Annotated in this window: 50 protein-coding genes and 1 rRNA gene (1 of these 51 running past the window's edge); 19 read left to right on the top strand and 32 right to left on the bottom strand. The window is 40.3% G+C overall.

Annotated elements, in window-relative coordinates; translation table 11 throughout:
* The first annotated feature begins 156 nt into the window (after positions 1 to 156).
* Together rrf and LMH66_RS12880 are read left to right on the top strand one after the other, a co-directional pair.
* A 5S ribosomal RNA gene (gene rrf, locus LMH66_RS12875) occupies positions 157 to 272 on the top strand.
* 659 nt (positions 273 to 931) lie between these two features.
* Positions 932 to 3,433 carry a putative bifunctional diguanylate cyclase/phosphodiesterase gene (locus LMH66_RS12880; RefSeq protein WP_229370506.1) on the top strand — a complete coding sequence of 834 codons (2,502 nt, stop codon included), beginning with the start codon at positions 932 to 934 and terminating at the stop codon, positions 3,431 to 3,433.
* Positions 3,434 to 3,461: 28 nt separating this feature from the next.
* On the opposite strand, the gene LMH66_RS12885 is transcribed toward LMH66_RS12880, so the two are convergent.
* Both LMH66_RS12885 and LMH66_RS12890 read right to left on the bottom strand, forming a co-directional pair.
* Positions 3,462 to 4,445, bottom strand: a complete 984-nt coding sequence (locus tag LMH66_RS12885) for an alpha/beta fold hydrolase (protein ID WP_267869167.1) — start codon at positions 4,443 to 4,445, stop codon at positions 3,462 to 3,464.
* Positions 4,446 to 4,570: 125 nt separating this feature from the next.
* On the bottom strand, positions 4,571 to 6,406 hold the full coding sequence (locus LMH66_RS12890) for a DUF885 domain-containing protein (protein ID WP_229370509.1): 1,836 nt from the start codon (positions 6,404 to 6,406) through the stop codon (positions 4,571 to 4,573).
* Positions 6,407 to 6,643: 237 nt separating this feature from the next.
* On the opposite strand from LMH66_RS12890, the gene add reads away from it, so the two are divergent.
* Complete coding sequence (gene add / locus LMH66_RS12895) at positions 6,644 to 7,639, top strand: adenosine deaminase (protein ID WP_229370511.1); 996 nt, start codon at positions 6,644 to 6,646, stop codon at positions 7,637 to 7,639.
* A gap of 96 nt (positions 7,640 to 7,735) precedes the next feature.
* On the opposite strand, the gene hemN is transcribed toward add, so the two are convergent.
* The 5 genes from hemN to LMH66_RS12920 all read right to left on the bottom strand — a co-directional run bounded on the left by hemN (position 7,736) and on the right by LMH66_RS12920 (position 12,603).
* Complete coding sequence (gene hemN / locus LMH66_RS12900; protein WP_267869162.1) at positions 7,736 to 9,112, bottom strand: oxygen-independent coproporphyrinogen III oxidase; 1,377 nt, start codon at positions 9,110 to 9,112, stop codon at positions 7,736 to 7,738.
* A 246-nt stretch (positions 9,113 to 9,358) separates the two neighbouring features.
* Positions 9,359 to 9,820: a DUF2489 domain-containing protein gene (locus LMH66_RS12905; protein ID WP_102527040.1), complete on the bottom strand. Its 462-nt coding sequence runs from the start codon at positions 9,818 to 9,820 to the stop codon at positions 9,359 to 9,361.
* 77 nt (positions 9,821 to 9,897) lie between these two features.
* Entirely contained in the window at positions 9,898 to 10,452 is a 555-nt protein-coding gene (gene yihI / locus LMH66_RS12910) for a Der GTPase-activating protein YihI (protein ID WP_229370515.1), read from the bottom strand.
* Between the two features lie 56 nt (positions 10,453 to 10,508).
* Positions 10,509 to 11,171: a methyltransferase domain-containing protein gene (locus LMH66_RS12915; protein ID WP_229370518.1), complete on the bottom strand. Its 663-nt coding sequence runs from the start codon at positions 11,169 to 11,171 to the stop codon at positions 10,509 to 10,511.
* Positions 11,172 to 11,982: 811 nt separating this feature from the next.
* Complete coding sequence (locus tag LMH66_RS12920) at positions 11,983 to 12,603, bottom strand: c-type cytochrome (protein WP_229370520.1); 621 nt, start codon at positions 12,601 to 12,603, stop codon at positions 11,983 to 11,985.
* A 167-nt stretch (positions 12,604 to 12,770) separates the two neighbouring features.
* Between LMH66_RS12920 and yihA the strand changes: the two genes are divergently transcribed.
* The gene (gene yihA, locus LMH66_RS12925; protein ID WP_102527036.1) at positions 12,771 to 13,433 is read left to right on the top strand and encodes a ribosome biogenesis GTP-binding protein YihA/YsxC; all 663 of its coding nucleotides are present in this window, start codon (positions 12,771 to 12,773) and stop codon (positions 13,431 to 13,433) included.
* Between the two features lie 625 nt (positions 13,434 to 14,058).
* On the opposite strand, the gene polA is transcribed toward yihA, so the two are convergent.
* Entirely contained in the window at positions 14,059 to 16,821 is a 2,763-nt protein-coding gene (polA, locus tag LMH66_RS12930) for a DNA polymerase I (protein ID WP_229370522.1), read from the bottom strand.
* A 385-nt stretch (positions 16,822 to 17,206) separates the two neighbouring features.
* Here polA and elbB point away from each other — a divergent pair, with 385 nt between their 5' ends.
* A complete protein-coding gene (gene elbB, locus LMH66_RS12935; protein WP_229370523.1) occupies positions 17,207 to 17,860 on the top strand; it encodes an isoprenoid biosynthesis glyoxalase ElbB in 654 nt (217 codons plus the stop codon).
* Positions 17,861 to 18,119: 259 nt separating this feature from the next.
* On the opposite strand, the gene glpG is transcribed toward elbB, so the two are convergent.
* From glpG to LMH66_RS12960, 5 genes are all read right to left on the bottom strand, one after another.
* The gene (glpG, locus tag LMH66_RS12940; protein WP_229370524.1) at positions 18,120 to 18,959 is read right to left on the bottom strand and encodes a rhomboid family intramembrane serine protease GlpG; all 840 of its coding nucleotides are present in this window, start codon (positions 18,957 to 18,959) and stop codon (positions 18,120 to 18,122) included.
* Positions 18,956 to 19,264 carry a thiosulfate sulfurtransferase GlpE gene (gene glpE, locus LMH66_RS12945; protein ID WP_229370525.1) on the bottom strand — a complete coding sequence of 103 codons (309 nt, stop codon included), beginning with the start codon at positions 19,262 to 19,264 and terminating at the stop codon, positions 18,956 to 18,958. The genes glpG and glpE overlap by 4 nt, the downstream gene beginning before the upstream one ends.
* Before the next feature lie 107 nt (positions 19,265 to 19,371).
* Positions 19,372 to 20,397, bottom strand: a complete 1,026-nt coding sequence (gene tdh, locus LMH66_RS12950) for an L-threonine 3-dehydrogenase (protein ID WP_229370526.1) — start codon at positions 20,395 to 20,397, stop codon at positions 19,372 to 19,374.
* 10 nt (positions 20,398 to 20,407) lie between these two features.
* Entirely contained in the window at positions 20,408 to 21,601 is a 1,194-nt protein-coding gene (locus LMH66_RS12955; protein WP_229370527.1) for a glycine C-acetyltransferase, read from the bottom strand.
* 286 nt (positions 21,602 to 21,887) lie between these two features.
* Entirely contained in the window at positions 21,888 to 22,544 is a 657-nt protein-coding gene (locus tag LMH66_RS12960; protein ID WP_102527029.1) for a TetR/AcrR family transcriptional regulator, read from the bottom strand.
* 323 nt (positions 22,545 to 22,867) lie between these two features.
* Here LMH66_RS12960 and waaA point away from each other — a divergent pair, with 323 nt between their 5' ends.
* Complete coding sequence (gene waaA, locus LMH66_RS12965; RefSeq protein WP_229370528.1) at positions 22,868 to 24,142, top strand: lipid IV(A) 3-deoxy-D-manno-octulosonic acid transferase; 1,275 nt, start codon at positions 22,868 to 22,870, stop codon at positions 24,140 to 24,142.
* A gap of 84 nt (positions 24,143 to 24,226) precedes the next feature.
* Here waaA and LMH66_RS12970 read toward each other — a convergent pair whose 3' ends face one another.
* Entirely contained in the window at positions 24,227 to 24,946 is a 720-nt protein-coding gene (locus LMH66_RS12970; RefSeq protein WP_229370529.1) for a 3-deoxy-D-manno-octulosonic acid kinase, read from the bottom strand.
* A gap of 92 nt (positions 24,947 to 25,038) precedes the next feature.
* Here LMH66_RS12970 and LMH66_RS12975 point away from each other — a divergent pair, with 92 nt between their 5' ends.
* Positions 25,039 to 26,076: a glycosyltransferase family 9 protein gene (locus LMH66_RS12975; protein ID WP_229370530.1), complete on the top strand. Its 1,038-nt coding sequence runs from the start codon at positions 25,039 to 25,041 to the stop codon at positions 26,074 to 26,076.
* Between the two features lie 20 nt (positions 26,077 to 26,096).
* Here the strand turns inward: LMH66_RS12975 and LMH66_RS12980 are convergent, their stop codons facing one another.
* From LMH66_RS12980 to LMH66_RS12995, 4 genes are all read right to left on the bottom strand, one after another.
* Complete coding sequence (locus LMH66_RS12980; protein WP_229370531.1) at positions 26,097 to 26,945, bottom strand: glycosyltransferase; 849 nt, start codon at positions 26,943 to 26,945, stop codon at positions 26,097 to 26,099.
* Positions 26,946 to 26,958: 13 nt separating this feature from the next.
* The gene (locus LMH66_RS12985; protein WP_229370533.1) at positions 26,959 to 28,062 is read right to left on the bottom strand and encodes a glycosyltransferase family 9 protein; all 1,104 of its coding nucleotides are present in this window, start codon (positions 28,060 to 28,062) and stop codon (positions 26,959 to 26,961) included.
* Between the two features lie 196 nt (positions 28,063 to 28,258).
* Positions 28,259 to 28,864 carry an SDR family NAD(P)-dependent oxidoreductase gene (locus LMH66_RS12990; protein ID WP_229370535.1) on the bottom strand — a complete coding sequence of 202 codons (606 nt, stop codon included), beginning with the start codon at positions 28,862 to 28,864 and terminating at the stop codon, positions 28,259 to 28,261.
* Between the two features lie 2 nt (positions 28,865 to 28,866).
* A complete protein-coding gene (locus tag LMH66_RS12995) occupies positions 28,867 to 29,313 on the bottom strand; it encodes an adenylyltransferase/cytidyltransferase family protein (protein ID WP_229370537.1) in 447 nt (148 codons plus the stop codon).
* A 391-nt stretch (positions 29,314 to 29,704) separates the two neighbouring features.
* Here LMH66_RS12995 and LMH66_RS13000 point away from each other — a divergent pair, with 391 nt between their 5' ends.
* Positions 29,705 to 30,772 carry a CDP-glycerol glycerophosphotransferase family protein gene (locus tag LMH66_RS13000; protein WP_229370538.1) on the top strand — a complete coding sequence of 356 codons (1,068 nt, stop codon included), beginning with the start codon at positions 29,705 to 29,707 and terminating at the stop codon, positions 30,770 to 30,772.
* Between the two features lie 212 nt (positions 30,773 to 30,984).
* Positions 30,985 to 31,737 carry a glycosyltransferase family 25 protein gene (locus LMH66_RS13005; protein ID WP_229370539.1) on the top strand — a complete coding sequence of 251 codons (753 nt, stop codon included), beginning with the start codon at positions 30,985 to 30,987 and terminating at the stop codon, positions 31,735 to 31,737.
* 66 nt (positions 31,738 to 31,803) lie between these two features.
* On the opposite strand, the gene LMH66_RS13010 is transcribed toward LMH66_RS13005, so the two are convergent.
* Entirely contained in the window at positions 31,804 to 32,949 is a 1,146-nt protein-coding gene (locus tag LMH66_RS13010) for a glycosyltransferase family 4 protein (RefSeq protein WP_229370540.1), read from the bottom strand.
* A gap of 11 nt (positions 32,950 to 32,960) precedes the next feature.
* A complete protein-coding gene (wecB, locus tag LMH66_RS13015; protein WP_229370541.1) occupies positions 32,961 to 34,085 on the bottom strand; it encodes a non-hydrolyzing UDP-N-acetylglucosamine 2-epimerase in 1,125 nt (374 codons plus the stop codon).
* A gap of 253 nt (positions 34,086 to 34,338) precedes the next feature.
* On the opposite strand from wecB, the gene coaD reads away from it, so the two are divergent.
* Entirely contained in the window at positions 34,339 to 34,830 is a 492-nt protein-coding gene (coaD, locus tag LMH66_RS13020; protein WP_229370542.1) for a pantetheine-phosphate adenylyltransferase, read from the top strand.
* Between the two features lie 168 nt (positions 34,831 to 34,998).
* Positions 34,999 to 36,417 carry a capsule assembly Wzi family protein gene (locus LMH66_RS13025; protein WP_229370600.1) on the top strand — a complete coding sequence of 473 codons (1,419 nt, stop codon included), beginning with the start codon at positions 34,999 to 35,001 and terminating at the stop codon, positions 36,415 to 36,417.
* Positions 36,418 to 36,511: 94 nt separating this feature from the next.
* On the opposite strand, the gene mutM is transcribed toward LMH66_RS13025, so the two are convergent.
* From mutM to LMH66_RS13065, 8 genes are all read right to left on the bottom strand, one after another.
* The gene (gene mutM, locus LMH66_RS13030; protein ID WP_229370543.1) at positions 36,512 to 37,327 is read right to left on the bottom strand and encodes a bifunctional DNA-formamidopyrimidine glycosylase/DNA-(apurinic or apyrimidinic site) lyase; all 816 of its coding nucleotides are present in this window, start codon (positions 37,325 to 37,327) and stop codon (positions 36,512 to 36,514) included.
* A 76-nt stretch (positions 37,328 to 37,403) separates the two neighbouring features.
* Positions 37,404 to 37,859, bottom strand: coding sequence for a hypothetical protein (locus LMH66_RS13035; protein ID WP_229370544.1), 456 nt, complete (start codon positions 37,857 to 37,859; stop codon positions 37,404 to 37,406).
* Between the two features lie 163 nt (positions 37,860 to 38,022).
* On the bottom strand, positions 38,023 to 39,009 hold the full coding sequence (gene moaA / locus LMH66_RS13040; protein WP_102527018.1) for a GTP 3',8-cyclase MoaA: 987 nt from the start codon (positions 39,007 to 39,009) through the stop codon (positions 38,023 to 38,025).
* Between the two features lie 23 nt (positions 39,010 to 39,032).
* Complete coding sequence (locus tag LMH66_RS13045; protein WP_229370545.1) at positions 39,033 to 40,847, bottom strand: bifunctional molybdopterin-guanine dinucleotide biosynthesis adaptor protein MobB/molybdopterin molybdotransferase MoeA; 1,815 nt, start codon at positions 40,845 to 40,847, stop codon at positions 39,033 to 39,035.
* A 39-nt stretch (positions 40,848 to 40,886) separates the two neighbouring features.
* Positions 40,887 to 41,471: a molybdenum cofactor guanylyltransferase MobA gene (gene mobA / locus LMH66_RS13050; protein WP_229370546.1), complete on the bottom strand. Its 585-nt coding sequence runs from the start codon at positions 41,469 to 41,471 to the stop codon at positions 40,887 to 40,889.
* Positions 41,455 to 42,165, bottom strand: coding sequence for an ABC transporter ATP-binding protein (locus LMH66_RS13055; protein WP_229370601.1), 711 nt, complete (start codon positions 42,163 to 42,165; stop codon positions 41,455 to 41,457). The genes mobA and LMH66_RS13055 overlap by 17 nt, the downstream gene beginning before the upstream one ends.
* Entirely contained in the window at positions 42,162 to 42,869 is a 708-nt protein-coding gene (locus LMH66_RS13060) for an ABC transporter permease (protein ID WP_229370547.1), read from the bottom strand. The genes LMH66_RS13055 and LMH66_RS13060 overlap by 4 nt, the downstream gene beginning before the upstream one ends.
* A complete protein-coding gene (locus tag LMH66_RS13065) occupies positions 42,869 to 43,690 on the bottom strand; it encodes a substrate-binding domain-containing protein (RefSeq protein WP_102527013.1) in 822 nt (273 codons plus the stop codon). Before LMH66_RS13065 ends, LMH66_RS13060 begins: the two co-directional genes overlap by 1 nt.
* Positions 43,691 to 43,991: 301 nt before the next feature.
* Between LMH66_RS13065 and LMH66_RS13070 the strand changes: the two genes are divergently transcribed.
* Together LMH66_RS13070 and LMH66_RS13075 are read left to right on the top strand one after the other, a co-directional pair.
* A complete protein-coding gene (locus tag LMH66_RS13070; RefSeq protein ID WP_102527012.1) occupies positions 43,992 to 45,374 on the top strand; it encodes a sigma-54-dependent transcriptional regulator in 1,383 nt (460 codons plus the stop codon).
* 3 nt (positions 45,375 to 45,377) lie between these two features.
* Entirely contained in the window at positions 45,378 to 47,507 is a 2,130-nt protein-coding gene (locus LMH66_RS13075) for a sensor histidine kinase (RefSeq protein WP_229370548.1), read from the top strand.
* 820 nt (positions 47,508 to 48,327) lie between these two features.
* Here LMH66_RS13075 and LMH66_RS13080 read toward each other — a convergent pair.
* Complete coding sequence (locus tag LMH66_RS13080) at positions 48,328 to 48,783, bottom strand: GNAT family N-acetyltransferase (protein ID WP_229370549.1); 456 nt, start codon at positions 48,781 to 48,783, stop codon at positions 48,328 to 48,330.
* A gap of 64 nt (positions 48,784 to 48,847) precedes the next feature.
* Here LMH66_RS13080 and LMH66_RS13085 point away from each other — a divergent pair, with 64 nt between their 5' ends.
* Complete coding sequence (locus LMH66_RS13085; RefSeq protein ID WP_229370550.1) at positions 48,848 to 48,988, top strand: hypothetical protein; 141 nt, start codon at positions 48,848 to 48,850, stop codon at positions 48,986 to 48,988.
* Positions 48,989 to 48,999: 11 nt separating this feature from the next.
* On the opposite strand, the gene LMH66_RS13090 is transcribed toward LMH66_RS13085, so the two are convergent.
* Together LMH66_RS13090 and LMH66_RS13095 are read right to left on the bottom strand one after the other, a co-directional pair.
* Entirely contained in the window at positions 49,000 to 49,683 is a 684-nt protein-coding gene (locus LMH66_RS13090) for a 7-cyano-7-deazaguanine/7-aminomethyl-7-deazaguanine transporter (RefSeq protein ID WP_229370551.1), read from the bottom strand.
* Positions 49,684 to 49,957: 274 nt separating this feature from the next.
* Complete coding sequence (locus tag LMH66_RS13095) at positions 49,958 to 51,316, bottom strand: isochorismate synthase (RefSeq protein ID WP_420709421.1); 1,359 nt, start codon at positions 51,314 to 51,316, stop codon at positions 49,958 to 49,960.
* A 348-nt stretch (positions 51,317 to 51,664) separates the two neighbouring features.
* Here LMH66_RS13095 and LMH66_RS13100 point away from each other — a divergent pair, with 348 nt between their 5' ends.
* The 3 genes from LMH66_RS13100 (at position 51,665) to LMH66_RS13110 (ending at position 54,068) form a co-directional block, all read left to right on the top strand.
* Positions 51,665 to 52,843, top strand: a complete 1,179-nt coding sequence (locus tag LMH66_RS13100; protein WP_102527008.1) for an HD-GYP domain-containing protein — start codon at positions 51,665 to 51,667, stop codon at positions 52,841 to 52,843.
* Positions 52,844 to 53,003: 160 nt separating this feature from the next.
* The gene (locus tag LMH66_RS13105; RefSeq protein WP_229370553.1) at positions 53,004 to 53,666 is read left to right on the top strand and encodes a paraquat-inducible protein A; all 663 of its coding nucleotides are present in this window, start codon (positions 53,004 to 53,006) and stop codon (positions 53,664 to 53,666) included.
* A gap of 183 nt (positions 53,667 to 53,849) precedes the next feature.
* Positions 53,850 to 54,068 carry a hypothetical protein gene (locus tag LMH66_RS13110; protein WP_102527006.1) on the top strand — a complete coding sequence of 73 codons (219 nt, stop codon included), beginning with the start codon at positions 53,850 to 53,852 and terminating at the stop codon, positions 54,066 to 54,068.
* Positions 54,069 to 54,142: 74 nt separating this feature from the next.
* Here the strand turns inward: LMH66_RS13110 and LMH66_RS13115 are convergent, their stop codons facing one another.
* Positions 54,143 to 55,081, bottom strand: a complete 939-nt coding sequence (locus LMH66_RS13115; protein WP_102527005.1) for a YeiH family protein — start codon at positions 55,079 to 55,081, stop codon at positions 54,143 to 54,145.
* Positions 55,082 to 55,273: 192 nt separating this feature from the next.
* On the opposite strand from LMH66_RS13115, the gene LMH66_RS13120 reads away from it, so the two are divergent.
* A complete protein-coding gene (locus tag LMH66_RS13120) occupies positions 55,274 to 56,716 on the top strand; it encodes a sigma-54 interaction domain-containing protein (RefSeq protein ID WP_229370554.1) in 1,443 nt (480 codons plus the stop codon).
* A gap of 190 nt (positions 56,717 to 56,906) precedes the next feature.
* Positions 56,907 to 57,671: the 5' portion of a cytochrome c oxidase accessory protein CcoG gene (ccoG, locus tag LMH66_RS13125; RefSeq protein ID WP_229370555.1), read on the top strand. It continues 741 nt past the right edge of the window; 765 of the gene's 1,506 nt are visible here — the first part of the coding sequence; the start codon lies at positions 56,907 to 56,909; the stop codon falls past the right edge of the window.

Genomic DNA, 57,671 nt, shown 5'->3' on the forward strand with positions numbered 1-57,671 from the left:
AAAGGTAAGACTTAGTGAAGAATATAAAGCACTTAATAAAGTATGGTCATAAAATGCTCCTGCATTTATGACATCAAGTACATCCATGTACTTGAAACTCAAAGAAACAGCTTTCCGAATTTAGTTAATCGCTTTTGCGGTTAACAACCAAATTTGCTTGGTGACAATAGCATTGTGGTACCACCTGATCCCATCCCGAACTCAGTAGTGAAACGCAATCGCGCCGATGATAGTGTGGGGTCTCCCCATGTGAAAGTAGGTCATCGCCAAGCGCCTAATTTCTCTTAATTGAGAGCAGATAGCCCGTTACTTACGTAGCGGGCTTTTTTGTGTCTGGAATTTGAGTGAATGAGTTAGTTAGTAGCTAAAGCTAATATATAATGTGGTCGATATGCGCATGTAACAGTAGATAATCGCCAAGCGTCCCATATCTTTAAAATTAGTGCCTCTTAATTGAGAGCAGTTAGCCCGTTAATCACTTAACGGGCTTTTTTGTGTCAGGAGTTTGTGTCTAGAGTTTTAGTCTACTTGTTAGCAGGTTAGGCGAATCGATTGTGTGGATAAATGTTCATGTGGCTTGATAACACTAACAAACCAAGCGCCTGACCTTTCTTTATTGAGAGTAGATAACCTTTATTGGAATAATTGACTCTATAGTAGTTGTAACTTGGGATTAAAGAATTATTAGAGGTCATTCTCTATTACTATGAATTTATTTTTGTCAGTTTTAAACAAGGTGACTATTTAATCTTTGGGATATTTGTCCTGTTTAAACCATTCTAGATGCGTGGAGTAACAGAGAGATATTAGTCTTTATTTATCAGACAAATGAACTAAGTTAACCAGAAAAGGCTTTTATGGTTGTTGATTCAAGTCGTCTTTAGTATGTTACCAAAGCGACATATTCTTATTAATAATTAGTGGTGTGATTTTGCCAAAACGACCTTCTTTTTCACTATCTTTTTTAGTGCCATTTTTCTTATGCTCATTGTACTTATTATTAGTCAGTGGCGAGTTTTATTATGAAAAAGAAGAGTTACGTGCAGAGCTTGCTAACAATGAGTCGAAACAAATCCAAAAGGACTTGTTTCGAATGATCCATGTGGTTGAGTCTGCATTAGCGATACAAGATATTTCTAGGATAGAGCAAGAGGTTTCTTTAATCTCCACAGATAGCAATATGATGGTTTATGTCATATTGGATGCATCAAGTCGGATTAAGTTTGCTAATCATGTGATTTGGCGAGAGAGTGATGCCAAAAACGTTATTGAAGGATACTCTGATGAGCGGCATCAACAAGTTGTTGCTGCTGAAACCGCCTATTTTAATATCAACTATAATCGCCTCTCTATTCAAGCTTATTACCCTGTTAATACTGATGCAAAATACAGCTACTCCAGCGCAGTTGATGTTATTTACCTTGAATATGATATTTCTTCGTTAATTGCAGACGCATCAGATCAACTACAAAAAAGATTTATTTATATTTGGGGGGTTGGTGGATTATTAGTGATCTTCTTTTGTTGGGCTTTATATTGGTTGTTAGTTCGCCCTATTAAACTACTTACAAAACGCGCTAATAACGTTCTTCAATCTAAATCAGATAAAACCAGAATTAATTGCTTAGTCGAAGAGGTCTATAACTTAGGTGAGTCACTACTTAAAGTTGAAAAGCACCTGCTTGATAACAATCTTAAAGTTTCTAATTCAGAGCAGCGTTGGTTATATTCGGTTGGTGCCAATAATACCGGCATATGGGACTGGAATACTGAAACTAATGATGTGTTTATGTCTGATCTCTGGAAAGAAATATTAGGCTATAAACCCGAAGAAATAACCAATTGTTACGACACATGGGAAACACGTTTACACCCTGACGAAAAGAATACCGTGCTTAGAGCGATAGAGAATTGCTTGTCAGGAAAAACGACACATTATGAAAGCGTTCATCAATTGATGAATAAGGCTGGCGAGTTTATTTGGGTGCTCGATAGAGGACAAGTCATTCAATGGGGGGAGCAAGGTAAGCCAATAAGAATGATTGGTTCAATTACTGATGTTACCTTAGAACTTAAAAACCAGAAGATTACAGTAGAAAGACAAAGCCATGTGGGTGTATCGGATATTATCGATCGAGAGGCACTTGCAAATGAACTGTTTGATTTACAGGCATATGCACGTAAGTCAGATCAATATTGCACCATGTTACTTATTAATATGAGTAATATTAAATTAGTCAACGAGGCTGTAGGCGAGCAGCTTGGTGACAGATTACTAATGCAAATTTCAGCTAGATTAGCAGGGGCTTTTTCAGGCAGTTGCTTACTGAGCCGTTTAGGCGATGATGAATTTGTTATTGCAGCAAAAAACTTAGGCAGCAATTTAGAGCATGCCAATAAACGGGCGTTATCGTTAGCAAGCGAAGTTCGTCAAGTTGTTGGTAGAAGCTTTACCTTATCTGGTCAAACAGTATCAGTGTTCACCAAAGTCGGTATGGTGGTATTTGATGGTAAAGAGTCCTTAGAGCCTACTCAGCTATTATCTAGAGCAGATAAAGCCCTTGGTAAAGCGATTGAAAGCCAAACCAATACCTGTGTATTGCATAGCTTGCAACTTGATGGCAGCCATCATGAGCCACAAAAGTTACAACAAGAATTAAAGAAAGCGATTAAACAGAAGCAGGTGTCTTTGGTATATCAACCTGTTGTTGATATCGAAGGTAATACAGAAAGTGTTGAAGTCTTGATGCGGTGGTATCATCCTGAGTTTGGCTTTATTAGTCCGAAGCAGTTTATCCCCGTCGCTGAGTTATCTAATTCAATTTTTGAATTAGAACTGTGGATGCTTGATGAAGTGTGTCTGTTTATTCAAAGCTTGCAAAGGACAGCAATTACATGTCCATGTTTTTCTATTAATATCTCCTCAAGACACTTCCATCAGGACATGTTTGTTCAAGTGATCCAGGAAAGGATAAAGCAGCATGGTATCGAGCCTAAATTAATCCAATTGGAATTGTCTGAAGATATCTTTTCTATAAACGCAGAAACCGCTAAGAATAAAATTTTAACCTTACAACGTGTAGGTATTCGCATTGCACTAGATGATTTTGGTTCGGGTTTGTGTCCATTACATCGTTTGCACGGATTACACTTTTCTCAAGTTAAATTTGCCGCAAACTACATTGTTGATATTGCAGTGTCTGAAGAGTCTAGAAATATTTTTACTTCGCTGATAAATCTCACGAACCAACTTAATTACCCAGTCGTCGTTAAGCAAATAGAAGATCGTCAACAACTGACGGCCTTAAGTCAGCTGAAGAGTAATCTATTTCAAGGCTATGTGATTAGCCGTCCGTTATCACAACAAGATATAAAGCACCTACTTGAGTCTGAATTAACATTAAGTGTGGTGTGGAAGGTGCCTTTCAATTAAAGATTAGCCATTAAGGAGTGACTCTGTATCAATACTGATCAAGGAAGGTCACTAATGCTCGTAAAGCTTGATTGCGAGCATCATCTGCTTCAATAAACACTTCATGCTGACAATTGTTAATTCTGCGAATTTGACAGTACTTATTCTCAGCTCTATTTTGCGCCGCATTATCTACAATAGCATCGTCCATAGCCTGTAAAACCAGAATAGGCTTAATGCTAAGTGCTGCTGCTTTTATTGCTCTGTCCGCAGCATCCATCGCTTCTATTAGCCAACGATTGGTTGGTGAACCCAGTTGTATTTCAGGATCTTGTTGAAACACATCTAAGATCATCTGATATCGATTAGGGCTATTGGTAAGATGATTTTTTTCAAACACTACCGGCTGATAATCGGTGCCGCCTAAAACATAATTCGGTTGTTTATTTGGCTGCTTGTCACTAGAGGTATCCAACAAAGCGGCGAGTGAGCGAATGAAAGCTTTGTTAAATGGCAGCTTTATACCGTACATTGGGGCTGAAAATACCGCAGCATTAAATGTCGCTGGATATTGCTCCATATAGAGAGTGCCAATGGTTCCGCCCATTGAGTGCCCAACAAGATATAAATCGTTATGGTCGTTGGGTTTGACTATCTGTTCAATAAAGTCATTTAGGTCATTAATGTAGGTTTGAAACTTATCAATATGCCCTTGATGAGGGTTGATTGTTGTTCTTGATGATAACCCTTGGCCCCGATGGTCTAAAATGTAAAGGCTGTATCCCTGCTGATAGAGATCAAACATTAACTCTTTATATTTAAGATAACTTTCTACACGTCCGCTACTGATGACAATGGCTTTATCGTTATCAGGGTGTTGAATGTAAGCGTATGCTAAGGAGATACTGTCTTTGGTTAATGTTGATTGAGTGACGGTTTGCCAGAATTGCTGTTGCTGATTATTGTTTAGTTGATGTTCTGACGAAAAAAGCACAATACTCACCTTTATTAGTAACGACCAAATTGAAATCATATATCGAAGATGAGAGCAGTGTAGCAAACTAATTTGTGCAGTTTTAGCGAAAGCGTAATACAAAGATATTTGAATTGAAAATGTTGGCTGAAAACACATTCAGCCAACACTTTTAAACGATTAGTTTATGATTGAGCAGATTTTTGTTCTTGAATAAACTCATCTACTTTTTGTTCGAGAATATCCATCGTGACAGAGCCATTTTCTAATAAAGCATCGTGAAATAGGCGAATATCAAAATCTTCACCAAGTTCTGATTCTGCTTTAGTGCGTAATCGCTTAATCGTTAGCTCACCAATCTTGTATGATAGTGCCTGTCCAGGCCATGAAATATAGCGATCGATTTCAGTGGTGACATTGTGCATTGATAATGCAGTATTGCTGGCCATGAACTCAATGGCTTTATCTCGACTCCAGCCCTGAGTATGCATGCCTGTATCGACAACCAATCTAGCAGCACGCCACATTTCGTAAGTTAATCGGCCGAAATTACTGTAAGGATCTTGGTAGAAGCCCGCTTCTAACCCTAAATACTCTGAATATAACCCCCATCCTTCGCCGAAAGCTGAAATATAGCTATAGCGTCTAAAGTTGGGTAGGTCGGTTAACTCTTTATTGAGAGAAATTTGTAAATGATGGCCAGGTACAGCTTCATGTAAGGTGAGTGCTTCCATTTCATAAAGTGGGCGTTTATCTAGTGCATAAGTATTTACCCAGTAAAAGCCTGCTTCATCATCTCGATTTGAACCAGAATAACGTCCGGTGGTGTATTTCGGGGCTATTTCAGCAGGAACGGGTTTGATCCCGTAAGGTGTTCTCGGAAGCGTAGCAAAATATTGAGGCAAAATAGCGTCTGCTTTTTTAGCGATATAAGCCGCTTCCTTAAGCAGCTCTTCTGCAGTTTTAGGGTAAAACTGAGGATCTGTGCGTAAGAAATGTAAAAATTCAGGGAAGGTTCCTTTAAATTCTACATCAGTTATCACTTGCTCCATTTCTGCTCGAATTCTAGCGACCTCTTTTAAACCAAGTTGATGAACCTCATCCGCAGTCATATTAAGCGTGGTGTAGTATTCCACTCTGTTTTGGTAGAAGGCGTCACCATTAGGCATATCTTTTGCGGCAATAGAAGTGCGCGCGTTAGGGATATACTCTTCGGTCATAAAGTCATAAAACTGTTGATAAAGGGGTAGCACTTGTTGTGAAATAACTTGCTTACCTTTGGTTTCAAAGTCGACTTTTTGAGCTTCAGTGAAGTGGTCTGGAAAGTCGGCAAAAGGTTTGTAATAGCCACTGTCTTCAACACTGACAATATAAGCACTGATACTGTCTTCAAATCCATTTAGTGTCACTTTTGCAGGAGTGATACCACTACTCAGCCCTTGTTTTAACCAAAATGTCTGTTGAGCAAAGTATTTCGGCAATGCGGTCATTTTATCTAAGTAGTTCTGATAATCCTCTGATGTATTCAGTCGAGCATTTGCCATTGAGGCGACATAGGCATGAAAACCACTTTCAGCCGTTATAGGTAAGTAATGATCTTTGTAAGTGTACATATCGACACTGTTTTGCAATTGATATTGCAAAAGCTGAGCGTTAATTTTATCTGTTTTAGATAGTTTGTCTTTGTCCAACTGTTTTAAAGACGACAATAATGCTTTTTGACGTAAGTTTTTTTCAGCTAAGATTTCAGGAGATAAATCCGCAAGCAGCGCTGCTTTTGACTCATCGCCTAATGAGTAGGCCAATTGAGGTGAATAATCTACGTTAACTTGCCATGCATTATCTATAATTGTCTTTAGACTCATATCCTCAACAGTTGCCGCTTTTACTTCTTGCGGTTTATCGACGGTAGTTTCTGCTTTTTTAGTGTCGCCAAGATAATATTGAGCTTTTGACCCTGTGGTCATTTTACAGCCAGTAATAGCGAGCATGATAATCGCTGGCAAAATGAGCTTACGCATGTGAATTCCTTTATCGACAATAATTTACAAGAATAAATTACAAGTTAAATGACTAGCTAACAACATACCAATTCCGCATAAACCACGCTAGCGGAATCAGCGGAAATAATTGTTACTGATTATGCCGTTTAGGCGATAAAAACGTCACCTTTTTGTTGGGGCATGTTAAACTTCGCAGTGCTAGATGTTCATAAAACAAAAAACACATTTAGCTCAGAAAATTAATAGGGGTTAATAATGATCAATACATCCATTCCATTAGTTGATTTACACCGTCATTTAGATGGCAATGTTAGAGTCAAAACCATTTGGGAACTCGGACATCAGCATGGAATTAAGCTGCCAGCAGACTCGTTAGAAGCACTTGCACCTTTTGTGCAAATTCAGGGCAAGGAAAACAGCTTAGTCGCTTTTTTAAAAAAGCTAGATTGGATGGTCGCTGTATTGGCAGACTTGGATGCAGTTAAGTGTGTTGCCTATGAAAACGTAGCAGATGCAGCTATTTCAGGTTTGGATTATGCTGAGTTACGTTTTAGCCCGTATTACATGGCAATGAACCATAACTTACCGATTGAAGGCGTCGTAGAAGCCGTTATTGATGGGGTTAAAGCTGGCATGAAAGAACATGCTGTTAAGGTTAACCTTATCGGGATTATGTCGCGTTCATTTGGGCAGGAGAAATGTCGATTAGAGCTTGAAGGGCTTTTAGCACACAGAGGTGCTTTGGTTGGCATGGATTTGGCGGGTGACGAACTAGGTTTCCCTGGCGACTTGTTTAATGATCACTTTAAGCGAGTACGTGATGCTGGCTTACAAATTACCGCTCATGCTGGTGAAGCCGCTGGAAGTGAGAGTATGTGGCAAGCGATTCAAGAGTTAGGTGCAACACGTATTGGTCACGGTGTTAATGCGATACATGATCCTAAAATGATGGAATATCTCGTTAAGCACTCTATTGGAATTGAATCATGCCCAACCAGTAACTTACATACCTCTACAGTTGCTGATTACGCTTCACATCCATTTAATCAGTTTCTAGATGCTGGTGTATTAATTGGTTTAAATACTGATGATCCTGGTGTGAGCAACATTGATATTCAACATGAGTATCGTATCGCTAAATCTGAACTTCACCTGTCAAATGATCAGATTAGCCAAGTGCAGCGCAATGGTGTTGAGATGGCATTTTTGTCTGATAGTGAGCGCAAAGCTTTATACGCTTCAAAATTATAAATGGTCTAATAACACCATTTTTAAGCAATGAATAAAACAAAAAACCGCTGAAATTCAGCGGTTTTTTATTGTCGTGAATTTAATATTCAACAATTATTAAATCACACGAGAGAACTGTTGTTGACGTGCCTTTTGGCGGTAATACACGTCAAAGCACATACAAATATTACGAATTAACAAGCGACCAGTAGGGCTAATCGTTAGTTTACGATCAGTAATATCAACAAGTTTGTCATCGATGAAGGTTTGTAGAAGTTTTAAATCTTCTGCAAAGTATTCTTCAAAGTTAATATCAAATTGTTGCTCAATCTTAGTCAGATCTAAATCGAAATGACAAATCATTTGCTTAATCACCACACGACGAATTTCATCATCACGATTTAAGCTACAACCTTTCCATAAGGCATGACCTGCTTCATCAATTGACTCATAGTAAGGACGGATGTCTTTTTGGTTTTGTGCGTAGCAATCGCCAATTTGACTGATTGAAGAGACACCTAAACCTAGTAAGTCACACTCTTCTTGGGTGGTATAACCCTGGAAGTTACGATGTAGTTTACCCGCATTTTGTAACTTTGATAGCTCATCATCTGGCTTTGCAAAATGGTCCATACCAATGAATTGGTAACCTGCACCAGTAAGCGACTCAATTGTTTGATGCAACATATCAAGCTTCTGCTGTGGCGAAGCCATATCTTCATCTTTAATTTTACGCTGAGCGGCAAAACGCGATGGTAAATGCGCGTAATTAAAAATTGATAAGCGGTCTGGAGAAAGCTCAATGACACGTTTAATGGTTTCAGCAAACGTTTCTGGCGTTTGATGTGGTAAACCGTAAATTAAATCGGCATTGGTCGATACAAAGCCCATGTCTTTTGCTTTTGCCATTAAGTCAAAAATGAATTGTTCATCTTGCTCACGGTTTACAGCAACTTGTACTTTCTTATTAAAGTCCTGAACACCAATCGAAATACGGTTAAAACCAGCTTCTTTTAAGGTATCAAGCATGGTTAGCTCGATTTCGCGCGGATCAACCTCAATCGAGAATTCACCTTCATCAGCAAAGTTAAAGTGACTTTTGATTAATGAAGATAAGGTGAGAATTTGTTCTGGGTTTAAGAATGTCGGTGTACCGCCACCCCAATGCATTTGAGTCACGGTGTAGTTTTTGAATAGAGGAGCACGTTTTACAATTTCGCTCGCAAGGTATTCGATGTACTGATCAGCTTTATGAGCATGACGAGTAATGACTTTATTACATCCACAGTAATAACAAAGCTTGGCGCAGAAAGGAATGTGAATATATAAAGACAGCTTGTCGCTTTTACTCGTTTCAATTGCAGAGAGTAGGTTTTGCTCAGTGAAACTATCGTCAAACTCTAGCGCCGTAGGGTACGACGTATAGCGTGGACCACTGTAGTTATATTTTTCGATCATTGACTGATCCCAACTTATTTGTGTGGGCTGCTTCAAGGCACGTTCTCCGAGTAAATTAGCAATAGACGAAGTATGCAGCGATCTTAGACAAAAAACCTTGAACTACGTTGTAAATTTGAAATTTGATGTTGCTAGAAAGACGGTATTTAGTCTGAAATCTGTGAAGTTTTGTGAAATTGTGGGATGGCTCACAGCTTAGAAAGAAAGGTTAGGGCAGCAAATGGCCTGCTTATTAACGTGTTGATAATAATCAAGGCCATCTTAAATGCTGATTACTGTGTCTTAGTGAATGAAATGGAACTGGGTAATTTTCTGTGCATCCTCAGTTAACCCTTGTTCTAGCTTAGCTTCTGATTTCATACGCGCTAAATCTAACTTCATTCGTTGTTGTTTCTCGAGTGACTTACGGGCTTCTTTTATTGGATGCGCTTTAATGCAGTCATAATGCTCAAAGATATGTGGGAACTCTACTGCCATCTGTTCAGACATTGATAAAGCTTCAAATAGCTTAGCAATGCGCATGACTCCTTCAGAAGGTTCACATCGCTCCTCTAGCATTGCTGCAGCGATGTATTTTATGTCATCTAATACTTGCTGCTTTTTCGCTTTTGCTTCATCTAAGCGTTGCTGCTTAGCTTCAACAGCGTCTTGCTGTTGTTTCTTGACCTTTAATAGCAAATAACCGGCATAAGACGCTAACAGCACAATAACGATGATGGCGAGGGCAATAACAAGGCTAGACACAATTAATCCTTAATCGAGGTAGATAAATAACAGATAGAAAAATGGCATACCCAATGAGTATGCCATTTATTAATGATTTAAGACTGGTAGTCTTTTAATACATCAGCACCACTTTCGAAGCGCTCGTATAAATCATCATCAGAAGCAGGTTTTTTGCTAGTACTTGCTGTTTGAGCGGGAAGTTCTTCAGCATCTGAGATACCAAGTTTTTCCATTAATGCTTCCATTTTAGCAAGTTGGCTATCTAACCATTTTTGGTCATCAGCAGAAAGGTCTTTACCTTCTTCTAATAAGTCTAATAAATTATTTAATCTTGGGTCATCCTCAAGTTTCAATAATTTCTGCTCATCAGTCAGTTTAGGCTGCTTAACTTTAGCAACTGGCGCCGTTGTCTCTGCTGCTTTAATCATCAATGGCACAGGTTTCTTGCTGCCATGACGAGGGTCATTGCTTTTACTGGTCGTAACATGCGGTGATTGTTGCTCAATCAACGCCTCGTTGTGACGACTGCCAGACTTATGACCGTTATCTTTCTTTCTGCTGCCAGTGACTTTACGATCAGCCTTTTTGACTCTTGGTGCTTGTGTAGGGCCGTTTTCGCCGCCCTTGCGCGATTTTTTACTACGAGCCATCAGTGATCTCATGTGGTTGTAAAAAGTTGGCTAGATAGATAATCATCCACCTTGCACTAAATCAGGATGCGCTTTATATCAGACTTTGATGTTTTTTGCATCAATACGAGCTCTTTTGCTGCAAATAATAGCTTAAATTCGCTGTTTTGTGCTAAATACTCAAAAGTTTGTTGCTGGTAAAAGCTTACGTGAGTGGGATTGTTTTTAAAGTGCCACTTAGAAAAATGAGCTAAGTCAGTGAGTAATGAAGTGCTGATTGCTAACCAGCCGCCATTTTTTAATAAATTAGTGATCAATGACCACTCTTTGAGTGGTTGCTGAAAATGTTCCAGTACCCGATAGCAACAAATGAAGTCATATTGCTGATTAAAGATTTGTTGATCGGATTTGATAAAAGGGTCGTATTGGTTAAGGCGATGGCCAGCGAGTTCGATTATATCAAGACTTGCTTGGTCTAAGACTCTGCCAAAATTAAGTCCTGTTAATGGACCTTCTTGCTGTGCACTAATTTGACCAAGTAAAGGTTGGATAAACTGCACCAGTTGTTTTTGTTTAGCGGCTTTATTCGCACGGCCATAGCGCTGTAATTGTGCTGCTGGTATTAAATGTGATTGGGGGTTTGCGAAAACCAGTTGGCATTGAGGACAGCTGTAGAAGGCTCTTTTTTTATCTTGGATAAAAAACTCAGCAGTATGACTGCACAACGGGCATTTAATCATTGAAGTCAGATATGATCCAAACAAAGGCGAAGATTATCAATCAATAACAGATTTCTTGAAAAGAAGAAATAAAAAAAGGTGGCAGTAAACTGCCACCTTGCAAAATAGTGTTTATCACACCAAATTTTTATTCCAAGTATCCGTACTTGCTATGTGACTATCCCGGTCAATATCCATCTTATTTTTAGAGCTTTCCGTGCATTTTTTATTGTTATCGGTCATCAATGACCCTTTTTCTTAATCCTGTTGCCGTCCTGACCACAGCTTCCGTAGATGGTCTTCAATGACTCATCAATTTCCTAGTTGTCTCCAATGACATTAGTAAACAATCCATGTTTAAAAGTACCTTCCAGTGATAACAAGCCTCCGCAAGTGCATCCTAAGCAATTAGCTTCCTATGCCGCTACTTTAATCCTTAAAGTAGTGTCCTTATGGGGTTTTATCTCTGTTGCGTAAGGGAGTGCTATTTAAGCGAGTCGACCAATTGGTCTGTTCCTTACAAATTCTATATGACCTGGATTTCAAGCTGAAATCACGACTCTTATTATTATTAGCGAGTGGTCTTATTTATATTATTGTTATTTATTAATTTTATTCTTATATCTTAAATGTAAACGTATCCGAAATCTGTAAGATGGAATTAATATTTTTGTTCTTACAGCTGGGTTCATCTCGGTACGGGGCTATTTAACCCTAAATACGTGATCTCTGTCAAGCATGAATGTTATTAAGTTTACGTAAACGTCAACTTGGGGTTGTAAAAAAGGGTGAATAATCACCCTTTTAGCTTCATTTAAATATGAAGAAAAAATTACTTAAGACTTGAAATATATTGAGATAATACTTCAATATCACTGTCAGATAACTTTTTAGAAACATCTTGCATCATGCCATTCAGGTCGTTGTTACGATTTGTATCACGGAACTTAGTTAACTGAATTTTGATGTAATCAGCATGCTGACCACCAATAGCTGGGAAGCCGGCAAGTTCGCCGCCTTTGCCATCTGGTCCATGACATGCCATACATGAAGTGATACCGCGAGCCATGTCGCCGCCTTTATAAAGGGCTTCACCTTCAGCTGGCACATTGGCTACATCAGCAACTGTTTGTGTTTGACTTGCATAATATGCAGAAACATCTTTAATATCTTGTTCAGATAACGCTATTGACATACCAGTCATGGTAGGATCATTACGACCTTCTTTGCCGCCGCTTTTAGCTGCCGCTTGGAAATCATGTAATTGTTTTTCTAGATAAGATGCGTGCTGTCCGGCCAATTTAGGCCAAATAGGGGCAATGCTGTTACCGTCAACACCGTGACAGGCAGAACACATAACTGATTTAGTTTTACCCGCTTCCACATCACCTTCAGCGATTGCAGGCGTTGATATAGCGGCAAATACAGACAGCGCAAGAGCTAACTTTTTCATGGCGTTCCAACTTCTTGTTTAATTTATTGTCCTGAGCTTACTAGGAAGACCCGCAAGCGTGGTAAAATCTACAAACTGTGATCAGGCTAATATTTTACACGAAAATGTGGAAAAGTAAGCAAATCTTACATAATTAAGGTATTACCCCAAATTTATTGGAGCAAATCGTGTCAGAAACGCGTATAGATTTTCGAAAAACCAAGTTTTTAATTAGTGCGCCAGACATTGCGCATCTTGATCAGTATCTTCCTGGTGATACCGGTGTAGAAATTGCGTTTGCTGGGCGATCCAATGCAGGTAAGTCTAGTGCTCTCAACGCTTTGACCGAGCAAAAAGGCTTGGCAAGAACCAGTAAAACCCCTGGTCGTACTCAACTTATCAATGTATTTGAATTAGATGAAAACCGTCGACTCGTCGATTTACCAGGTTATGGTTTTGCAAAAGTGCCATTGGCATTAAAGAACAAATGGCAAAAAGCCCTTGGTGAATATTTGCAAGAACGCACCTGTTTAAGCGGTGTAGTTGTGTTAATGGATATTCGTCATCCTCTAAAAGATTTAGATCTGCAAATGATTGAATGGGCAGTGTTAAGTGAAATACCAGTATTAGCCTTGCTGACTAAATCAGATAAGCTTGCACAAAACGTTAAAATGAAAACGGTTAACGCTGTGCGTAAAGAGTTGGCTGAGTTTGGTGACTGGGTCAAAGTAGAGCCGTTTTCATCCTTAAAAGGAACCGGTAAACCAAAAGTGTTGGGCATTCTTAACGAGTGGTGCAACCCAAGTTGGCTAACTGAAGCAGAGAAGCAAGCTGAACAAGACTCGGAATAAGAAACGATAGGCCTGCAGTCTTTTACTAACAAAAACCGTTGAGTTTATATAAATAAACTTAGCGGTTTTTTTATGCTCAAGCTTTGTGCATTAGAGGTTTTAGTGGGAGAGTGCAGCGTTTAAACAAAAAAAAACCGACGACATATTGTCACCGGTTAAAAAAATTAGCTCTTTTGGGGAGAAGCTAAATTCAACAAGACTCAAGTGCCATCTACTCATCGACGACGCTCAATAAAACTATAATAATCGTTTTTTGAACAAATTTAAAGTATTTACTCTAAAATAAATTTGGGGCAAAAAAAAGCTCCAGCATATTAAGATGCTGGAGCGCCATAATTCGGCTTGTCACTATTTCTAGTGAAATAAAAGGTCTGAAAGATGGAACATCTTAACCTCTGTACCCTACGCAGAGAATAATACTTCATTAGCCTTAAAATGAAAAACTGTATTTTGTAAAAATGAACAATAATGTGAAGTTTGCCACATTTGAAGGTGTATTTTTCACCTTGTTGGTGTTTTTTAGGCCTAAAAACAACAATCCCATAGTTGCAAAACTACGGGATTGTTTATTTCTTAAAGTGAAACAGTTTATTTTCCTGCTTAAAGGCAGGATCAAATGGGCATATTAATGAGCTTCATCCCAGTTATCACCAAGGCCTGCTTCTGCTAATAGGGTGACATCTAAAGTGGCCGCTTGTGCCATCAATTCGCACACTTTTGCTTTAAGTGACTCAGCTTGCGCTTCTTCGACTTCAAAAACCAATTCATCGTGAACCTGCATCATCATAGTGATTTCACCATGGGTGTCATTCTTGATCCATTGATCAATATTAATCATGGCTTTTTTGATGATGTCTGCAGCCGTACCTTGCATTGGTGCGTTAATCGCTGCTCGTTCAGCAGCTTGGCGGCGCATAGCATTTCTATCCTTAATATCAGGAAGGTATAAACGTCTGCCATAGTGTGTTTCTACGTAACCGACTTCAGCCGCTAATGCACGGGTGTCTTCCATATATTTAAGGACACCAGGGTAACGGGCAAAATAAGTATCGATATAAGTTTGTGCTTCCTTACGCGGAATATCTAATTGCTTTGCTAAACCAAAGGCTGACATACCGTAAATCAAACCAAAGTTAACCGCTTTGGCACGGCGTCTTTGCTCGGTGGTCACTTCTTCAAAGTGAACACCAAATACCTCAGCTGCTGTGGCTTTATGAATATCTTTATTCTCGGCAAAGGCGGTTAATAACCCTTCGTCTTGTGAAAGGTGCGCCATAATGCGCAGCTCGATTTGAGAATAATCGGCAGCTAACACTTTACGACCTTCAGGGGCGATAAAGGCTTGTCTAATGCGGCGACCTTCTTCAGTTCGAATTGGGATGTTTTGCAAATTTGGCTCGCTTGATGATAAACGCCCCGTGGCCGCATTCGCTTGGTGATAACTGGTATGCACACGACCCGTTTCTGAGTTCACCATTAACGGTAGCTTATCAGTATAAGTGCTTTTAAGTTTAGACAGGCTTCTGTGCTGTAAAATCAGCTTTGGTAGTGGGTAGTCTAATGCAAGCTCAATGAGTACATCCTCAGCAGTTGACGGCGCACCTTTTGGGGTTTTTTTGATGATCGGGTATCCGAGTTTTTCAAAAAACAAAGCTTGTAACTGCTTAGGAGAGCTTAAGTTAAACTTCTCGCCAGCAATGTCATAGGCTTTGGTTTCAAGCTCATCAATCTTCTGTGCCAATTCATCACTTTGCTGACTTAGTAGCATGCTATCAATTAACACACCTTGACGTTCGATATCTGACAAGACTTGAATAAGCGGTAATTCAAGCTCATTAAATACAGATGTAAGAGAAGGTTCTTTTTCTACTCTTGGCCATAGGTGCTCATGTAATCGAAGGGTGATGTCAGCATCTTCAGCAGCATAAGGGCTGGCCGTGTCTAAATCGATTTGATTAAAGGTGAGTTGTTTAGCCCCTTTACCTGCGATTTCTTCAAAACTGATATTTTTGTGGCCTAAATATTTAAGTGCCAAACCATCCATATCATGACGAGATGCTACTGAGTTAAATACGTATGATTCGAGCATCGTATCAAAACGGACACCTTTAAGTGAAACGCCTGCATTAGCAAAGATGCTGATGTCATACTTAAGGTTTTGACCCACTTTTTTGATGCTATCACTTTCTAATATAGGTCTTAATTGTTCTAGCGCGTATTCAACAGGGAGTTGTTCTGGTGCATCTAAATAATCATGGGTTAATGGCAGGTATGCGGCTTTTCCGATTTCGACAGCGAAAGAGATACCGACGAGCTTCGCTTCCATATAATTTAGGCTGGTGGTTTCAGTGTCTACAGCAATTAAGTCCGCTTTAGATAATCTAGCAACCCATTTAGCTAAATCGGCTTCAGTAAGAATCGTTTCGTATTCTGCTTCAATTGTTGGAGCGGCTGGTGGAGTGTCTTCAGTTGTTGTGCTTGAATTAGCAGCTGAAAAGCCTGATTTATTATCTAATACTTCGGCTAACCAACGTTTGAACTCCATTTCGCCAAATAATTTCACCAGCTCATCACGGTTTTGCGGCTTAATCTCTAATGGTGCCCAATCATCATCCCATTCCACATCTGTTTTGATTGTGGCGAGGTCGTATGAGAGTTGCAGCATCTCTTTATTGTCTTCAATCTTTTTAGGCATGGTTTTAGAACCACGGAAAGTCACATCTAATACGCTTTCAGGATTTGCGATAAGCTTATCGACTCCGCCTACACCCGTTAGCATTGCTAATGCCGTTTTTTCACCAACGCCAGGTAAGCCCGGAATGTTATCGGCTTTATCACCCATCATGGCAAGCAGGTCAATAATGAGTTCTGGTCCGACACCAAATTTTTCAGTGACTTCAGCTGGTCCCATTATGGTATCTGTCATGGTGTTAATTAAGGTGACATGCTCATCAACAAGTTGAGCCATATCTTTATCACCCGTACTAATCAGGGTTGCTCGACCTTCTTTACTGGCCTTAAGCGCAATAGTACCAATGACATCATCAGCTTCAACGCCTGGAATACAGATTAATGGCAAACCTAAGGCGTGAATGATGGCATGCAAAGGTTCAATTTGACTGCGTAAGTCATCAGGCATTGGTGGGCGCTGAGCTTTATATTCGCTATACATGTCATTACGAAATGTTTTGCCCTTTGCATCGAATATAACTGCAATATGACTTGGGTTATATCGGCTCATTAAGCTACGAAGCATGTTGACTACACCGTAAACAGCACCAGTTGCTTCGCCTTTAGAATTAGTCAAATGTGGTGGTGCATAAAATGCGCGATAAAGATAAGAAGAACCATCCACAAGGACGAGTGGGTTATTGGGGATTGTTGGCATAGTCTATTTTCATGTTCAGTATTCTGAGATGGCCTTAGAATGCCACATACAAGGATTTTCGGCCACGGGAAATTAACCCTCAGCCTGTGGATAAGTCTGTGAGTGAATTAATTTATCATCTAAGATGGTTTTAATTACGACTGGGAATAAAACTCTTAACCTTATGATTTTTTACGTTTTTTAATATTTTTGTGAGTTGAATTGTAGTTTTAAAAAATATTCCGAATATGTGGACTTTTTTAATATTCTTATTGATTTACTCGATTATTTGGTACAGTTTTTAAACCGTGAAACAAATTCGAGAAACTAAGTTAGCATGTTTTTTAATCAGATCAATAGATTTGTTTAAAAAAAGTTAAATTAATCGAAATTCAAAGGATCAGAAATGAAAAATATTGCAGTACTACTCAGTGGGTGCGGTGTTTATGATGGCGCAGAAATCCATGAATCGGTATTAACGCTATTGGCTTTATCTAAAGCAGGTGTGAACTATCAATGTTTTGCACCTGATATTGAACAAATGCACGTCGTAAATCATTTAAATGGGGAAGTTAGCGCTGAAGAAGCGCGCAATGTACTTCAGGAGTCTGCCCGATTAGCTCGTGGTGAAGTGAGTAATATTACCGAGCTTAATATCAGCGAATTTGACGCACTTATTGTACCTGGTGGTTTTGGGGCAGCTAAAAACCTATGTGATTTTGCCGTTGCTGGTAGCGCTAGCAAATTGCATCCTGAGGTTGAATCCTTTATTCAAGAATTTGCCTTAGCTAAAAAGCCGATGGGTTTTATGTGTATTGCACCAGTGATGATGCCAGCTATTTTTAAAAGTGGCGTTAAAGGCACCATTGGTAATGATTCTGGTACTGCGCAAGCCTATACCGAAATGGGTGGGCAGCATGTTGATGCAACAGTGGAAGATATTGTGGTTGATATGGATAATCTTGTTGTTTCAACACCAGCCTATATGTTGGCGAATTCTATTGTTGACGCAAATATAGGAATAGAAAAGTTAGTGGATCAGGTTTTAAAGATGACATAGTCAGCTTAGTAGCAATTTGGTATAAACATAAACCGCTTCAAGCACCAAACTTCAGATAAATACTGATAAATATTTATCTGAAGTCAGGTTAACTCAATTATTCATAAGCAAGGAAGCAATATGAAACGAACTATACAAAACTCCTCAACGACGATGGCTTTAATCTCAGGGGCAACCTTTGGAGCGCTGATATTTTGGGTTGCTTATTTTATTGTTTAACAGAGCTTTAGTGGTATTCAAGATAGCGATAATTTAATCGTTATCTGGATCGTTTACGACTATCAAATGCCCCTTGAGCTAACCCCACAAGCAAGCCACCAATATGAGCTCCGTTCGCTATAGGCATGCCGAGTAGATCGGTAAAACCAAGTACTAACCAAATCAACATAAATGTCATGTAGCTATTTGGAATACCGATGCCAGACTCTGGTGCACGTTGGCCCATAATCCAGGTGTAACCAACCACGGCGTATACTACGCCTGATAAACCACCGAAGTTTGGCCCCGTCATCATGTACTGGACTAAGCTGGGCAGACTGCCTGCTACAAGTAATAGAATCATCAATGGCCGAGTGCCGAGTTTGGTTTCAATTTTACCGCCTAAATACCACCACCAGAGTAAATTGAAGAGAAGATGCATCGCTGAGAAATGCATCAAGCTCGGGGTGAATACGCGCCATACCTGGCTAAAGTCGCTGTTTGGCACCGCACTAAAAAATGATAATTGGCTGAAAACTTGGTTAGCAAAACCAAGGTTCATTGCAACAAAAACGGCAACACATACAAAAAAGGTAACTAAAGTGAGTGGTCCTGCTCCAGTAATGAATTGTTGAATCAACCCTAAGGAAGAGGAACCGTAATCTAGTTTGGTTTGAGTGGAACCATTGTCCCACGAGGCTTCTAAATACTTTTTCTGATATGGATTTTGTTTAAACTGTTCAAACTCATAGCGAGCTTGCTCAGCTTTATCTTGTTGATAAACGACCAATGCTACACCATGCTCATTTACGATAGGCACGCACTCAATATCTAGACCTTTTAAGTAGTCGATAAAGGCTTGCGCTGCTCTTGCGTGGGGTAGTTGGCCGATTTCAATCATGCGTGCGCTTCACTCCAAGCGGTAAAACCGCCATCAAGACTATAAACGTCATCAAAGCCTTGTTCGATAAGATACCCAGCCGCACCTTGACTACTAATACCGTGATAACACACCACTACAAGTGGTTTATCCATATCTGCATCCGCAATAACGTTGGCAATGTTTTCATTGGTGAGATGAATAGATGTCTCAATATGACCAGCAGCATAACTGGCCGCATCACGAATATCGACGATTTGGATATCATCAGAGTCTGCTGTCATATGGATAAGTTCGTTAATTGAAAGGTGCTTGAAAGTGCTCATGCTATACCGCTGCTGTTTGAAATGAGATTAAGAAGATAACTGAAGTATCTAATAAGGGGCTGTATAGATACAACCCCTTTATTATTGCGGCAATTTATAACTGGGAATTAATCCCAGTTTAAAATCACTTTTCCTGATTGGCCCGAACGCATAGCATCAAAGCCTTGTTGGAAGTCATCAATTGCGAAATGATGAGTGATAATTGGCGATAAATCTAAACCAGATTGAATAAGGCTGGCCATTTTGTACCAAGTTTCAAACATTTCTCGGCCATAAATACCTTTAAGGATAAGTCCTTTAAAGATAACTTTACTCCAATCGATAGCCATTTCACCACCAGGAATACCCAGCATGGCAATTTTGCCGCCGTGATTCATGGTATCGAGCATTGAATGAAACGCTGATGGCACACCAGACATTTCTAGGCCAACATCAAAGCCTTCTGTCATGCCTAAATCATTCATGACATCTTTAAGATCTTCTTTGGCAACGTTAACTGCGCGAGTCGCACCCATTTTGCGGGCTAAATCAAGGCGATATTCATTCACATCAGTAATGACCACATGACGTGCGCCAACGTGCTTACATACTGCAGCCGCCATAATGCCGATAGGACCAGCACCAGTAATTAATACATCTTCACCAACAACATCAAATGATAGTGCTGTGTGTACTGCATTACCAAATGGGTCAAATACAGACGCTAAATCATCAGAGATATCATCAGGAATTTTGAACGCATTGAATGCAGGGATAACCAAGTATTCAGCAAAGGCGCCATCACGGTTTACACCGACACCAGAAGTGTTACGGCATAAATGAGTACGGCCGCCACGACAGTTACGGCAATGACCACAAGTAATATGGCCTTCACCTGAAACACGGTCGCCAACAGTAAAGCCGCGGACCTCTTGGCCCATATCAACCACTTCACCGACATATTCGTGGCCAACAACCATAGGTACAGGAATAGTATTTTGTGACCATTCATCCCAGTTGTAGATATGAACATCAGTGCCACAAATGGCGGTTTTGCGGATTTTAATCAATAGGTCGTTATGACCCATTTCTGGCTTAGGTGCATCCACCATCCAGATGCCTTCTTCAGGCTTTAATTTGCTTAATGCTTTCATCATATCGACCTTAAATTATGCCCATCTCTTTACCAATACGGGTAAAGGCTTCGATCGCTTTATCGATTTGAGGACGGGTATGCGCCGCAGACATTTGCGTACGGATACGGGCTTGTCCTTTTGGTACTACAGGGAATGAGAAACCAACAACATAGATGTTTTCAGCTAACAGACGGTTTGAGAAGTCACCGGCTAATTTAGCATCACCAATCATCACAGGGATAATGGCATGATCTGCACCTGCTAAAGTAAAGCCAGCTTTAGTCATTTCTTCACGGAAGTAACGGCTATTTTCCCATACGGCTTCACGTAATGCGTGGCCTGTTTTGAGCATTTCCAATACATGAATTGATGCACTGACAATAGAAGGAGCGAGTGAATTAGAGAATAAGTATGGGCGCGAGCGTTGACGTAACCAATCAATGACTTCTTTTTTACCAGAAGTGAAACCACCCGAAGCACCACCTAATGCTTTACCTAATGTACCGGTAATAATGTCTACACGATCCATTACTTCGCAGAATTCATGGGTACCACGGCCGTTGTCACCGACAAAACCAACAGCGTGCGAATCATCAACCATCACAAGCGCGCCATATTTATCGGCTAAGTCACAAACGCCTTGTAAGTTAGCAATGACACCGTCCATTGAGAACACGCCATCTGTAGCAATCAGGATATCTCTTGCTCCAGCTTCTTTTGCTGCTTTTAACTGTGTTTCAAGATCGCTCATATCATTGTTGGCATAGCGGAAGCGCTTGGCTTTACATAAACGCACGCCATCAATAATGGATGCATGGTTCAATGCATCCGACACAATCGCATCTTCAGGACCCAGCAAGGTTTCAAACAAACCAGCGTTGGCATCAAAACAAGAAGAATACAAAATAGTATCTTCCATGCCTAAAAAGTCACTGAGGCTATTTTCTAGTTGCTTGTGGATATTTTGGGTACCACAGATGAAACGAACTGACGCCATACCGAATCCATGGCTGCTTAAACCGTTTTTCGCTGCATTAATTAATTCAGGGTGATTCGCAAGGCCTAAATAGTTGTTGGCGCAGAAGTTAATGACTTCTTCACTATTTACGTTAATGGCTGTTTGTTGGGCGGAAGTGATGACACGTTCACTCTTATATAAGCCTTCAGCTTTAACATCGACAAGTTGTTGATTTATACGGTCGTAAAATGAGGTAGAGGCCACCTGATTTCTCCTAAATATAGTTTTAATATGGAAATCGCTTGACGGCATTCTAACCTTAATTTTCGTGGCTCTACAGTGTTTTTTTTAACCTGAATAGCAACATAAAAATGATTAGGGCTAGAGCTGTTTTCACATTAGATATACTAATCAGTAACAAGCTATAACTAAGTGCTGATTAATGAATGACTTAATATGTTAACAAAATGGAAGGCCGCCTTTTATGACTCTATTTTAGTCGTAAAAAGGCGGTTTGTATGTGCTGGTGGATAAGTGGCATTTTCAGGCTTTACGCAGCGGCGTCACGCTCTTGCGAAGCAACATCTAAATAGTGCTGTTCAAGGCGGGTAAAGGTTGCCTCTGAGCCAGGTGTGGAATACGCCTTGAATATCATCAATACCCGTAGCAAGCCTTCATAAAGGGTTGCTTTAGTGATGGTTGACGTACTTGATTGAGTGAGTTGGTAGCTAATCCAAAAGCTCACCATCATTTTAATCGTGTCAGCTAATGCTGTGACTTTTTCGTCTTCAATTTCAAGAAAACCATCACTGATTAATTTTCTTAATACATTGCTTGAGCGACTCAGCACTTGTTCTTGCGCAGTTAGGTAGCGGGCTTTTAATGCTTCGTCACGGCTTAAGATATCGGCGAGGTTGGCGTACATGAATCGAAATTGCCACAGGGTATAAAACATGGCATCGAAGTAACCCATTAGTAACTCAATATCAACCGTTGTGTCTTCGTAAGGCTTAAAACCAGACTCGAGGTGACTTTCGTATAAGGCAAAAATTGAGTTAATAATGTCTTCTTTATTTCGAAAATGATAATAAAGATTACCTGGGCTGATATTGAGGTGCGCTGCAATATGATTGGTGGTGATATTACGTTCACCATGTTCGTTAAAGAGTTCAAGACTGGCAAAAACTATTTTATCGCGGGTTTTCATATCGATTCCAATTATCATTGCTAAATACAGGAGTCTTGATGACTCAATACGATGCTTAGCGCATATCCTTATGAATGTTATACCAAACGACATCAATATCTGGTCAGTTCAGATGCTGGCAAGCTTTCATATCGAGGGTTGCTTAACACCATCCAACAATATCTCTGCAAGTCTCTTTAGCCTAGTCTGAGCCTGACTTTTTTATGCTTATCCAACCTAGCTCACTGAGTTGAGTTTATGTTGAATGATCACATATTTATGTGGTTTAGGTTTATGTTAACATTGTGTTTATCTGACAAGCAAAATTGATTAAGCACTCTTTCATGACTCGTGGCCTATATTCTGTCTTACTGTATCTTCTTTCACCTCTTGTGGTGTTGTATTTGGGCTTTCGTAGTATTAAAAGTCCTGATTATCGCAAACGTTGGGGCGAAAGATTTGGGCTAACTCGATTATCTCAAGCCGATGTGTTGATCCATAGTGTGTCTATGGGGGAAACATTAGCGGTAATTCCACTGATAAAAAAACTTATGGCCGCTCACCCAGAGTTAAACTTCATTATTACTACCACTAGCCCGACAGGTTCAGCTGAAGTAGTAAAAGCATTTTCTGACCATTTAAATGGGCGAGTTCAACATTGCTATTTACCCTTTGATATCAGTGTTTGCGTAAAACGCTTTTTGCGTCAAGTGCAGCCTAAACTATGTATCATTATGGAAACAGAGCTTTGGCCAAACTTGGTATATTTTGCTAAACAGCAACAAGCTAAGGTTGTTCTAGCAAATGCACGTTTATCGGCAAAGTCGGCGGCCAAATACTTAAAACAAGCAGGTTTAAGCCAGCCGATGCTAGCGTCACTTGATGCCATTGCGGTTCAAACACAACGAGAATGCGAGCGCTTTGAGTCTTTAGGCGTGAAACCTGAAAAAATTACCGTTTGTGGCAGCTTGAAGTTTGATTTACACATTGACGACAGTAAGCACCTACAAGCGAAAGCATTACGCTCTGAATGGCAAAGAAATGACGTACCAGTATGGGTTGCAGGTAGTGTACATCCTGGTGAGTTTGAAATTATGCTCAAAGCACATCAGCAAGTGTTAGCTAAATATCCCAACGCCTTATTGATTATGGCGCCAAGACACCCTGAGCAGTTCAATGTCGCAGCAGTGGCGACGACACAGCAAGGACTAACTCTTTCAAGACGAAGTATGAACCAAGCCGTTACTGAAGGTGTGCAAGTATTACTTGGCGATACCATGGGAGAGTTGCTGATGCTCTACGGCTGCGCTGACTTTGCATTTATTGGTGGTACGCTCATTGAAAATGGCGGTCATAACCCGCTTGAGCCCGCTGCGATGGGGTTACCAGTTAGTGTCGGCCCGCATCATTGGGATTTTGCAGAAATTACACAATTATTAGTCAATGCTGGTGGGTTAGAAGTGATCACAGATGCGGATTGCTTAACCAAACATATTTTAGGCTTATTAGAAGATCCGCAGCGCTATGAACTTGCTGCAAAAGCGAGTTTGCAAGTAGTGTCACAAAATCGCGGAGCATTAGATAAGCAAATCAATGTCATTGAAAACCAACTGAGCTGAATGCTTCACGTAATAGCGGGCAATAATACTTAAATAGCAAAAACTATAATTGCATCCAAAGCCATTAAAGAGGGAATGGATTAATTAAGAGTTATTGATCATTTGCTGATAGCCCGCGAGTAAGCTTTGCCAATTATTGTCACTAAAGTTAAGGCTGGCAAGTTTAGTTTTTTCTTTATTAAATGAACGTAATAAACGACTTATATTTGCTTGCTGCCATTTTGTATTAGGGGGTTTTAGTTCGCCTCGGTCAAAGTCGATAAGGTAAAACTGATCATCAGCAAATAAGATATTTTTAGCATTTAAATCGGCATGATACACACCCCGAGCATGAAATTTTGCAATGGTTTGCCCAAGTTGTTGCCATTGCTCATCCGTTAATGTGGATTTTGACAAGAATGCGACTAAGTCATCAGCACCTCTGACTAGCTCAATAAATAAGTCTGCTCGATACCAAATACCAAAACGCTCAACATTGGCAGCAATCGGTCTTGGGACTGGGAACCCTTCTTGAAAAAGCGTCTCTAAAATGGCTAATTCAGCAATCGCTCGAGTACGCTTCATACCTGTAAATATATAGGCATCTTTACTGAATTTTTCTATTAAGCCGCCACGCCAATAATGGCGTAAAACCCATTGTTGAGTTTGGTATTCAACAAACCAAGTTGTATAACGGCCTTTTGATTGACCAATTATCGCATCATTGGACTGCCAATATTCTGGACGAAAATGGTCAGGAGTTAGTGTTTGAGCAATTTCATCGCACCAAGCGATAACACCATTGTTTGTTGATTTTATTTGCATAAGTGGATTACAAAGCTTTGATTTGTCGGTGGCTATAAAGCGTATTCTACATTAAGATCGAACTCTTGTACTTACTCAGGTTAAATGCACTCATGAAAGCAGACTTTGCATCTATGAAATCCTTATGTTTACTACGTTTGTCGGCAATTGGTGACGTGTGCCATGCTGTGGCGATGGTGCAAGCGATTCAGAAGCAATATCCTCATCTGCAGATCACTTGGGTGATTGGCAAGATTGAATATCAACTGCTTAAGCATTTGCCAGGCGTCACGTTTGTCATTTTTGATAAGTCGCAGGGCTGGCGTAGTTACCCTAAGTTACGTAAAGATTTAGCCGCTCAGAAATTTGATGTGTTATTGCACATGCAAGTCGCACTCAGAGCAACAATCGCATCGCTAATGATCTCTGCAAAGGTTAGGGTTGGTTTCGATAAAGCTCGCGCTAAAGAAGGCCAATGGTTAGTGACAAATCACGCAGTTGAGCCATTAGCAACACCTCATGTGTTAGATGGTTTTATGGGGTTTGCTAAAGCTATTGGCGTTAATGACTTAACTCCACGCTGGAATATCCCTGTCACTGAAGCGGATAGTGCATTTGCGAATGGAGTGATTAAGCCTGGCGAAAAAGTGTTAATTGTATGCCCAGCTGCAAGCAAGGCCGAACGTAACTGGCTTCCAGAGCGTTACGCAGCCGTCGCTGATTATGCGGTCAAACAAGGCTATCGCGTATTGTTGTGTGGCGGCCCAAGTGAGCTCGAAGCCAGCCTTGCTAAAGCAATTTTGGACTGTGCTAACACGTCTTTAGAAAATCTCATTGGCCAAACATCATTAACTCAACTGTTGGCCTTATTAAAAAATGCCTCAGTGGTTATTGCTCCCGATACCGGCCCTGCACATATGGCGGTGACTCAAGGTACGCCAGTCATTGGCCTATATGCGCATTCAAACCCTGGCAGAACCGGCCCTTATTTGTCACAGGAGCATGTGGTTAGTGTTTATGACTCAGTGATTGTGCAGCAGTTTCCCAATCAAGTTATTCCATGGGGAAAGCGTGCTAAAGGGAAGGAGTTAATGGCCTTGATTGAGATTGAAGATGTTATCGCATCGTTTGATGATCTGATAAAAAAATAGCCCGCTATTGCGGGCTATTATTAATATTTGTGCTGTGGATGGAAGAGGCCAAATACGGCGCTTAACAATGGAATAGGTAACTTAGTTTTACGTTGTTGCTTCAACATATACCAATGCCAAGCTTGTTGCTTGTATTCGATTACTTCAGCTTTGCTAAGAACATCTTTAAACATATCGCAATAATCAATGATGTATTTGAGCTCTCTCATAGGCACTTTTTGACGGTAGCCTCTGCCTGAATAATGAATGAAGTCTGCTTTTTTATAGTCTTCATAGCCAAGTAGCATCATTCGGTTAAAGCCTGCTTCAACACCCACACTCTTAATTCCATCACGTCGAATAAGGTAGTTGATATAGGTCTGATCGTAAAATTTGACTTCATTACAGATCTTTTGCATCTCTTCAATGCTGGCTTTATCAAACAGCCCTGTTTCTTTCGAAACTAAGAACATGCCTGAATTGTAATAAACCGTCATATCATCTTCTTTGGGCCATGAAACGTTTCCAAGCACATTATTTATCTGTTCTGCTTGTGCACTTCTATCTCGATAGCAGCCTTCATTAAACATATATACAGTGTCAGTATCAGGGTATTGCTCAAAAATGTCTCTGGCCCATGGGGTGACAATCATATCGGCATCAAGATACAGCACACGATCATAATCTTTAAGTAATTCGGTAATATACAGTTTTTCTGACCAAGCAGGACTGGCATCAAACTTAGGGTTGTTGACGTTAATTGGATAATGCAGCTTGTCGGAAACGATGACATCAGCACCCACTCTTTTGCCGTAGGCTTCTAGGCTTGCTACTGAAGCTCGGTACATTGGGTTCTCACCAATGGCGAGGGTAAAAATGGCTTTCTTCATTTATGCAACCTTGTTAGCTGTTGGTATTCATTGCTGTATATTGATTAAAAACACGCTCTACAGAAATATCACTTACATATCTCTTTCCTTGTTTTGCGTATATAACTTTTGAAATTTTTGTTTCAGGTGGAGCCCAATAGCTTTTCTTTGGTCTCATCAATGAAATCAAAGGTCGTTTAGCTGCTGTTGCAAAATGCATTATTGCTGTTTCAACGGTAATTACCTGGTCAGCTTTTGAAATCATGGAGGGGAGCTCAAAAAAGTTATTTCTGGCAGTAAATACAGCTATTTCTACTTTTGAAAACCTTTTTGTTATGGCTTTTTCCAAGGTGGCTACGTTTTCGGGAGATACATTTATTACAAAACGAGAGCCAGGATCTAAAGATACAATTTTTTCCACCAACTCGAAAAGTTGGCTTAGCTTCCAATCACGTTTTTTATTGGTTGATAAGTGATTAAGGAAAAATAACTTTCCGGAATTAGTGGTAAAATTATTCTCAAGCCAGTCATTGGTTAATTCAGATATATGCTGTGGTATTTTCAAGCTAGGTAAAAATTTATCAACAGTTAGATGTAAACCTGTAACTTGATTTATTATTTGATAGTACCTGTCTGTAATGTGATGATTATTAGGTAGTTTTTTTTCATTTATTCTATAGGTTTTATTACTGTGACGGAAAAGTATTCTGTCGAAGATTCCCCAATATTTTACTTTTCCAACACTAGAAACTATGTATGACTTTGAGTTGATTTTGTGTGCTAGTTTCGAAAACTGTTCACTCTTGTTGCCAGAGTGGGTAAAAATGATGTCATAGTTTAGTAATTTTGCTTTTTCGATTTGCTGTGAATGAGCTGATAGTGAGTCAGAACAGCCATAAGTTCGAGTAAACACACCTTCCGCTTCCATCCACTGCTGCAATATTTTACTGCGTGAAAGGCGCCAAGCATCATCGTTACATCGATTATCATCTAACCAAATATCTAACTCGATATGAGAATATTGATGCTTTAGGGCGATCAAAAAGGTTTTTAAATAAAGAAAGTCGCCTAGAGCAACAGGCGATATAAACAATAAGCGCTTGCAAGCTGTTAGCTGTTCAGTTGATATTAATGGCATAACAATTAGATTCTATGGTTAAACAATGATAATGCCTAAAGCATACCTTGTAATATGTAGTGATAATAATAACCAATCGATGAAAAGATGATAAAACCAAAGTAAAAAATGGCATTAGCGATATTTCATCATTATCAAGTTAGCCTTAAACTAAGCATAAACGGCTTTGATATGAGGTTATTGCTGATTAGTCGAGTTAGTAATCTTGCCTAACTTCCAAGAAACCTTTTCTATAAAAAATGATTTCACCAGTTTTATATTGGCCTTTAACTGCACCGATAATAGGGGCAATACCTTCAGCGATATCCATGACATTATTATTAGGGATATTAAGTCCGTCTCTGAGCTTCGTATCTATTGCACCTGGACAAAGAATGACGATATCCCTTCCTTCACTGATAAGGCCTAAGGAGAGTTTCATTACTCCTGCTTTAGAGGCGCAATATGAAGTCCAATCCTTGTAGTTTGCGTATGCGGCAGTTGACGAAATATTGATTAGCTTTGTGTTGTTATTTGAAACTAACGCAAATTTACACACCAAATAGGTGCCAATTAGGTTTACATTAATATCTTCAATCCATTGAACTGGATCTGACTCTGCGACTAATGATGAATAAAGCTTTCCTGCGCAATTAATAACAATATCAAAGCTGTGAGCTGAGAAATATGTTTTAACGGATTCAATATTAGTGACATCGAGCTCTTCTCTGGAAGGCGAAAACACTTCAAATTCAGAGTTCAGTTCAGCTTTAAGACCTTGTGAAAGGTCGCCATTACCACCCGTTATCAGTATCTTTTTCATGGTTAAGTTCTTGGTTCTGGGATTGGATGTTTATCACTGGTTTCGATAAGCTTTTCATACTCGTCGTGAATTTTCTTTTTTAAATTAGTAGAGCTTACCCCTTTACCATAAGGCAAATAGAATACTTTCACTCCAAGTTCTTCTAAGTAGTCATATTTACCAGCCCAATCATCGCCAATAACAAATATATCCATATTTAAATTTTTGACAGTTTGAGTGTGTTCTAGAGTGTGCTGAGGAATAACGATATCTGGCGCTCTAAGTCCTTGAACAATGGCAATTCGTTCTTCAAATGGCACCGCTGGTGGGTTTTTATAGCTACATACAAGTTCATCAGTACTGACGCCGACTATTAATGTATCACCTAACCCTCGGCCATATTCGATCATCTTTAGATGGTTACTATGGAACAAATCGAATGTTCCAGAAACATAAACTATTGTATTCAAGTTGATTCCTTAGGTATTACTGTCCAGTTTTACTTGGGCCTGTCATTGATGTCATATTTTGAGTGCGATAAAACTCAAGAGTTCCAATATGGACAATATTAACAATGCTTTGCTTATAGTACATGAGATTAACAACAGTTGCTGCGCAAAAGCCTATTCTAGTCTGCCCATAACAAAAATCTTTGAGGACTAATTCACAAAAATACCTGATAATATAGTTTGATTGAGATATAGAATAACTGAATTGAATTTTCGATTATGAAATTAGTATGGAGCAACCTCTGCTGTATGCGTCAATATACTTGTTTAATATGATAGAATTCGCTCTCTTCCTACTCATCTATTACGCCAATTATCGTGTACTTAATCGGAAATTAGGGAAAAGTTAACAGTGATATATTTTGATGTTTTACACCCTTATTATCTACCTCAATACTTGCCTGTGGCAAAAGAACTACAGAAGAGGTCTGAGTCGGTTAAGTTTGTAATTTATAGTAATAAAGAACAGGATTCAGTGCTTCGATTTCTCATTGAGGAGCATCAGTTAGATGTTGTTTGGGTTGATAATCAAGTTGAAGCCTTAGAGTTTTATATCTCAGCTAAAGCGGATTGGGTCATTTTTGGAAATGCATTTTCTAGCGCAACCCAATTAAAAGGAGTGTCAAAAACAGCGCTTATGGAGCACGGAATTGGTCCTAAGTCTGTTTATTATACTGTGTCTGAATCAGATATTGATGTCCGTTTTGTTGAGGGGCAATATCGTTTAAATCGTTTACAGGAAATGTTTCCAGATAAGACTTTTATCGACACAGGTTATGCGAAATTAGATCCCGTTATTCAAGGTATTGAAAAGGGGCTTGATATTACGAAACTCGGCTTGGATCCTAATAAGCCGACATTATTATATGCGCCTACTTTTTATCCTAGTAGCATTCAGAATATGGCCAAAAGATGGCCAGAACAATTTTCTGAATATAACATTTTGTTAAAACCACATTATTTCTCATTAACTAAACCAAGTTATCAGAAGCAGAAAGAGTTGTTAGAGCACTGGTCTACATACGAAAATGTATACCTTGCGGGGGCTGAAGAAGCCAATTTATTGCCTTTCATGGTCAGTGCAGACATTTTAATTAGTGATGCATCTTCCGCTTTATTTGAGTTTGCAGCTCTAGGTAAACCTGTTGTTTGGTGTGATTTTTATTATTTGAGATGGTCATATAGAGGTATTTTTAAATTTAGATTTAAAAAACGGATTGACCAAGATTTGTATCACTATGCCGATGTTGCAGCACATGCCAAATCGTATGATGAACTGAAAGAGGTTGTTGAGCATCAAATAGCATTTCCTGAGTCTTACCAACCAATGAGAGAAAGGTATACAGAAGAGCTAGCTGGTATTGTAGATGGTAATTGTAGTCAACGAGTTGTGGATTATTTGTTAAGAAGCAAACGCTAATATTGCTAGCGTAGGACTTTAATTCATTTATACCGATACTGTTAGTTTGGTTTATAACAGTGAACAATGATTGAACTAGACAACATGTTTAAATTGGAACAATTAAATCAATGAGTAAGCAATTATTTCGTAGAAAAAACTGCAATATTAACTTCTCTATTAATCGATGCTTTGAAAATAATAGATTAGCCCAAGGACGGTAGTAAAAAATTATGCAGTTTAAAGTGTTTGTAATAAACCTTGATAAAAGCACTGAAAGAATGGCTTTTATGCATCAGCAACTCGAGCAACTCAATATTGAGTATGAGAGAGTACCAGCTGTTTACGGTAAAGATTTGAGTGAAACCGAAGTTCAAGCTGTGTTTAACGAATCAGATAATTTAGCGAAATACGATAAAGTACTGAATGTGGGTGAGATTGGTTGTTATTTGAGCCATATTAATTGCTGGAATATGATGGTTGAGCAAGAATTAGATTTTGCGTTAATTTTAGAAGATGATTCGGTATTGAATGAAGAGTTACTTTTATTGATTAACAGTATTAGTGAGCTATCTCCCTCTTGGGATTATATTAAGCTATGCCATGGGCGTAAGCAAAAAGCGGTTATTGATACGATGAAGTTGACTGAGCAATTCTCATTATCGACTTGCTTAAAATTGCCTTCATCTACTCGTGGGCAGTTTGTATCGATTTCTGGTGCAAAAAAGTTATTAGCTTCTGCAACCCCCATATCAAGACCGATTGATATTGATATTCAGTATTGGTATGAAAAATCACTAGCGTGCTTTGTCGTCAGACCTTTTCCTGTACTTGAAGCTGATTTTGAAAGTGAAATTTGCAATTTAGGAAACCGTCATACTGTTAAAAAACACCATATAAAACGAATATGGCAAAAGGCATGCTTCGAGTTGAATGTTAGGCTTAATCAGAAAAAATTACCTGATATTAATAAACTTAAACAGTAAAAAACTTATCAAATAAAAAAAGCGCCGATCAAATGCAAATAATTGTCGCTTTTTTATTTGGAAGGTTTAATCACAGTCATTGGACATTTTTTGGTTTGATAGGGTTTCTATCGTGCCTACCCAGGCATTAGACCATTGTTGCTGCGAGCATATCTGTTCAATAGATTCATGGCCTCTACTTGCCAGTGCTTGACTATGACTCATATTGCAAATTGCATGGCTAATCGTGTTTTCAAATTCATCAGCATTTGGCATCACCAAATGACCATTAAACCCGTCAATGATTAAGTTTGACAGTCCGCCAACATTACTACTAATCACCAAGCACCCCGCAGCCATTGCTTCAATCATCGACAATGACGTTCCTTCAGAGCCAAGAGTTGGAATAAGTGCAATATGATGTTGCTGGTGGACTGAGTAGCTTTCATTTGCCTGATATTGAGTAATCGTGACCCTTTTATCAGCTGAAAAAGTCTGCTCCAACAATGGCTTTAATGGACCTTCGCCAGCAAATGTCACTTCGATGTTGGAAAATTGATTGAGTAGTTTATCAATGACAGGTGCGATCATTTTAATGCCACGATAATCGACAAATCGTCTTGCTACTATTATTTTAATGGGCTGAGGAGTCTTTGCCCACTTTATATTTAGTTGCTCTGTAGATAGTTTTTGTTGAAAAAAGTTGTAAATCACTTTTATATATTGGTTTTTCGGAGTTATCCATGTTCGATACCAATTCACAAAGTTATGATCGACGCAGACCAATGCATCGCTTTTTCGAGCTGACTGTAAGTATTTATATTGGTTAAGAAGAGATGAGAACCACTGCGCTACTAAAGAATCATTCTGTTTAGGCTTATCCCATGAAATACCATGCTGAATACCAATTGTAGTAAGGCTTTTAATTTTGACAGCATATGAGTCTGTTGCAAAAATAACAATGTCACCAGAAGTCGCATGCTGTTTAACCCACTTAGCTAGTGCAAATTTTTTGCTATTGCCACGATATAAGCCAGTATTAACCCCATTAATGGTATAGCCCGATTGTTCATTGATAAAATTAACTTTGGCTGGCTGGACTATGTGAGTTTTCCAGCCTTGGGCATGAAATGTCTCAATTAAGCTTATGATGTAATTTTCAATTCCACCAATAGTATGTACCTCTCCTTGGGGAGTGAACATTGAGCGATAAATAATAAAAATATTTTTCATAAGGCGGTCGCTTAATGTAAGCCGTAATACTGCAAAATTTGTGCTTGGATAAGCTCACTCGCTTGGCCATCGCCATAGGGATTAGAGACGTTTTTAAATGATTGAGGTTGCTCTAATAAGGTTGTGACTGCATTAAAAATCGTCTCGGTGTTTGTCCCTACAAGGCTGATGGTACCTGCAGTTAATGCTTCACATCGCTCTGTTTTATCTCTTAAAACCAATACGGGTTTATTCAGTGCAGGTGCTTCTTCTTGAACTCCACCTGAGTCAGTTAAAATGATGTCAGCACGATCCATTAACTCAACAAATGATGGATAATCTTGAGGGGGAATTAAATGTATTGATTTAATTCCATCTAAAAATTGATTTACCGGCGCTTGAACTTGCGGGTTTAAATGTACTGGATAAATTAATGCTACATCAGGGTGGGTTTGGGCTATTTTTTGAAGTGCTAGGCAGATATTTTCAAAACCTTGACCAAAATTTTCTCGCCTATGCCCAGTAATTAAAATCACTTTTCGATGTTCAACTTGAGTCAGCAATTGGGTTAACTTTGTTGGTTTTTTGCTACTGGCTCTATTGGCTGTAACTGTTTGCAATAGCGCATCAATAACGGTATTTCCTGTGATATGAATGGTACCTTCAGAGTAGCCCTCGGCCAGTAAATTATTAGCCGCTGTTTGTGTTGGAGCAAAGTGGTGTGTGGCTAATGTTGCGGTTAATCTTCTGTTGGCTTCTTCTGGCCATGGTGACATCAGGTCGCCAGTTCTCAGCCCTGCTTCAACGTGTCCTATATCGACTTTTTTATAGAAAGCAGCCAATGCAGCAGCGAAAGACGTCGTTGTATCTCCATGAACTAACACTAATTGAGGGCTAAAATCGTCAATAACTTTGCTGGTGCCCTCAATAATGGCTGCAGTTAGCCATTCTAGCGTTTGCTGTGACTTCATTAAATTTAAATCATAGTCTGGACGAATATTGAATAGCGCTAGGACTTGATCAAGCATTTCACGGTGTTGACCTGTCACGCAAACACGGACATCAAAAAGAGGGTTTTGAGTAAGTTTCTTTGCGAGTGGGCTCATTTTGATGGCTTCAGGGCGTGTACCGAAAACCAGTAGAACTTTAAACGGCATTGAATTCAATTGAGTGGCTATATAGGGTCAAAACAAAGTTATGAATGATTTTACCTGTTATTGGACGTGATAACCATGAACATAAAGTATTTGATTGATGTTCAGCGTTTCTTTTAATGAGATTAATTTTGCTGTCATTGACAGCCTTGTAGTATTATTTGTCGACTTTAGATGACTTAACAATGACCCTTGTTTAGTTCTGATGATATATTTTCCTCAATGGACTGAATTTACTGACATAGCGAAGACTTAAATGCATAGACGCGCGATATATCCAGGTACATTTGATCCTGTCACCAATGGCCATGCCGACCTTATTGAACGTGCAGCAAGACTGTTCCGTCACGTGATTATCGGTATTGCATCCAATCCTTCTAAAAAACCGATGTTTACGCTTGAAGAGCGTGTAGAGCAAGTTAACTTAGTGACTGCGCACTTAGACAATGTAGAAGTCGTTGGCTTTACAGGTTTATTAGTTGATTTTGCTAAAGAGCAGCAAGCCAGTGTTTTGGTTCGTGGTTTAAGAGCTGTGTCTGATTTTGAATATGAATTTCAACTTGCCAATATGAACCGTCGATTAAGTCCTGACTTAGAAAGTGTATTTTTAACACCAGCAGAAGAAAACTCATTTATTTCTTCAACGCTAGTGAAAGAAGTTGCCTTACATGGCGGTGATGTCAGTCAGTTTGTTCATCACGACGTGACGACTTCCTTGTTGAAAAAAATAGCACTCACTAAACAGTAAAACGTATACTGAAATGGATTTTCAGTACGTTTCTTATTCCTATTACCTATTAAGCGCAACATGAAATTATCACAGTCGTTATCTCAAAAATGTATATTTCCAAAAAAAACAATTCTTGGGCTTGGCTTGGCTGGACTAAGCTTAGGCCTTTGCTTAAGCACGTCTGTGATGGCTGCGCCATGGGTTGATACTTCGGATATTTATTTACGAGCTGATATCCAAGCGCTTGCTGATGCAGGTGTGATTACGGTGCCAATTAACACCTTTCCATTAATGTGGTCAGGTATTGGTAATGACTTAAAGAAAGCTGAGCCTTCGATTTTAACCCCCGCTTTGGTGGATGCGTTCGCAAGAGTTAACTTTTATTACCAAAATGCGGTAGAAAATCGCGGTAATACCAGTGTCACAGCAACAGCGGCGACTGATGCTGCTCGCTTTCAGCACTTTGGATCGGATTACCGTGAAAAAGGGGAATTAAAAGCGTCTCATGAATACATGGGAGAGAGGTTTGCTTATAAGGTCTCAGCATCTGCTAATTACGATCCCGAAGATGAAAAAGAATTTCGTCTAGATGATTCCTATATGGCAATGGTATTAGGTAATTGGATTGTCACGGCTGGTACGATTGGACAGTGGTGGGGCCCAGGTTTTGATTCTGGTTTGCATAAATCTAACAATGCTCGGCCTATGCCTTCATTAATGGTTTCGAGAAATAACGCTGAAGCGTTTGAGACGCCTTGGTTATCTTGGTTAGGGGCTTGGACTCTAACGGGGGGGATCAGCATGATGGAAGAAGAACGTTATGCTCCTCATGCGTTATTATGGAATCTACGTGGCTCAATAAAGCCATTTAGGCAGCTTGAAATAGGCTTGTCTTGGACAACTCAATTTTGTGGTGAAGGCCAAGAGTGTGACTTGGACAGTGCTTGGAAGTCGATAACGGGTCAGCGAGATTGTCGTGGGTTTGAAGATGGCGATTGTTCTAACTATGGCAACCAAATGGCTGGTTTCGATGTACGTTATTCAGAAACCTTTTGGGACGTACCTGTTGGCATTTTCTTAGAGCGAACCTGTGAGGACTCTAAAGGCCAGCCATGGGAGATTGTCGATTGCGGAAAGATGTACGGAGTAGATACTCGTTTCAGCTTTGATTCTCAGCAGTATAAATTGTTTTTTGAATACACTGATACCATGGTTTTTTGTGGTGAAGATTCAGAGCAATTTAATTGTTTCTATGAGCATAGTACTTATAGAAGTGGCTCCCGTTACCATGGGCGCGCATTTGGCAGTACATATGACAGTGATGCACAAGTTTATGCACTTGGGCTAGTTGGTCAGTTCTCAAATAGTCATGCGTTTACTTCTATTTTGCGTTATGCGCAGCTAAATAAAGATGGTGAAACGCCAAATACCGAGTGGGCACCGCAACCACCTAAAGAAGATTTATTGATGTTGGAACTATCATATCGGATGCCTTTATTAAGTGGCATGATGACATTTGGTGGCAGTATTTCTCAGTCTGAATTTGAAGTGGATGATACAGAAACGGACGGTACGCTGTTTACTCGTTATCAATATAAATTCTAGCAACCAAGCTTATAAAAGCCGCTTCATCAATAAAAAAGCCTCAAGTATCTTGAGGCTTTTTTATTGATTCAATGGTTCTGTGTGATTAATACTATTAGTTAGTTTGGCAAAGCCCACAAAATACTGTGGTGCGTTGACCCAGCTTTATTTCACTGAGTAAATTGCCACATTCAGTACAACTTTCCCCGCCTCGACCATAAACATGAAGTTTTTGGGCAAAATATCCAGGCTTACCATCAGCATTGGTGAAGTCTTTTAGTGTGGTGCCACCTTGTTTGATAGCGTGGGCGAGGATTTGTTTCACCTCAGTGACTAGTATCGTTAGCCTTTCAATATCAATGCTCCCCGCAGCGGCTTGAGGGTGAATGCCTGCAGCAAATAATGCTTCGTTTGCATATATGTTTCCTGCACCGACGACAATGTGATTATCCATTAAGCAAAGCTTGATGGCTTTTTTCTTATTCGCTAATGCTGCTTGTAATTGCAGAGGGTTAAAAGCGTCACTTAAGGGCTCTGGGCCAAGTTTAGCCAGTAATGGGTGGGCCTCTTCTGGTAGCTCATACCATAACCAAGCTCCGAACCTCCTCGGGTCGTTATATCGCAGCACTCGTCCGTTTTCTAATACCAGATCAATATGATCATGTTTCTCTACAGGAGTGTGTGCGGGTAATATCCGCAAGCTGCCAGACATGCCTAAGTGGACGATGGTGACGCCGGCATCCGTATCAATAAGCAAGTATTTGGCGCGGCGGCGGACTTGTTTGATGGTTTGGCCAATAATGTTTTTACATATCTCTGGCACTGGCCAACGTAAGGAAGCATTTCTGACAATGAGGTCGCTCACGGTTTGATTGACAAGGTGCGGTGAGATCCCCTGCTTGGTTACTTCAACTTCTGGTAATTCAGGCATATGAGTCCGTTTATGTGTCTGTTAGCTACGTATTATGAGATTCACGATGTTGAGCTTCTCGTGAATAGAAAATCAGTTATTGGCTTGAAATCACTGGTTCTAGCTCGCTACGTAGGCTCGGTGGTATTTGGTACCAATTTTGTGATCTTGACTGTAAATAACCTGCTTGAGGGTAATATTGCCAATGCTGAGCTTGCTGTTGGTGATTTATTGCGATGGATAGTGTTACGTAGGCTGGCAATGATTGGATCTCACCTGCCGTCATTTGAACAGGAGAAACCATTAATGCTTCCCAGGCTGTCGCTAGCGATTGGCAATTCAACACACTGTCTGCACAACGCCAAATACCATTCGATTTATTGAGCCAAACACCATTTAACTGTAATTGGGTCAATTGATTACTGTCATCAAAAAGCACATGAGCATCATCGGGCATTTTATTGGTTTTGGAGTCGATAAAGGTTAACACTGCGACCATAAATACACAGGCAATGATGAGAATGTTATTCCACTTCTTTCGAGATAAAGCCATAAGTGAATGCGTAAGTGATTGTTAGCCACAGTGTATATCAAAAACACGATAGCAAAAAGTTATCCCATAGGAGAGGTTTAAAAGACAAGTTGCGCGGGAAATTAAAGCAATAAAAAAGGTGATGTATCGATAACATCACCTTTTATATGAATGACTAGAACGGTTAGCCGCCTGTGGAATTCATAAAACGTAGGATTTGCACATCATCATCTGTGCCAAAATAATGCTCTTTAGGCTTATGCTGAATACCGTCCATGATAGCCTCTTTCAGCTTGCCAATATCACCAGGGAATTCACGTACGATAGCCTTAAGGTCGACAGAGTTTTCATTACCTAAACATAACAGCAAACGACCTTCTACGGTGACACGGACACGATTACATTCGTGACAGAAGTTATTGCTGTGTGGAGAAATAAAGCCAATGTGAATATCACTGTCTGCCATCTTAAAGTAGCGAGCTGGGCCACCAGTGCGTTTACTTGAAGGTATCAGTGGATAAGTATCTTCAATAATGCCTCTAACTTCTTCACTTGAGCAGTGACGACTGCGTTTACGCTCATCAATAACACCTAATGGCATTTCCTCAATGAAGGCAATATCGAGTTCTCGTTCACGACAAAAATCAATTAAATCGATCACTTCATGATCGTTCTTACCGCGTAAAATAACAGCGTTGATTTTGATGTGTTTAAATCCAGCCGCTTTTGCGGCATCAATACCAGCAATAACGCGATCAACTTTACCGTTGCGGGTCATTTCAGTGAATAACTCAGGATTTAAAGTGTCTAAACTGATGTTCAGACGTTTCAAACCTGCATCATGCATAGGCTGAGCAAGCTTACTTAATCGAGAGCCATTGGTGGTCATCGATAAGTCATCTAAGCCAGGTAATTTACCTAGCAAATCAATTAACTTGTCACAGTCAGTTCTGACTAATGGCTCACCACCTGTTAGGCGAATTTTCTTCACGCCTAACTCAGTAAAAGCTTGTGCAATCCATGCGAGTTCTTCAAGACTTAGTACGTGGTCTTTGGGTAAAAAGCTTGGATCTTCACTCATGCAATATACACAGCGAAAATCGCAACGGTCAGTGACCGATAAACGTAAGTATTCTACTTTTCGATTAAACTTGTCGACGATTAAACTCATGAATTAGCACATCTTATGGTTAGTTATAACAGTTCAGCGAACGGCTGAATGTAGACTTGTTGGCCTGGCATGACTGAGTCTTCGGCTTCACCGATAACAATCAGACAATTTGCTTTTACCATCGAGTTCAACATCCCTGAACCTTGTGCCCCAGTAGTGGCTACATGTAATCGTCCATCATTGCTTAAATGATACTGGCCACGAACAAATTCTGTTCGTCCTGTTCTACTGCGCAACATACTATCGGTAATTGCAGGCAAATACTGTGGTGTATAGTCGGTTTCGCCCGCTAATTTGCGAATAGCTGGTTGCACGAACTGTAAAAATGACACCATTACCGCAACTGGATTACCAGGTAAGCCAAAGAATAAGCTGTCGTTCACCGTCCCAAATGCAAGAGGTCGCCCTGGACGCATGTTGATACGCCAAAAGTTAATCGCGCCAATTTTAGCTAATACGGTTTTGATGTAATCAGCATTACCAACAGAAACACCGCCAGAGCTGATCACAATATCAGCATCAACGCTAGCCTGTTGCAGAGCACTCGTTAACGCATCTTCACTATCTTCAATGATGCCTAAATCGATAACTTTACAGCCCAGTTTTTGCGCCATAGATTTGATGGTGTAACGGTTTGAGTCGTAAATGCAGTTAGCTTTGAGTGGCTCACCTGGTTGGCTGACTTCATCGCCAGTTGAGAATACTGCGATAACAGGTTGCTTCACGACATCAGCTTTAGCTAAACCCAGTGACGCTAATAAACCTTGTTCGGCAGCTTGCAAACGATGACCTTTTGCTAAGGCTAATGCGTCTTTAGCAATATCTTCGCCCGCTAAGCGAACATGCTGACCGGCTTCAACTTTGCCTTGTAATTGCACATGACCATCTTGTTCAATCACTAATTCACGTGCTTCAACAGTATCAGCACCATTAGGCACTGTTGCGCCAGTCATGATACGTACTGCTTCGCCAGCAGCTAATGTGCCAGGGTATTCATGCCCAGCGAGGACTTCGCCCATTAATTTAAGTGGCGAAACAGGATTGCTAGGACTGTTATCTTGGCTATAAGCAAAAGCATAGCCGTCCATTGCTGAGTTAGTTTGCTGTGGCACATTCACAGGTGAAATAGCATCTGTTGCTAAAACACGGTTCGCGGCATCATCAATGGTGACTTGTTCGCTGTCTGCCAGCGGTTTAACCATTGTCATCAACTGCTCTAAACCTTGAGCAACAGATAAGAACTTTTGCTCATCAGTGACTGCAGTTGCTGTCGTCGGAATAGGTAACTCAAGCGCTGGAGCTTGCCAATTGGTTTGGTATTCAATAACAAAGTCTGCAATTTGACCGACATTATTTAAGTCTAAACGCGTTAGCTCCGCAGGGGTTTCAGTTTCATCACAACAGGCAATGGCAACAATGTTGTCATCGTGAGTGTGGATAAGTGGTTTCCCATGTGCAGCTCGGTGTAATTCAATCTTCGGCAACTCAAGCTTTTTAAACCCTTCAACCAAGACGATATCGACTTTATCGGCTTCGATTTGCGCGAGTAAATGCGGCAGTTCAGGATCGCCTTCTACGGCATCTTCTGTCATGAGTGCCCATCGTACATGTGAAGCGACTAGCATCTGCTTAGCGCCAGCTTTGCGCATTTCGTAGCTGTCTTTACCTGGGATATCAACATCGAAGTTGTGGTGAGCATGTTTAATCACAGCTAAACGAACGCCACGGCGGTTAAGCTCTGGAATTAACTGTTTTAATAAGGTGGTTTTACCGGTGCCACTATAGGCACAAAATCCGAGAACTGGAATACTTAGCGGATTGGTAAACGGTATACTCATAAAGACCTCATTGTTGGCTTATCACTGTGTTGCCACAGATTATTTGCCATTTTCGATGACAAGTTTTTGTTCAAGTGTATTCACATTAACAAATGCATTGGGTTGGTCAGCAAAGCTTGTGACCACATATTTGTGTTGTTCATACCAAAGGAAAATTTTACGGTCGCCAGCATCTAGAAATGCCTGCATTGATGTTTTCAAATGCGGCTTAAGCAACATGACCACAGGTTGTTGATATTCACCGTCGCTGGCAACCGCGATATCGGCATCGGCTTCTACAAGCGATGCATACATACGTTCACATAAATCCTTTGGTAACATTGGACTATCACAAGGCACAACCAACAATAACTCTGCTTGAGTGTTGTCCATTGCAGTGACCATACCAGCTAAAGGACCTAAATAGCCTGTTTCTTTATCGCTGAGCACATCAAAACCCAGAGCGGCATATTGATCTTGATTGCGGTTAGCGTTAATCATAATACGATCAACTTGTGGTTTAACACGCTCAATGGTGTGGCTAATCATTGGTTTGCCGCTAAGTTCAACCAAACCTTTGTCGATACCGCCCATTCTTCGGGCCATACCGCCAGCTAAAATCACCGCATCAATTTGCACTGACATAGTGAAACTCCTGAGATTGTTCAAAGCTAGGTATATGGCTACTTTCAACAACTTTTTGCTCTGAGATATGCCAATGCTTTTGGCATAAAGCTGTTAAACCACAGGTTTGATGGCTACTGATCAGCAGCCCAGTACCTTCTTGTTTTAAAATATTAATCATGGCTAAAACTAGTTTTTGTGACTGCTTATCCATGTTAGAAATCGGTTCATCAAGCATGAGTAATTTAGGTTGAGTTATCCATGCTCTTGCGATGGCGAGGCGCTGTCTCTCACCACCAGATAAGTCCGTGGCATCACTTTTTAGTAATGAGCCAAGTTGCGCACTTTCAATCGCTTGAGCGACTCTTGCTTGTAACTCTTGAGGGCTAAAACGAGTTTTTGGTAAGGCGTAACGCAAGTTGTATTCAACCGAGCCGTCAAACAGGTATGCATGTTGATGTAAATAAACAGCTTTGCCAAGTAATGAATTAGATTGCCACCACTTTTTAGGCGCAAAACCGGTAGCGATAACGTCACCTGAATTGGGCTTAATAATACCTGCAATCAGTTTCATTAACGTTGACTTACCTGAGCCGTTATCACCTTGAAGATAGATAACATCCCCTTCGCAGAATGATAAATTATCGAACTCAAACAACTTACGCTCTTTAAAGTTGATACTGACATTTTGTGCAGTGAGCTTAGCAGTCATTATTGACTCCTAGGCATGGCTTTACCACGCAAAGAGCCGATAGCGAAGTTAATCACAATGGCTAAAATTAACAGCACAAGGCCTAAAGCAATCGCTTGAGCAAAATCACCTTTACTGGTTTCAAGGGCAATGGCCGTAGGAATATTTCGAGTGTGATGCAGAATGTTACCGCCGACCATCATCGAACAACCCACTTCGGTAAGAATACGGCTAAAGGCTGCAATCACTGCCAATAATAATGGCACGCGTAATTCACGACAAACAGTCCAAATAGCGCGTTGCCATGAAGCGCCTAACGTACGAGATGTTTCATAAGCACGTTTATCAATACTGCTAAACGCGGCTTGGGATAAAGCGATTAAGACTGGCGCGCAAATCATCATTTGCCCGAGGATCATACCTTCTTGCGTGAACAGCCAGCGTAAATCCCCTAAAGGTCCATTTCGGGTAAGCAGCAGGTAAGCCAGCAAACCGATAACAACAGTAGGAATAGATTGAAGTGTTTGGACGATATTAGTGACAAACCAGCGTCCTGGGAATCGATAAGAGGCTAGGAAAAAACCAAGCACAATCGACGGTATTAATGTGATGATTAATGCCGCAAAAGAAACCGAAAAAGAAACACTTATGATAGACCATACGTCTGGATCTAAAGAAAGCAGCAAGCTAAAAGCTTGCTGCATTAGGGCTAACCAGCCTTCATTCATTACTTATATGTTGCCTTAAACAATTGTTCTCCCTGAACTTTAAAGTCATTAATCATCTGCTGAGCTTTAGGGCTAATAAACCAATCGCTCAATGCTTTCGCTCCTTGATGATTTAAATCAGGATATTTGTCTGCATTAATTAACATGATCTGATAAGGATTGGCTAATGCGTCGCCACCTTCGAAAGTAATCGTTAAATCTAATTTAGATTTATAAGCAACAAACGTACCACGATCGGTAAGGGTGTATGCTTGTTTTTCATTTGCCATCAGTAGAGTCTTACCCATACCTTGACCAATAGAAGTATAGCCTGAAAAGTCAGGTGTTACAGAAGCTTCATTCCAAATTGCGAGCTCTTTCATGTTGGTGCCAGAATTATCACCACGAGAAATGAAAGTATTCTCAGTTTTAGCGACTTTTTTGAAGGCTTCAACAACGTCTGTACTGCCTGCCATTTTCGCTGGATCGTTCTTCGGGCCTAAAACCACAAAGTCATTTTCCATGATGCCACGAGGCGTCGTACCGTAACCTTCATTAACAAATTTTGCCTCAGCTGCTGGAGCGTGAGTCATGACTACGTCTACGTCTCCTTGACGTGCAAGTTTTAATGCCTTACCTGTACCCGTTGCAATCACTTGAACTTTGTAACCAGATTCCGCTTCAAAAGTCGGCAAAATAGCGCGTAAAAGTCCTGAGTTATCCGTGCTGGTGGTCGTGGCTAATTTGATGACTTCGTTTGCTTCAACGGTATCACTTACCATTGTGCTACTCAGTAATGCCATACCGATTAAAGCGGTTAAACTTGACTTAAAATTAAACATTCTAGCTCCTTGAAAATACTGAATTGCATTGACACCAAGCCGTGCCAATTAATGTATTTCGAAAACGAGGGCGTTGTTGCCCAAAACAGTTAAATGCAAAGGCAATTACTATGCCAGAGTGAGTCAGAAAAATGTTGATCACGACAAAATTAAAAAGTGTGATCTAACTCTCGCATTCAATTGAGGTTTAACAGACAAATTGTCCCACGGGTCTAATTCTGTAGGGCAAACTGACCCACAGCTAGATTTTTAATGGTACGATAATGTTAAATCTAGTCAAAATGTCCAAAGTAGAAGCCATATGAACAATAATGAATCAAATTCAAAACCACTACCGACAGCAGTTTCGGTTTTGATTGTTGATGATGAACCAGGGATGCGTAGCTTCCTTAGAAAGGCATTATCAAAGAAATTTGCGTTAGTCGAAACGGCTTCAACGATTGAAGAAGCTGAAAAGCTTCGTAGCCGCGGTCATTTTGACTTATTGATTGTCGATATTCGTTTACCTGATCGTTCGGGCATAGAATGGCATGAAGCCTTAAATGAAAAAGAACGCCGCTCAGATATCATTTTTATGACTGGCTATGCCGATATGGATGTGGCGATTAAAGCCTTACGAGCTGGCGCATCTGATTTCATCATGAAACCATTTCATTTAGAGCAAATGATGACATCGGTGGACCGCTGTATTGAAAGACGCTTACTTAAGCGTGAAAACTTTATGTTGCGCCGAGAGCTATCCAGTGGCCATTCAACCACCATGATTGGTAACAGTGATGCAATGGTTGAAGTTAAACAGGTTATTGAGCGCGTAGCGCCAACCAATGCAGTCGTTTTGATTGAAGGCGAATCAGGTACAGGTAAAGAATTAGTTGCAAGACAATTACATCAACTGAGTGGTCGTACAGGTCCTTTTGTGCCAGTTAACTGCGGCGCTATTGCGCCAGAGCTATTAGGCAGTGAACTGTTTGGGCATACTGCAGGGGCATTTACAGGTGCAAAAGGCAATCGAGAAGGGTTATTTCATTTCGCGACTGGTGGCACCATCTTTTTAGATGAAATTGGCGAGATGCCAATGAAAATGCAAACTGCGTTATTGCGAGTACTTGAGCAAAAAGCGATTAGACCAGTAGGTAGCGAGAAAGAAGTCGCTATTGATGTCAGGGTATTAGCTGCAACCAACCGTACTTTATCTGAGGAAGTTGCCGAAGGGAATTTCCGGAGTGACTTGTACTATCGTTTGAATGTCTTAAATATTTTAATTCCACCGCTGCGTACTCGCCCTGAAGATGTGATTGAGTTAACCCATCACTTTACCTGGCAGCTTGCTCGTGAGCTTGGAGTTAAAGAAGTCGTATGGAGTCATGAAGATTTGCAAGTACTGCAGCAACATGAGTGGCCAGGTAATATCCGTGAACTGCGTAATATGATTGAACGCTGCATTTTATTGGGTAAGCCACCGGCAGAATACTGGAAGAAAAATGAACAAGCAGAAGTGGTAACGCAAGCAGGCTACCCACTCAGTTGGCCGCTAAAGGAAGTTGAAAAGCAACATGTCATGAGCGTTGTTGATGCTCATAGTGGTAATAAGTCTGCAGCAGCAAGAGATTTAGGTGTTTCGCGTAAAACACTGGATCGTAAATATAAAGAATGGTTTGAAGTCGAATCGGATAAGGAAGACTAAATCGTGTCTGTTTTTAGTCAGTTTTTTGGAGTCAGTTGGCAGCAAATGCAGGCCAAGGTGCGTTATCGCATCCTGATATTAACTCTGTTACCGATTTTACTCACCTTGATCAGTTTAGTTTTCATCACTATTTACTGGAATATCAGCTACACAGGCAAGCAGCTGTTTATGAAAGTAAAAGCTGATTTAACTGTGGCAACCAACACCTTAGAACAGGTTCAAAAGCAACAAGAGATTCAACTACTTAATGTTAGTAAGTCTTGGGATTTTCAAAATGCATTCCTAGAAGTCGATAAAGGGAATCAAAGTGAGTTAGCCGCGCTCAATCGTTACCTCAAACAGCAAAAAGATATTCTTCAGTTAGATGTCTTACGATTAATCAGGCTCGAAGAAGCTAATGCCGATCCAGATTTACGTCAGATGTTGCCTAGAGTTGAAAACAAAGCCTTATCAGGTTTAATGGTGTTATCTGCTAAACGATTAGACAGGTTAGATCCGAGTTTAGCTAAACTCGCAAGGGTGCCATTGTCTGCAACTATGCGTGCAGAAGAGCCTACAAAGATTGCTGAAACTCGGGGCATGTTAAGCCGGACACTGCTGCCGATTGCTGATGAATCAGGTCAAGTAAGCTGGTATTTGGATGGGGCAACATTGTTCAATCGAGATACGGTTATTGTCGACCACATTCGGGATCTTGTTTACGACAAAGGTACATTACCTGAGCGCTCAATAGGTACCGTGACTATCTTTTTAGATAATGCACGGATTAGCACCAATGTGCCTATGGACATGTTCTCTCCGAATAAAGATCTCCAATCACGGGCGTTAGGCACATTAGTATCCGAAGAAGTTCGTCAAAAGGTGTTGGTTGACGGCACGCCATGGGTTGATCGTGCTTTCGTATTAAATGATTGGTTTATTTCAGGTTACTCACCGTTAGAAGATGTGCGTGGAAAACGAATAGGTATGATTTACACCGGCTTTTCTGAAGCGCCATTCATTCACACCTATATCTTAAACATCATCGAACTGGGCACCATATTAATGTTAGTGCTCTTGGTGTCTGGCTTTCTGGTGTATCGAGGGGCAAACAGCTTACTTGAACCCATCGAACGTATTCACCATGTGGTAAAAGCGGTGCAATCAGGCCGAGATTTGCGGATTGGTGAGCTTGGATTAGATAGGGATAATGAACTTTCTAATCTAGCTGAACAATTTGATCATATGTTGGATTTACTGCAGCGCCGTAACTTACAGATACAGTCTGCTGCTGAGCAGCTTGAAGTCAAAGTAGAAGAACGAACTCGCAGCTTGCAAGACAAAACTGAAGAGTTACAACGCAATGTGGCCTTACTCAATGAAACTCGCCAACAGTTAGTCACCAATGAAAAACTGACGGCATTAGGTGAGTTAACTGCTGGTATTGCCCATGAGATTAATAATCCGACGGCAGTGATCTTGGGTAACATGGAGTTGATGAAATACGAACTTGGCCCCAATGCAAATGTGGTTGAAGAAGAAATTGAGTTAGTGATCCAACAGGTTGGTAGAATAAGCACGATTATTCGCAGTTTGTTGCAATACAGCCGTCCTGGTGAATTTAATGCCCCACTTGAGATGCATCAAGTACAGTCAATGATTGAAGAAGTGTTAGTTCTGGTTCGACATTCGATTGAAAAGCAAAAAGTAGAACTGATTCAGCAAGTCAATACAACCGCAGAGGTCCAAGTTAACCGCCCTCAGGTTATTCAGGTGTTGATTAATTTAGTGGTCAATGCTGCTCATGCAATTGAGAGTAAAGGCAAGATCTGGATTAGAGCTGATGACTGGATAGAAAATGGAAGCGTGGTGGGCGTAAAAGTAGAAGTAGAAGATGAAGGTGTGGGGATTGCACCAGAGCGCTTAAGTCGAATCTTCGATCCATTTTACACCACCCGCAAGGATGGAACAGGTTTAGGCCTATCGTTGAGCTACGGTATTATTAAGCGCATTGGCGGCACCATTGAAGTTAAATCGACATTAGGAAAGGGCACAGTTTTCTCTATTGGTATTTATAATAAAGCCAAAGAAGAGCAAGCGGATAATCCTTATGATGGCTTACATTTTGGTGCAGTAGATGACACGAATGGCTAATTTATGGGTGTCATTTAATCTTATGCGACAAATGCTATGTGGCAAGTGTGAGGTGACAAATGTGGTACAGCTAAGACGTAACACGAATTATAGGCAAAAAAAAGCCGGGTGATGAACCCGGCCACAAAGAGTGTGTGAGCAATGTCGTGCTTGCATACTCAGTAGGGGTAATAGGAGATGAAGCTATTATCTTAACTGAGCTTTGGAACGCACATAAACAATAATCATTCTCATTATCGTTTGCAATCATTTATTCAAATTAATTACCTACTTTACATTCTCTTTACAACCTTTTTAGTCCCTGCTGTATTGATTTTTAATCTTATTTTTAGTTTTTTCATTCAAAAACAGACTGTTACATCAATTGTATATATGTCGTATCCAAGGGGATCAAATGTGGGTGTTTGCATGCTCATTAATGGAAAGTCGATTAGGGAAATAGATAACGAGAGGGCGTTTAACGAAAGAGCTTAATCTGCGCTATTCACTGAACGATAATAAGGAAAGATATAATCGGAAATTAAAAGCTGACTACAAGGCACGAGTAGAGGTTTTTAAACCACTAAATTTTAGGCGAAAAAAAGCCAGGTGATGAGCCTGGCGTTTAAAGAGTGTATGAGCAATGATGTGCTAATTCAGCGTATTTAATAGGAGATGAAGCTATTAACATTACTGAGTTTTGGAACGCAACCAAATAGTAATCATTATCATTTGCGTTTGCAAGTCAATTGCTCAATATTTTTCAATTTTGTTATAAAAAAGCACCGTAATTGAACACACTCTTCATTTTTCATTTCATAAAAGTCGTTAAATTAATGATTTAAAGCGACTTTTGTAAATGTAATTTATTTTTAGCAATATTGCTGTGGCTTTCAACCTGTGTGATCTGATATTGATTCGCCACTAACATATTCAGCATCGCTTTATATTGATTACGGGTTTTCACTTCTAGACGACTAAACCCCTGTGCTGCAGCCCATTTCTCTTGGTATTCAAGCATAGATTTTGCTAGACCAATATTTCTGAAATCAGCCACTACACCACCTAACCAACTGTAGAAGCAATGCGCTTCAATTTGATACCCCAATTTAAAACCAGCCAGCTCACCTTCAACATAAGTCAGTAAAATTAAGCTGGTCTTGTTACTCAGTCTTTGCTCAATAGATTCAATCGTTTGAGTACGATCTAGCTCACTAATTTGAGCGGTTAATAAGGCAATTTTTTCAGCTAGCTCAGCTGTCAGCTCTGTATGAGCTTCGATTTGGATATTTAACATTTAATCTTCCGCAAGGCCGATAAGCTTATCATGCTTACAGTAGAACTTTTCTGAACTATCTAGCATGGATAATTTAAACGGTAAAAAACACCTAAGCATTATATCTCATCGTACCAGTTGGGTCGTGGTAGTGATTAAAAAGTGCAGTATCGATCAAATTATCGCCAATCATTTTGAGCTTAAGCAAGACGAAGGCGATAAATAGTGCCGATATAGCTAGCTTATAGCTGGTTTATCGCCGTTATTCTCTTCAGTGTTTGCGCTGGTAGTAATCAGCTTTTCGCTGAGCACTTTGAGCAATACACCGTAAGCAGGCAGGAACAAACCTAAACTGACAATAAGTTTAAATGCATAATCCACCATGGCAATTTCAGGCCAGTGTTGAGCCATAAAGGTATCTGTAGAGGCATAGAAAGCCACACTGAAGAAGACAATAGTATCAACGAGGTTGCCAAATAAGGTTGATGCCGCAGGGGCAATCCACCATGCTTTTGCTTTACGCATTTTGGCAAATACAGTGATATCCATTAACTGACCGACTAAGTAAGCGACAAAGCTGGCGAAGGCGATACGAAATACAAACTGGTTCCATTGAGCTAATGAATCTGTACCTTGAAAAGCGCCATTATGGAAAATAACCCCCATAACATAGGAAATCACAAGCGCTGGCAGCATAGCTTTAAAAATAATACTCCGAGCTGCTTTTTGACCAAATATTCTGACCGTTAAGTCGGTGGCTAAATATACAAACGGAAAGCTGAAAGCACCCCAAGTGGTGTGATAGCCAAATATTTGAAAAGGTAGTTGTACCAAGTAGTTACTGGCACAAATAATAATGATATGAAAACTGACAAGAAACATCAGTGCTCGACGACATTGCGCCTGCGTTAGTTTTAACATGTTGTAGCCTTTTTATTGGGTTAGACGGGGTGAGGGAACCCGTATTTGAATGAGGTTGGCAGTGTTATTTGATTGATTATCGCGAACGTTTTGCTCTTTATCCAAATTGGATTAAAAATCGTCAGCTACGCCAAGGAGGACGCATTATAGAGAGCAAAAATTAAGATGCAACTATCAATTGTGTTTTTTGGTGTTTAGTCAGCTAAACCTAAGCACTAGTTAAGTGGCTAAAGTGTAAGTCGCTAAAATTTAAGTGGCTTAAGTTAGCAGAGCGTTATAGCTCGACCAATATGGATAAAATAGTGGTGAGTTTATTTTCGAGCTCTTGCCATTCGGCAAGAGGATCTGAGCCTGCCACAATACCAGCACCTGCAAACAGGTTAATTCGTCCCGGTTCGATTAAGGCGCTGCGAATAGCCACCGAAAACTCACTTTCATATTTGTTCAAATAACCACAGGCTCCAGCATACCAACCGCGATTATATCCTTCACGTTGGCGGATAAAACTGAGTGCCGATTCTTTTGGTAAACCGCCAACCGCAGGTGTTGGGTGTAAGCCTTGAAGTAATTGAAAGTCATTTACTCCTGCTTTTAACTCTGCGCGAATTGAGCGATGTAAATGCTGAATATGGGTGAGTTTAAAGATTTTTGCTGATTCATCAGCACCAACATAATTGCTCAGCGGGGTGAGTACATCAACAATCTCTTGTCTAACCAATTGGTTTTCATGGCTGTTTTTTGAGTCTTCTAAAAGCTGTTTAGCTAAAAATTCATCTTCTTCCTGATTGAGCCCACGCACAGTCGTCCCAGCTAATGCTTCAGTAAACAATTCTTTTTGTCTACGCAAATATAAGCGCTCAGGCGAGCATGATATAAAGGTTCTGTCTGGGCTGAACTGAAAGCCAAATTGGAAACTATTTGGGTTTCTGCCTTGCCAACATGCCAGCACCATCCAAGGGTCGACAACATCATTAATTTCAAGTTGAGTTTGACGAGACAGCACTACTTTAGGTGTGGTTTGATTGAATTTTGGTTGAGTGACCTGTTCAACCAGCTCTTTCCAACGTTGATAGTTAGGTAAGTCGCTACGGCCCATTAACGGTAACTTGTTAGGAGGAGATAATGGCTTTGCAGGTTTTAACTGTTTAATGGCTTCAATCGCTGCTTCGCATTCAGTTTGTTGATCTGTATCTTCAAAATTAAGATTGACCAAGAGTTTGACAATATTGCCATGACGTCGAAGTTCGATACGTGGCAGCACAAAGCGTGTGCGCCCAAAATCAGGCCAGCATTCTACTGTGCGATCAAACGCGACGCCGCCATAATAGCGAATATCTTGATTACTGCTTTTACCGCGTTGTGATTGGTAAATCGATGACAGTAATTCATCATCAATTTCTTGTTCTTGTTTGAAGTCTTTACAGGCGCCAATAGCGGCTACTTCTTCCTGTTTATCACGCCCATGCCAATAAATTCGTGGATACTGTGTTTGAGCACCTAACCAAGACAGTAATGGAATTGACTTTGCTTCCACAGAAATCTGCACTATGTGTTCTTTGGCGTGAGCCAACTTCATAGCGTTTAGCTTGTCGATTAACTGGCTAAATTGCTCAGAAAAAATGTGGCTAGGCAACAAAGACTCCAATAGTTGATAACTCAAATTGATGAAATGAGGAAGAGTAATATGGGTTTATGTAAATTATGCCTTAAGTTAATGAAGGGTTCAAAAACTGTCAATCTTAAGCCGCAATTGCTGTGATCTTAATTGCTAATATAATCTATAAAAATGGGCGATAATGATAATCAATCCCGCTAACTGTCTGAATTTGAACACTGTTAAAGATTAGTACATTTTATTTGGAGTATTTAGTCGAGACAGGATAAAATAACGATACTAAATTTACATATTTAACATTTTAAGTCATAAGTATTAGCATTATTCACTACTACTTCTTTACCGTATTCGGAGATTTACCCGTTAATGAGTCAGATTGATGAGTCAAAAGATGTCATTCGCATTCCAGTAAGCCGCTTAGGTTTAGGGATGTTTGTGGTAGCGATTGACCGTAAAGAAAGCAAAGTGGCCATTAGCAATGCGGGGCAAATTAAGCATCGTGACTCAATTGCGAAACTGGATAAAGCAGGTATCAAAGCTGTTTGGGTGGATGTTGAGCGTTCATCTGATAGTTGTGGCTTAAAGAAAAACAATTCAGCTAAATTAGCACGAAAACCAGTAGCTACCCGCGAAACTAAGCAAACTCAAGCGAAGAAAATTCTCTCTGAGGCGAAAAACCTCGTGCGGAAAGTGCTGTCTGAAACTTATGAAGGTAAAGCGGTTGAAGTCGCGCCTTTTGAAGATATTGCAGACAAAATGATTGAATCAGTGATGGATGATGCCGATGCATTAAAGTGTGTTTCAGCGTTAAGAACAAAAGATGCCTATTTACTTGAGCATTCTGTCAATGTGGCATTTTTGCTGGTGACATTTGGTAAGCATCTAAATCTCGATAAAGCATTATTGAAAGAAATGGCTGTGGGAGGAATTTTGCATGATATTGGTAAAATTCAAGTGGATAACAAGATCCTCCACAAACCAGGCAAACTGACTGATGAAGAGTTTGAAGAAATCAAAATGCATCAGGTGTACGCAAGAGATATCATGCAAGAAACCACGGGTTTATCGCAAGTGAGTAAAGATGTTTGCTTAATGCATCATGAAAAGCTAGATGGTAACGGTTATCCCAATGGCCTTAAAGGTGATGAAATACCACAACATGGCCGTATGAGCTGTATTGTTGATATCTTTGATGCCTTGACAGCTACTCGTTGCTATAAAGAAGCAATGAGTCCTGCGGCTGCGTTTAAAATCTTAATGAAGTTAACCCCATTTCATCTCGATCAAACACTCGTTTATGAGTTCATCCGCTGCGTCGGGATTTACCCTGTGGGTTCACTAGTGCAATTGTCTGATGAAAGAGTTGGCATTGTGTGGGAATCAAAGGGACGTGATGCATTAAACCCTGTGGTGAAGTGTTTTTATTCGCAAAAGCATCGACGTTATACCGATGTCACCTTTGTTGATTTACGTAAATCAGATTTAAATATTGAGCGGGGTATATCTCCTCGTTCGCTCGAAGTCGACCCTAGCCCATTTTATTAATTCACAATAAATACAAATGCTCAATGAACACTCATGAGAGCGTTTGAAGTTAATAACTTACCTGTGTTTTTTGATAGCTCCCATTCACCAGCGTCACCCTTTTTAGCTTTCTTGTTGTATATTCCCTTTGACTTACTCTCAATCCATTTTCGGAGATAAAATGAAATCTTTGGTTAGCATTAGTGTCATTCTACTTTCTTTAGCGTTGCTTATTCCTGGGGTGACACAACCTATTTTGACCATTCAAGGCAGCATCGAAAAAGCTGAGTTGGTTGAAACTGGGGTCAATATGTTTACCGACAGTTTATCTGAAAGTTCGCGAAGTAGTGCTCGCAGCATGATGGAGATGGCCATTAATATGTTTGGGTTTGATTCCATTGAAGGCGAAGTCGAGGTGTTTTATAAAACCCGCAGCATTGTCGATACTGTCAATGAGCTTTATCAGTCAAATAATGTGCTTGTCGCAGCTTTAGTTGGCATATTTAGCATGGTGTTTCCTGCAATAAAGCTACTTCTCATGCTGGTTATCTGCTTACCATGGTTTACTCGTCAGCAGCAAAGTGTGATTAAGGTGATTAGTGCTATTGGCAAGTGGTCAATGGCAGATGTATTTGTTGTTGCTTTGATTGTTGTTTATATGGCGGGTAATGCTTCAGCGGGAATGGGGGAATTATTAAAGACCACTGCTCAATTTGAACCTGGCTTTTATTTTTTCAGCGCTTATTGCGTCTTTTCAATCGCCAGTCATTGGATGGTTACGAGTATATTTATCAACCCAGCAGAAGATGTGTCTCATAAATTAGCTAACAGCCACACGGCGTAAATTCTGAGACGGCTTAGCTATTATTTTTGTATTACTTATTGAAAAAGTTACTATTTAAATTATCCAATAAGCCTGTCTTTAAATGACTACAGTGTAATTCAGCATAACTTAGAAATAATCAGTATTGGCGGCTTAAATAGACTCTTCCGATAATTGCCTTGAGTATCCTAAATCGAGGCAATGATGATTTCATTGTTTAAAGCAGGGTTAAAACCCCAATCTAAAATAAAAATATACAAAGCTATCGCGATTATCAGCTTGTGCATTATTGCTATTGTTGCTTCTGTGCAAACAACAGGACTAACCCGTGCAGTGATAGAGCTATTAGCTTTTGGCGGGCTTATTGGGCTCGCGTTAGCTAAGCCCTATATTCAGACACAAGCATCACAGGACGCAGAGTAGCGACCTCCCAGCAATATTCACATTGCTAGATTTCGTGCTGCTTTACTGTTTTTCCTATCCTTCACTATCCTTCACTATCTTATCCATAAAATATAACCCAGTGATGAACTGCCAATTGCTAGCCAGAGTAGTACGCCTAACAACAGAGGCTTAGGTCCATTGGCGCGCATTTTACTGACTGTGATACCCGCACCAATCAAGAATAAACACACAATCAATAATTGCTTTGATACGCTAAAAAGCACGTCATAGACAGGTTGGCCTTGGGGAATAAAATAAGCCGTTAAAATAGCTAAACAATAAAAACCAATAAAGTACGGAATAGATATTTTTGACTTATCACCACCAAACGCGATGGCGCTGAGTAAAGCGATTGGAATTATCCACAAAGCGCGAGCTAGCTTAATCGTGGTTGCCGTTTTTAAAGCTTCATCGCCATAAGCTGACGCAGCGCCAACAACTGAAGAAGTATCGTGAATTGCAATCGCGCTCCAAACCCCAAAGTCATACTGGCTCAATGATAATGCATGACCAATGGTTGGAAAGAGGAACAATGCGGCTGAATTGAGTAAAAAAATACAGGCGAGCGATACAGCAATTTGATCATTCTTAGCATTAATCGCAGGCGCGACAGCGGCAATCGCGCTGCCACCACAAATCGCGGTGCCACAGCTAATCAAGTGGCCAGTTTTATCTTCCAACTTCATTAATCGGGTTAACCCGAAACCCAATATAAGGGTGAAAAAAATAGAGCCAACGATTAAGCCTAAGTTATTGCTACTTGCAGAAATTGCTTCAGGTAAATTAATACCAAAACCTAAGCCAACAATAGAATAAGCCAATAGCTTTTTGGTGACTTTATTTAAATCGATACTGACTGGCACCATACCTAAGCTGGCAAGAGTAAAGCCCATTAGCAAGGCTATTGGAGAGGAGATAATTGGCGTTAAACATATCAAACCTACAGCAATAAATAGCCATAATTTGAATTGCGCAGAAAAACCACTAGTCATGAACAGTCACTCAAAAAGTTGATGGTCTATTGTAGCAATTCGAAAGACATTGAACGATAACAGAAGATGAAAAACCATCAGCTAGAATAACTTTTGTCGTGTTGCGGCGCTTGAGTGATATTTTAATCGCGAAATATCGTGACTTGATTATAATAACCGCACTAATGATGAGTTTTACAGATGGTATTAGAGATGACAACGTCAGCAAACTTAGCTACCCCTCACTTTTTGCCTGAGAACACTTTATTGCTAAATGCGATAACCGAAGGTGTTTACGGCTTTGATCTCAATGGCAATGCCGTATTTATTAACCCAGCAGCAGAACAAATGACAGGCTGGGAAAGTGCTGAATTAATTGGCAGAAATATTCATGACTGTCATCACCATAGTCACGCTGATGGTAGCCCTTATCCTCAGCATGATTGCCCCATTTACCGAACCTTGCACGATGGTGTTGCTCGTCAGGTATCGGAGGATGTTTTTTGGCGTAAAGATGGCACTAGCTTCCCCGTTTATTATAGTTCAACCCCTGTTTATGATAACGGTGTATTGATTGGAGTCATCGCGATATTTCGAGATGTCAGTATACAAAAACATACCGAAGACTCCCTGCGCGAGGCATTAGCACAGGTGCAGGCACTGTCGGAGCGACTCGCCTCTGAAAATCAATATTTACTTACTGAGCTTCAAGGAAAGCAAGGTGCGATGGGGTTATCTGGTAACAGCCAAGCAATTAGCCATTTAACTCAGCAAATCAACCTAGTGGCTAATACCGACAGTACCGTGTTGATTTGCGGCGAGAATGGCACTGGTAAAGAGCTGGTGGCACGAAGCCTTCATCAATTAAGTCATCGAAAAGATCATCCTTTAGTAAGCGTGAACTGTGCGGCCTTTTCTGCATCGATATTAGAAAGTGAACTGTTTGGTCATGAAAAAGGCGCTTTTACTGGTGCAGTTAGCAGACGCAAAGGCCGATTTGAGTTGGCCCATAATGGCACCTTATTTCTCGATGAAATTGCCGAATTAAGCCTTGAAGCACAGTCAAAGCTATTGCGAGTGATCCAAGAGCAGGCCTTTGAGCGAGTTGGTAGCAGCGAAACGATTAAGGTCAACATTCGACTAATCGCCGCAACTCATCACGATTTACAAGCACGAGTAGAGCAAGGTTTGTTTAGAATGGATTTGTACTATCGACTCAATGTGTTTCCTATTATCGTGCCGCCCTTACGACAACGTCGTGAAGATTTACCTGCATTAGTCAGCGACCTAGTCGCTTCTTTAAGTCAGAAGCTTGGCAAGAAAATTACTAAAGTTAGCGCCCAAGGTTTAAAGAAACTTCAGCAATATGCTTGGCCTGGCAATGTACGTGAACTGCAAAACCTAATTGAGCGCGAAATCATTCTGACGCAAACTCAAATGCTTGATTTTAAGAGCTTATCGCTTAACTCTGCTCAACAAACTGACTTATCGACTAATCAATCCCTCACTATGGCGCAAGCTGAAGCTGCACATATTGTCAAAACGCTAGAGGCTACTCAATGGCGAATTTCTGGGGCTCATGGCGCAGCTGCCGTGCTTGATATGCCGCCAAGTACCTTACGTTCAAGAATGAAGAAGTTATCCATTAGCCGCTAGATGATTTGGTTAAACAGAAATATAAGTTCGATTGAGTCACGGTATATCGCCAATTGGTGATATGTCGTGACTTGTTAAGTAGCAGATATTATTTATAGTGATTAAAATCAGGTGGTTATGTTTTTATTGTGATTGGCGCAGGTTTTGCTATTTAGCGTACAGCTAATAAGAGAAAACTAGGAACCACACAATGTCAGATCCAGTATCGTCAGAGCCAGTATCAAGTCGGTTACCCACTTCTTCCACCCTGCGTATTCCCGTTGTTAATGTTAGCGCTTCAGGCAAAATTCATGTGCGGGAACAGCAAGGCGTGTTTCAAAAGATCCGTCAGCACACTAATACTTTGCTAATAGCCATTTTTTTCATTATCCCTTTCATCAATTTCAACGGGCGTCAGGCCATTTTGCTTGATGTGACCGAGCAGCAGTTTTTCTTTTTTAATATTACCTTGTGGCCGCAAGATTTCACTGTGTTGGCCTGGGTGTTCATGGCCGCGGCATTCGCGCTGTTTTTTGTCACTGTGTATTGGGGCCGAGTTTGGTGCGGTTTTTTATGTCCGCAAACTGCCTGGACAGCTATGTTTATGTGGGTTGAAGCGAAAATTGAAGGTAATCATCATCACCGTACTGCATTAGATAATGCGCCGTTATCTGCATCTAAAGTGGGCAAAAGGTTGTCAAAGCATACTGCTTGGGCGTTCATTGCATTAGTGACAGGTTGTGGTTTTATGGGGTACTTCATGCCTGCACGCGACTTGTATATTGATATTTTCACTTTTAGCAGTGGTTTTTGGACCGGAGTCTGGGTGTGGTTTTTTGCACACTGTACTTACTTAAATGCGGGTTGGATGCGAGAGATGATGTGCTTGCATTGCTGCCCTTATTCACGATTTCAGGCGGTGATGTTCGACTCGAACACTAAAACGGTCAGTTATGACGCGGCTCGAGGTGAAAAT

Source organism: Shewanella sp. 10N.7, from assembly GCF_020806285.1.
Taxonomy (GTDB): Bacteria; Pseudomonadota; Gammaproteobacteria; order Enterobacterales; family Shewanellaceae; genus Shewanella; species Shewanella electrodiphila.

Bases quoted from the DNA above. Each gene is read 5' to 3' on its own strand.
- LMH66_RS13090 (WP_229370551.1), bottom strand. From the start codon at position 49,683: ATGTTAAAACTAACGCAGGCGCAATGTCGTCGAGCACTGATGTTTCTT.
- LMH66_RS12990 (WP_229370535.1), bottom strand. From the start codon at position 28,864: ATGAAAAAGATACTGATAACGGGTGGTAATGGCGACCTTTCACAAGGT.
- mobA (WP_229370546.1), bottom strand. From the start codon at position 41,471: ATGTCAGTGCAAATTGATGCGGTGATTTTAGCTGGCGGTATGGCCCGA.
- LMH66_RS12915 (WP_229370518.1), bottom strand. From the start codon at position 11,171: ATGATTAAATGCCCGTTGTGCAGTCATACTGCTGAGTTTTTTATCCAA.
- glpG (WP_229370524.1), bottom strand. From the start codon at position 18,959: ATGATTGAAATCGGCCAACTACCCCACGCAAGAGCAGCGCAAGCCTTT.
- LMH66_RS13060 (WP_229370547.1), bottom strand. From the start codon at position 42,869: ATGAATGAAGGCTGGTTAGCCCTAATGCAGCAAGCTTTTAGCTTGCTG.
- glpE (WP_229370525.1), bottom strand. From the start codon at position 19,264: ATGAGCACTTTCAAGCACCTTTCAATTAACGAACTTATCCATATGACA.
- LMH66_RS13025 (WP_229370600.1), top strand. From the start codon at position 34,999: ATGGCTGCGCCATGGGTTGATACTTCGGATATTTATTTACGAGCTGAT.
- tdh (WP_229370526.1), bottom strand. From the start codon at position 20,397: ATGAAAGCATTAAGCAAATTAAAGCCTGAAGAAGGCATCTGGATGGTG.
- LMH66_RS12960 (WP_102527029.1), bottom strand. From the start codon at position 22,544: ATGAAAACCCGCGATAAAATAGTTTTTGCCAGTCTTGAACTCTTTAAC.
- LMH66_RS13120 (WP_229370554.1), top strand. From the start codon at position 55,274: ATGACAACGTCAGCAAACTTAGCTACCCCTCACTTTTTGCCTGAGAAC.
- LMH66_RS13115 (WP_102527005.1), bottom strand. From the start codon at position 55,081: ATGACTAGTGGTTTTTCTGCGCAATTCAAATTATGGCTATTTATTGCT.
- LMH66_RS12890 (WP_229370509.1), bottom strand. From the start codon at position 6,406: ATGCGTAAGCTCATTTTGCCAGCGATTATCATGCTCGCTATTACTGGC.
- LMH66_RS12985 (WP_229370533.1), bottom strand. From the start codon at position 28,062: ATGCCATTAATATCAACTGAACAGCTAACAGCTTGCAAGCGCTTATTG.
- LMH66_RS12980 (WP_229370531.1), bottom strand. From the start codon at position 26,945: ATGAAGAAAGCCATTTTTACCCTCGCCATTGGTGAGAACCCAATGTAC.
- LMH66_RS12975 (WP_229370530.1), top strand. From the start codon at position 25,039: ATGAAAGCAGACTTTGCATCTATGAAATCCTTATGTTTACTACGTTTG.
- LMH66_RS13005 (WP_229370539.1), top strand. From the start codon at position 30,985: ATGCAGTTTAAAGTGTTTGTAATAAACCTTGATAAAAGCACTGAAAGA.
- LMH66_RS13065 (WP_102527013.1), bottom strand. From the start codon at position 43,690: ATGTTTAATTTTAAGTCAAGTTTAACCGCTTTAATCGGTATGGCATTA.
- LMH66_RS13085 (WP_229370550.1), top strand. From the start codon at position 48,848: ATGGATAATTTAAACGGTAAAAAACACCTAAGCATTATATCTCATCGT.
- yihI (WP_229370515.1), bottom strand. From the start codon at position 10,452: ATGGCTCGTAGTAAAAAATCGCGCAAGGGCGGCGAAAACGGCCCTACA.
- LMH66_RS13110 (WP_102527006.1), top strand. From the start codon at position 53,850: ATGATTTCATTGTTTAAAGCAGGGTTAAAACCCCAATCTAAAATAAAA.
- add (WP_229370511.1), top strand. From the start codon at position 6,644: ATGATCAATACATCCATTCCATTAGTTGATTTACACCGTCATTTAGAT.
- LMH66_RS13080 (WP_229370549.1), bottom strand. From the start codon at position 48,783: ATGTTAAATATCCAAATCGAAGCTCATACAGAGCTGACAGCTGAGCTA.
- LMH66_RS13070 (WP_102527012.1), top strand. From the start codon at position 43,992: ATGAACAATAATGAATCAAATTCAAAACCACTACCGACAGCAGTTTCG.
- LMH66_RS12920 (WP_229370520.1), bottom strand. From the start codon at position 12,603: ATGAAAAAGTTAGCTCTTGCGCTGTCTGTATTTGCCGCTATATCAACG.
- LMH66_RS13100 (WP_102527008.1), top strand. From the start codon at position 51,665: ATGAGTCAGATTGATGAGTCAAAAGATGTCATTCGCATTCCAGTAAGC.
- LMH66_RS13105 (WP_229370553.1), top strand. From the start codon at position 53,004: ATGAAATCTTTGGTTAGCATTAGTGTCATTCTACTTTCTTTAGCGTTG.
- elbB (WP_229370523.1), top strand. From the start codon at position 17,207: ATGAAAAATATTGCAGTACTACTCAGTGGGTGCGGTGTTTATGATGGC.
- polA (WP_229370522.1), bottom strand. From the start codon at position 16,821: ATGCCAACAATCCCCAATAACCCACTCGTCCTTGTGGATGGTTCTTCT.
- LMH66_RS12885 (WP_267869167.1), bottom strand. From the start codon at position 4,445: ATGATTTCAATTTGGTCGTTACTAATAAAGGTGAGTATTGTGCTTTTT.
- waaA (WP_229370528.1), top strand. From the start codon at position 22,868: ATGACTCGTGGCCTATATTCTGTCTTACTGTATCTTCTTTCACCTCTT.
- mutM (WP_229370543.1), bottom strand. From the start codon at position 37,327: ATGCCTGAATTACCAGAAGTTGAAGTAACCAAGCAGGGGATCTCACCG.
- LMH66_RS13035 (WP_229370544.1), bottom strand. From the start codon at position 37,859: ATGGCTTTATCTCGAAAGAAGTGGAATAACATTCTCATCATTGCCTGT.
- LMH66_RS13045 (WP_229370545.1), bottom strand. From the start codon at position 40,847: ATGAGTATACCGTTTACCAATCCGCTAAGTATTCCAGTTCTCGGATTT.
- coaD (WP_229370542.1), top strand. From the start codon at position 34,339: ATGCATAGACGCGCGATATATCCAGGTACATTTGATCCTGTCACCAAT.
- LMH66_RS13010 (WP_229370540.1), bottom strand. From the start codon at position 32,949: ATGAAAAATATTTTTATTATTTATCGCTCAATGTTCACTCCCCAAGGA.
- wecB (WP_229370541.1), bottom strand. From the start codon at position 34,085: ATGCCGTTTAAAGTTCTACTGGTTTTCGGTACACGCCCTGAAGCCATC.
- moaA (WP_102527018.1), bottom strand. From the start codon at position 39,009: ATGAGTTTAATCGTCGACAAGTTTAATCGAAAAGTAGAATACTTACGT.
- LMH66_RS12970 (WP_229370529.1), bottom strand. From the start codon at position 24,946: ATGCAAATAAAATCAACAAACAATGGTGTTATCGCTTGGTGCGATGAA.